Consider the following 42,385-nt stretch of genomic DNA (forward strand, 5'->3'; position numbering starts at 1 on the left):
CCCTGGCCCTCTCCCACAGGGAGAGGGTACAAACATCAAAAACGGCAACCCGTTGCCGTTTTGCTTCTACCTTGTGCGCTCTGATGCCCTCTCCCACCGGGAGAGGGAAAACATCTTAACGGCTCACCACTTTTAATAAAATCTCGCCATACACCGGCATCAGCGGGTGGCGGATCAGCGCCACCAGCGCCACGACAGCCACACCCAGCGTCAGCGGGGCCAGCCAGAGCAGGCGAGTGCGCGGGAGATAACGCGTCAGGCGATCGACGTTGGCTTTCGCGCTGCGCCAAAGCCGCCAGCAGAGCCAGACCGCCAGCCACAGCAGTACCGCCGTGCCCAGCAGCAGCCACTTAAACTCGCCGCTTTGCATTCCGTCAGGAATATCAATTGCCGCTCCGGCCAGGATGCCGGGCAGGAAGTAAAACGGCGGCCAGAAGACACAGCCGATAATGTTCGGCACCACGAATTTCGCAACGGGCAGATCCAGCATCCCCGCCACCATTGGCACCAGCGGACGCGTTGGCCCGACAAAGCGGCCGACGAGGATGGTGAACATGCTGTGCTGATGCAGCGCGTGCTCGGTTTTATCCAGCAGCGCCTTGTTCTTTTTCATAAATGACCAACGGTGCAGCGGCTTTTTAAAGCGCCAGCCCAGCCAGAAGGAGATCCAGTCGCCCAGCAAACAGCCGACGATACCGGCCATCCATGCCTGCCAGAAATTAACCTCACCGCTGCCGATAAGTGCGCCAAGCCCCGCCATCATCACGGTGCCGGGCAGGATCAGCCCAACCAGCGCCAGCGATTCCAGAAACGCCACCAGCGCCACGGCGATGAGCGAGTACATAACGGACTGGGTAATAAAGTGTTCCAGCAATGCCTGCATAACTATTCCGGTCAGAAAACGAATCAGCGATTCTGCTTAGCGCCCCGCACCGCGTCAAGGCATCAATTGTCTGAATAGTTTACAAGATGCTCCTGAAGTTCACCTGAATGTTTACCGTTTATTCACATCCCGCACGGAATTCGCTCGGGCTGGCCCCGGTGCATTTTTTAAATACGCGAGAGAAATAGAGCTGATCTTCGAAGCCCACGTTGCGCCCCCCGGTGGCAATAGGCATTCGGGTGGTGCTGAGTAGCAGCTTCGCCTGGCTGATGCGCTGATCTTCGCGCCAGCTCAGCACGCTCACGCCAAGCTGCTGGCGGAACAGATGCGACAGGCGCGAAGGCGACAGGCAAACGTGCTGGGCGACGCTGGCAATATCAAACTGGCTGTCGGCCAGATGATCACTGATGTACTGGCAGGCGTCGCGGACGCGGTTATCCAGCGGCGGGTTAAGCGATTCATTGATCGCTTCCATCCGGCGCAGCAGCACCTGTTCAAGCAGGTTAATCGCCAGCAGTTCGGCGTAGCGTCCGCCCGCCTGTCCCGCCTCAATAATCTGGGCAAACAGCTCGCGAAACTGCGACAGATGCGCCTCATCCGGGCGATAAAAGCCGGTATGCGCAAAAATGGCGGGCCACGAAAGCCCCTCCTGCCAATAGGCGCGCGGGCGGAAGTAGACCCACTGGTGATACCACTCTTTGGCATCCGGGTGGCGGCCGTAGTGGTGGATCTCCCCAGGCGGGAACAGCAGCATATCGCCGGGGCGGCAGATAAACTGCTGATCGCCGTTTTTGATGACCCCTTCACCGCGCACGGTGAGGTTCAAAATATACCCTTTCATTCCGAGCGGTCGGTCGACATAGAAATCGAGATAGCCCTCAGCCTCAATGGGCGTCAACCCTGCCACCAGGTGAGCATTAAACGAGTAGCCCGGCAGCAGGGGATCATTTTGCGGTTCAGCCATAATTTCAATACTCCCAACGGTCCTGAAGGAAACCAATTGTCCATATCGTTAAAAGCAGTATAAAAATGGCCCGCAAAAAGATCCAAAAAGCATTATGTCTCTTTTACGTCCGCCATGTTTCAGCCTTTCTCTCTGATTTCTCCGCCAGTATGAGCAGATAAGCAGTAACAAAAGTGTCTATAAGCGCGGCAGAAATGTCCACATTGAATATTTGCACGGCGTCACACTTTCAATCGTAACAGCAATTTAGTCCATAAGATTAGCGGATCCTGCCTGACGATTTTCGCCCCCAGTCTCTAATGTTCTTCCATACCTGTTTTTTGATGGAGCAACACCATGGCAATTGCGATTGGCCTCGATTTTGGCAGCGATTCGGTTCGCGCGCTGGCAGTGGACTGTACGTCCGGCCAGGAGATAGCAACCAGCGTTGAGTGGTACCCGCGCTGGCAAGAGGGGCGCTACTGCGATGCGCCAAACAACCAGTTCCGCCACCACCCGCGTGACTATATCGAGTCGATGGAAGCGGCAATCAAAACCGTCCTGGCTGAACTGACGGACGCCCAGCGGGCGGAGATTGTCGGGATTGGCGTCGACAGCACCGGCTCAACGCCTGCCCCGGTGGATGCCGAAGGCCGCGTGCTGGCGCTGCGCCCGGAGTTCGCCGACAACCCGAACGCCATGTTCGTGCTGTGGAAAGACCACACCGCCGTGGAAGAGGCTGAAGCCATCACGCGCCTGTGCCATCAGCCAGGCAAAACCGACTACTCGCGCTACATCGGCGGGATTTATTCCAGTGAATGGTTCTGGGCCAAGATCCTCCACGTTCCCCGCGCCGACGCCTCCGTTGCGCCGGCAGCCGCATCGTGGATTGAGCTGTGCGACTGGGTGCCTGCCCTGCTCTCCGGCACCACGCGTCCACAGGATATCCGCCGCGGCCGCTGCAGCGCCGGGCATAAATCGTTATGGCATGAAAGCTGGGGCGGCCTGCCTCCAGCCGCGTTCTTCGATGAGCTCGACCCGATTATCAACAAGAACCTGACATATCCGCTGTTTACCGACACCTTTACCGCCGATATTCCGGTCGGCACGCTCTGCGAAGAGTGGGCGAAACGTCTGGGCCTGCCGCAGAACGTGGCGATCTCCGGCGGTGCCTTTGACTGCCATATGGGCGCCGTGGGCGCAGGTGCACAGCCTAATACGCTGGTGAAAGTTATCGGCACCTCCACCTGCGACATTCTGACGGCGGATAAAGCCACCGTCGGCGACCGCGCGGTGAAGGGCATCTGCGGCCAGGTTGACGGCAGCGTGGTGCCGGACTTTATCGGCCTCGAAGCCGGTCAGTCCGCGTTTGGCGATATCTACGCCTGGTTTGGCCGCGTGCTGGGCTGGCCGCTGGACCAGCTGGCGGCGGCGCATCCTGAACTGAAAACCCAGATAGCCGACAGCAAAAAGCAGCTTCTGCCGCAGCTCACCGAAGCCTGGGCGAAAAATCCCTCACTCGATCACCTCCCGGTGGTGCTGGCCTGGTTTAACGGTCGTCGCACGCCGTTCGCCAACCAGCGTCTGAAAGGGGTGATCGCGGATCTCAACCTGGCAACCGACGCGCCTGCGTTGTTCGGCGGCCTGATTGCCGCAACGGCCTTCGGCGCCCGCGCCATTATGGAGTGCTTTACCGAGCAGGGCATCGACGTGGACAACGTGATGGCGCTGGGCGGCATCGCCCGTAAAAACCCGGTGATCATGCAGGCCTGCTGCGACGTGCTGAACCGTCCGCTGCAGATTGTAGCCTCCGATCAATGCTGTGCCCTGGGCGCGGCGATTTTTGCCGCCGTGGCCGCAGGCGTCCATGCCGACATCCCGACCGCGCAGCAGCATATGGCGAGTGCCGTCGAAAACACTCTTCAGCCGCGTGCCCAGCAGGCGCAACGCTTCGAGCAGCTTTATCAGCGCTACCAGCAATGGGCAAAAAGCGCCGAACTTCACTATCTCCCTGTCGCCGCCCCGGCTAAAAGCACCGCGGACACTACGGCAACCCTGACCCATTAAGGACACGATGATGACCATTTTTAATAACTATGAAGTGTGGTTTGTGATTGGCAGCCAGCATCTGTACGGACCGGAAGCGCTGCAGCAGGTGACGAAACATGCGGAGCACGTGGTTAACGCGCTGAACGCGGAAGCTAAACTGCCGTGCAAACTGGTGCTGAAACCGCTGGGCACCACGCCGGACGAAATCACTCACATCTGCCGCGACGCCAACTACGACGATAAATGCGCCGGTCTGGTGGTGTGGCTGCACACCTTCTCGCCAGCAAAAATGTGGATCAACGGTCTGTCTATCCTCAACAAACCGCTGCTGCAGTTCCATACCCAGTTCAACGCCTCCCTGCCGTGGGACAGCATCGACATGGACTTTATGAACCTGAACCAGACCGCGCACGGCGGCCGCGAGTTCGGCTTCATCGGCGCGCGTATGCGTCAGCAGCACGCGGTGGTCACCGGCCACTGGCAGGATGGCAAGGCGCAACAACGTATCGGCTCCTGGATGCGTCAGGCGGTCTCTAAGCAGGACACCCGCCACCTGAAAGTGGTGCGTTTTGGTGACACCATGCGTGAAGTTGCGGTCACCGACGGCGATAAAGTGGCCGCGCAGATCAAGTTTGGTTTCTCCGTGAATACCTGGGCCGTGGGCGACCTGGTGCAGGTGGTAAATGAAATCAGCGATGGCGACGTAAGCGCGCTGGTGGACGAGTACGAAAGCAGCTACCGCCTGACGCCTGCGGCACAAATCAACGGCGACAAGCGCCAGAACGTGCTGGACGCGGCGCGCATCGAGCTGGGCATGAAGCGCTTCCTGGAACAGGGCGGCTTCCACGCGTTTACCACCACCTTTGAAGACCTCCACGGCCTGAAACAGCTGCCGGGTCTGGCGGTACAACGTCTGATGCAACAGGGCTACGGCTTTGCGGGCGAAGGCGACTGGAAAACTGCCGCTCTGCTTCGCATCATGAAGGTGATGTCGACCGGTCTGCAGGGCGGCACCTCCTTTATGGAGGACTACACCTACCACTTCGAAAACGGCAACGACCTGGTGCTCGGCTCCCACATGCTGGAAGTGTGTCCAACAATCGCCGTCGAAGAGAAACCGATCCTCGACGTGCAGTATCTCGGCATCGGTGGTAAAGCCGATCCAGCGCGTCTGATCTTCAACACCCGCACCGGCCCGGCCATCAACGCCAGCCTGATCGACCTCGGCGATCGTTTCCGCCTGCTGGTGAACTGCGTCGATGCGGTTGAAACCCCACATTCTCTGCCGAAACTGCCGGTCGCCAACGCCCTGTGGAAAGCACAGCCTGACCTGCCAACCGCCTCAGAGGCCTGGATCCTGGCCGGCGGCGCGCACCATACGGTGTTCAGCCACGCGCTGGATCTGAACGATATGCGTCAGTTTGCGGAACTGCACGATATCGAACTGACCGTCATTGATAACGATACCCGCCTGCCCGCCTTCAAGGACGCGCTGCGCTGGAACGAAGTCTATTACGGTTCAAAACGCTAAGCCCTGAATGCCCGGTGGCACTGCGTTTACCGGGCCTACGGCTCCGTAGGCCGGATAAGCGAAGCGCCATCCGGCAGGAGACTATAATGTTAGACGATCTCAAACGTCAGGTGCTCGAAGCCAACCTGGCGCTGCCGAAACATAACCTGGTGACCCTGACCTGGGGCAACGTCAGCGCCGCTGACCGGGAAAAAGGCGTGTTCGTGATCAAGCCTTCCGGCGTGGATTACGCGGTAATGACCGCAGAAGACATGGTGGTGGTCAGTATCGAAACGGGTGAAGTGGTGGAAGGCAGCAAAAAGCCCTCCTCCGACACGCCCACCCACCGCCTGCTGTATCAGGCATTCCCGACCATCGGCGGCATTGTGCATACCCATTCGCGCCATGCCACTATTTGGGCGCAGGCGGGCCAGTCCATCCCGGCGACCGGCACCACCCACGCGGACTACTTCTACGGCACCATTCCCTGCACGCGCCTGATGACCGATGCGGAGATTAACGGTGAGTACGAGTGGGAAACGGGTAACGTGATTGTTGAAACCTTCGAAAAACAGGGTATCGACGCGGCGCAAATGCCCGGCGTGCTGGTGCACTCCCACGGCCCGTTTGCCTGGGGTAAAAACGCGGAAGACGCGGTGCATAACGCCATCGTGCTCGAAGAGGTCGCCTATATGGGGATCTTCTGTCGACAGCTGGCACCGCAGTTGCCGGACATGCAGCAGACCCTGCTCGATAAGCATTATCTGCGCAAGCACGGCGCGAAAGCGTATTACGGGCAGTAGCTTGTAGGCCGGATAAGCGCAGCGTCATCCGGCAAAACAGACACTGTATAAAACCCCAGCAAACCCACCTCAACCAGGCTATAATCAGGCCTGGTTTTGTTTTCTGGGATAACAGCGTGGCGCAGGCGCAAGAAGGCTTTTTACTGACCCGACACTGGCGGGATACCCCTCAGGGCACCGAGGTCGCGTTCTGGCTGGCGACGGACAATGGCCCGCTGCAGGTTGTGCTGCCGCCGCAGGAATCCGTGGCTTTTATCCCAGAGCCTCACGTCGAAAAAGTGAAACAGCTACTGCGCGGAGAAAACGGCTGGCGTTTGACGCCGCTTGAACTGAAAGATTTCCATCGTCAGCCGGTCTTCGGCCTTTACTGCCGCGCCCATCGTCAATTAATGCGCTACGAAAAGCTGCTCCGCGAAGCGGGCGTGACGCTTTACGAAGCGGATATCCGCCCACCAGAACGCTTTCTGATGGAGCGGTTCATTACCGCCCCTGTCTGGGTTGATGGCATCGAACAAAACGGCAGCGTCGTGAATGCTCGCCTGAAACCTAACCCACACTATCGCCCGCCGCTGAAGTGGGCCTCCCTGGATATCGAAACCACCCGCCACGGCGAGCTTTACTGCATTGGCCTGGAAGGCTGCGGCGATCGGGTTGTCTATATGCTCGGGCCTCCGAATGGCGATGCGTCCGCGCTGGATTTCCGGCTTGAGTACGTCAACAGCCGCCCGCAGCTACTGGAGAAGCTTAACGAGTGGTTTGCCGACTATGATCCCGATGTTCTGATCGGCTGGAACGTGGTGCAGTTTGACCTGCGCGTGCTGCAGAAACACGCCGAGCGCTACCGCATCCCGCTGATGCTGGGGCGCGGAAACAGCGAGCTGGAATGGCGCGAGCACGGTTTTAAGAACGGTGTTTTCTTTGCACAGGCTAACGGTCGCCTGATTATTGACGGCATCGAGGCGCTTAAGTCCGCCTTCTGGAACTTCTCTTCATTCTCCCTTGAAGCGGTCGCACAGGAGCTGCTTGGCGAAGGCAAATCCATCGACAATCCCTGGGACCGAATGGACGAGATCGACCGGCGCTTTAACGAAGACAAACCGGCGCTCGCCACCTATAACCTGAAAGACTGCGAGCTGGTGACGCAGATTTTCCACAAAACCGAGATCATGCCGTTCCTGCTGGAGCGCGCGACGGTGAACGGACTTGCGGCTGACAGACACGGCGGCTCCGTGGCGGCCTTTAGTCACCTCTATTTTCCGCGAATGCACCGGGCAGGGTACGTTGCCCCCAACCTGGGGGACGTGCCGCCGCAGGCCAGTCCCGGCGGATACGTGATGGACTCCCGGCCAGGATTGTATGACTCGGTGCTGGTGCTGGATTACAAAAGCCTCTACCCGTCGATTATCCGCACCTTCCTGATCGATCCCGTCGGGTTGGTTGAGGGCATGGCGCAGCCGGACGATGAACACAGCACCGAAGGCTTCCTCGGCGCACGCTTCTCGCGGGAAAAACACTGTCTGCCTGAAATCGTGGGCAACATCTGGCACGGCCGCGATGAGGCCAAGCGCCACGGCAATAAGCCCCTTTCTCAGGCGCTGAAAATCATCATGAACGCCTTTTACGGCGTGCTGGGCACCAGCGCCTGCCGCTTCTTCGACCCGCGACTGGCCTCCTCCATCACAATGCGCGGACACGAGATTATGCGCCAGACCAAAGCGCTGATTGAATCCCGGGGCTATGACGTTATTTATGGCGACACGGACTCCACCTTTGTGTGGTTGAAAGGCGCGCACTCAGAAGGCGACGCTGCCCGCATCGGCAAAGAGCTTGTGGCCTTTGTGAACGACTGGTGGGGCAAACATTTGCAAAAAGAGCGGTTAACCAGCGCGCTGGAGCTGGAGTTTGAAACCCATTTTGCCCGCTTTTTAATGCCCACCATTCGCGGCACCGATCAGGGCAGCAAGAAGCGCTACGCCGGGCTGATTCAGGAGGGCGACGCGCAGCGGATGGTCTTTAAAGGGCTGGAGACGGTGCGCACCGACTGGACGCCGCTGGCGCAGCAGTTCCAGCAAACCCTCTACCTGCGGGTGTTCCGCAATGAGCCGTATCAGGACTACATCCGCGAAACCATCGCCAGCCTGATGGCGGGCGAACTTGACGCCCAGCTGGTGTATCGCAAGCGCCTGCGCCGCCCGCTGGCGGAGTATCAGCGTAATGTGCCGCCCCATGTGCGCGCCGCACGACTGGCGGATGAAGAGAACGTGCGGCGGGGCCGCGCGCCGCAGTATCAAAACCGTGGCACAATCAAATATGTCTGGACCACCAGCGGCCCGGAACCGGTTGATTACCAGCAATCGCCGCTCGATTACGATCACTATCTGACGCGCCAGCTTCAGCCGGTCGCGGAGGGAATTTTGCCCTTCATCAATGATGATTTTGCTACACTAGTGACAGGGCAACTTGGCCTATTTTGACGCGTGACGAAATGGCTGCCATCCAGTACCATAGCGCCCTTTCCATTCCCGGACCCATTTTTCGATGACCGTCTTTTTGACGGTGGTTGAACTATTGCCTGCAATTAAAGATTAGAGCCGAACAACTATGCCTTTTACACTTGGTCAACGCTGGATCAGCGATACAGAAAGCGAACTTGGATTGGGAACCGTCGTTGCCGTCGATGCGCGCATGGTTACCCTCCTCTTTCCTGCCACCGGTGAAAACCGTCTGTACGCTCGCAATGACTCCCCTGTTACCCGCGTGATGTTCAATCCGGGCGACACCGTGACCAGCCATGACGGCTGGCAGCTCAAGATTGAAGACGTAAAAGAAGAGAATGGACTGCTCGCCTACATTGGTACTCGTCTTGATACAGATGAGGCCAATGTCATCCTGCGTGAAGTGCTGCTCGACAGCAAACTGGTGTTCAGTAAGCCGCAGGACCGCCTGTTTGCCGGGCAAATTGACCGTATGGATCGCTTCTCTCTGCGCTATCGCGCGCGTAAGTTCCAGAGCGAACAGTACCGCATGCCGTGGAGCGGCCTGCGCGGCCAGCGCACCAGCCTGATCCCTCACCAGCTGAACATCGCCCATGACGTGGGCCGTCGCCACGCGCCTCGCGTGCTGCTGGCCGACGAAGTGGGCCTGGGTAAAACCATCGAAGCGGGCATGATCCTGCACCAACAGCTGCTTTCTGGCGCTGCCGAGCGCGTGCTGATCGTGGTTCCGGAAACCCTGCAGCACCAGTGGCTGGTTGAGATGCTGCGCCGCTTCAACCTGCGCTTCTCCCTGTTCGACGACGAACGTTATGCCGAAGCGCAGCACGACGCCGACAACCCGTTTGAAACCGAACAGCTGGTCATCTGTTCGCTGGACTTCGTGCGCCGCAGCAAGCAGCGCCTGGAGCACCTGTGCGATGCCGAGTGGGACATTATGGTGGTCGACGAAGCGCACCACCTGGTCTGGAGCGAAGATGCGCCGAGCCGCGAATATATGGCTATCGAGCAGCTTGCCGAGCGCGTGCCTGGCGTTCTTCTGCTGACCGCAACGCCGGAGCAGCTGGGTCTTGAGAGTCACTTCGCCCGTCTGCGCCTGCTCGATCCAAACCGTTTTCACGATTTCGAGCAGTTTGTCGAAGAGCAGAAGAACTACCGCCCGGTTGCCGATGCCGTCGCCCTGCTGCTGGCGGGCAATCGTCTCTCTAACGATGAGCTGAACACCCTGAGCGATCTGATTGGCGAGCAGGATATCGAGCCGCTTCTGCAGGCTGCTAACAGCGACAGCGACAACGCGGAATCCGCGCGCAAAGAGCTGATCGACATGCTGATGGACCGCCACGGCACCAGCCGCGTGCTGTTCCGCAACACCCGTAACGGCGTCAAAGGTTTCCCGAAACGCGAACTGCATACGATTAAACTGCCGCTGCCGACGCAGTATCAGACGGCAATTAAAGTCTCCGGCATAATGGGCGCCCGCAAAACCCAGGAAGAGCGCGCCCGCGACATGCTTTATCCGGAACAAATCTACCAGGAATTTGAAGGTGATACCGGCACCTGGTGGAACTTTGACCCGCGCGTGGAGTGGCTGATGGGCTATCTGACAGCCCACCGCTCCCAGAAGGTGCTGGTGATCTGCGCCAAAGCGGCCACCGCGCTGCAGCTGGAGCAGGTCCTCCGCGAGCGTGAAGGTATTCGCGCTGCCGTGTTCCACGAAGGCATGTCCATCGTCGAGCGCGACCGTGCGGCAGCGTGGTTCGGGGAAGAGGACAGCGGTGCGCAGGTGCTGCTGTGCTCGGAGATCGGCTCTGAAGGCCGTAACTTCCAGTTCGCCAGCAACCTGGTGATGCTCGATCTGCCGTTTAACCCGGATCTCCTGGAGCAGCGTATCGGTCGTCTGGATCGTATCGGTCAGGCGCATGATATTCAGATCCACGTTCCTTACCTGGAAAAAACCGCGCAGTCCGTGCTGGTACGCTGGTTCCACGAAGGTCTGGATGCGTTTGAACATACCTGCCCGACGGGCCGCACGATTTACGATCAGGTACATGGCGATCTGATCGGCTACCTGGCCGCGCCGGAAAACGCGGAAGGGTTTGATGAGCTGATCAAGTCCTGTCGTGAGAAGCACGATGCGCTGAAAGCGCAGCTGGAGCAAGGCCGCGACCGCCTGCTGGAGATCCATTCCAACGGCGGCGAAAAAGCGCAGGCGCTGGCGGAAAGCATCGAAGAGCAGGATGACGACACCAGTTTAATCAGCTTCTCCATGAACCTGTTCGACATCGTCGGGATCAACCAGGACGATCGCGGCGAGAACATGATCGTCCTCACGCCATCGGATCATATGCTGGTTCCGGATTTCCCGGGCCTGCCGGAAGATGGCTGCACGATCACCTTCGAACGTGATGTGGCACTGTCTCGCGAAGACGCCCAGTTCATTACCTGGGAGCACCCGCTGATCCGCAACGGTTTGGATCTGATCCTCTCCGGCGATACCGGCAGCAGCACCATCTCCCTGTTGAAAAACAAGGCGCTGCCAGTGGGCACCCTGCTGGTCGAACTGATCTACGTTGTGGAAGCGCAGGCGCCAAAACAGCTGCAGCTTACCCGATTCCTGCCGCCGACACCGGTGCGTCTGCTGCTGGATAAAAACGGTACTAACCTGGCCGCGCAGGTCGAGTTCGAGAGCTTCAACCGTCAGCTGAGCGCGGTTAACCGTCACACCGGCAGCAAGCTGGTCAACGCCGTTCAGCAGGACGTGCATGCTATTCTGCAACTGGGTGAAACCCAGGTTGAAAAAGCAGCTCGTGAATTGATTGATGCGGCACGCAGCGAAGCCGACGAGAAGCTCTCAGCAGAGCTTTCGCGTCTGGAAGCGTTAAAAGCGGTTAACCCGAACATTCGTGACGATGAACTGGCGGCGATTGAAAGCAATCGTCAGCAGGTGCTTGAGAGCCTGGATCAGGCAAGCTGGCGTCTGGACGCCCTGCGTCTCATCGTTGTGACGCATCAGTAAACGGAGCACAAGATGGTGATGGAGCCCTACAATCCCCCTCAGCATCCCTGGCTGGTCATCCTTTATCAGGATGAGCACATTATGGTGGTCAACAAGCCAAGCGGCCTGTTGTCCGTGCCGGGGCGTCTGGACGAGCACAAAGACAGCGTGATGACGCGTATTCAGCGCGATTATCCGCAGGCGGAGTCCGTGCATCGCCTCGACATGGCCACCAGCGGCGTGATTGTGGTGGCTCTGCATAAAGAAGCGGAACGCGAGCTGAAACGGCAGTTCCGCGAGCGCGAACCGAAAAAGCAGTACGTCGCGCGCGTCTGGGGCCATCCGGCAAGCGAAGAGGGTCTGGTCGATTTACCGCTGATCTGCGACTGGCCGAACCGGCCAAAGCAGAAGGTGTGCTATGAAACCGGCAAGGCGGCGCAAACCGAGTATGAAGTGCTGGAGTACGCGCCGGATAACACCGCGCGCGTCCTGCTTAAGCCGATTACCGGGCGCTCTCACCAGCTGCGCGTACATATGCTCGCCCTGGGCCACCCGATTCTGGGAGACCGGTTTTACGCGCCGCCAGAAGCACTGGCGCTGGCTCCGCGCCTGCTGCTGCATGCGCAGACCCTCACCATTACCCATCCGGTTTTTGGCAATGCGATGACCTTTAAGGCACCGGTGGACTTCTAAAAAAATGGCCCGATATCATCGGGCCATTTTTTTTATTTAAAACCTTTTTGCTCTTTTATCAGCTCATAGGCTTTCTGAATTTCCTGCGCTTTCTGCTTCGCCATCTCCATCATCTCTGGCGGTAAACCTTTCGCGACCAGCTTGTCCGGATGATGCTCGCTCATAAGCTTACGATAGGCACGCTTGATCGTGGTCTGATCGTCAGAAGGCTTTACGCCAAGCACGTTGCAGGCATCTTCCAGCGTCGGGCCACGCTGCGTCTGCTGCCAGCCGCCGCCGGAGGATTGCTGCTGGTAACCCCCGCCAAACTGCGCGCCACCCTGCATCATGCGCAGGAACTGGTCGAACTGCATGCGGGAGATCCCCAGCTCTTCAGCAATGACGTATAAAACGTCCCGCTCATTGGGATGAAGGGAGCCATCGGCGAAGGCCGCCTGCATTTGAATCTCCAGAAACATCCGAATTAAATCAAAACGTCCGAAGCAGATGCTGCGGAACTGACGCATTTTTTCACGCAGCGGATAGTTATCCGCTTTACCGATACGAAACGCATTTTGCGCTGCCACGCGAGATTCACCGTGCAGATTCATGCGATCCATGAATACGCTGGCAATCTGAATATCGGCTTCGGTGACGCGCCCTTTTGATTTGGTTAAATGCCCCATCACCTCAAAGGTGGTGGAGAAAAAGAGCGACTGACGCTCGCGCTGGTTGGCGAACCAGGCCATTTTGCGGCTGCGTGCCTTATCAAACATATGGCCGATAATAAGGCCCAGTACCACGCCCCAAAAGCCAGCGCCCATGATTAATGCGAACGCAACGCCGATGATTTTACCCCAATACTGCATATACTCCCCGAATAGTCATGTTCCTGGTTCGACGCAACGCCATCATTACAGTGGTCGCGCCACGGTCAATTGAGGGACATCGCCTATAATTTGCATTATCATACTCGTCATTCGATAGCGAGCCTAACACTCTGGCACGCAAACGGGCAGGATTAACGCTGGTACTGCGCTGATGAGTAAGATAGTCTCTGAGCGTTTGTAAGCCGTAGCCACTGATGACGGAACAATAAAATACAACGTATGAAAAACCGTATCCCCACCCTCCTGGCCACAATGATTGGCGCCGCTCTGTACAGCCAACAGGGGCTGGCAGCCGATCTCGCCTCGCAATGTATGCTTGGCGTCCCAAGTTACGATCGTCCACTGGTTGAGGGCGATACGAATGACTTGCCGGTTACCATCAATGCCGACAGTGCGAAAGGTAATTATCCTGACAATGCCACCTTTACGGGCAATGTCGATATTAACCAGGGCAACAGCCGTCTGCAGGCAGATGAAGTGCAATTGCATCAGAAGCAACCAGAAGGTGCGGCTGCGCCAGTACGTACGGTGGATGCGCTGGGTAATGTGCACTATGACGACAACCAGGTCATCCTGAAAGGTCCGAAAGCCTGGTCAAATCTGAATACAAAAGATACCAACGTCTGGGAGGGTGATTACCAGATGGTGGGTCGTCAGGGGCGCGGTAAAGCTGACCTGATGAAACAGCGCGGTGAAAACCGCTATACGATTCTGGAAAACGGTTCCTTCACCTCCTGTCTGCCGGGCTCGAATACCTGGAGCGTGGTGGGCAGTGAAGTTATTCACGATCGTGAAGAACAGGTCGCGGAGATCTGGAACGCCCGCTTTAAGCTCGGCCCGGTCCCTGTTTTCTACAGCCCTTACCTGCAGCTTCCCGTAGGCGACAAACGACGTTCCGGTTTCCTGATCCCGAATGCCAAATACAGCACCCCAAACTACTTTGAGTTCTACCTGCCGTATTACTGGAATATCGCGCCAAACATGGATGCTACGATCACGCCGCACTATATCCATAAGCGCGGTAACATCATGTGGGAAAACGAGTTCCGCTATCTGACCAAAGCGGGTGCCGGTTTGATGGAGTTTGATTATCTGCCATCGGACAAAGTCTTTCAGGACGAGCACCCCACAGAAGGTGATAAACACCGTTGGCTGTTTTACTGGCAGCATGCAGGTGTGATGGATAAGGTCTGGCGTTTTAACGTCAACTATACCAAAGTCAGTGACCCTTATTACAACAATGACTTTGATTCTAAATACAGTTCAAGTACTGATGGCTATGCCACGCAAATTTTCAGCGCGGGCTATGCTATTGAGAACTTTAACGCCACGGTATCGACTAAACAGTTCCAGGTCTTTAACACCCAAACGACAAGTACCTACGGTGCTGAACCGCAACTGGACGTCAACTGGTATCAGAACGATGTCGGTCCTTTCGACACCCGCGTCTACGCCCAGGCGGTGCACTTCGTCAACACCAACTCGGATATGCCAGAGGCTACGCGTCTTCACCTCGAACCAACCATTAACTTACCTTTGTCGAACGACTGGGCAAGCCTGAACACCGAAGCCAAACTGATGGCGACGCATTACCAGCAGAAAAATGTCGACTGGTACAACAATCGCTATGGCACCGATCTTGACGAATCGGTAAACCGTACGCTTCCTCAGTTCAAGATGGACGGGAAGCTGATTTTCGAACGTGATATGGGCCTGCTGTCTGATGGGTATACCCAGACGCTTGAGCCGCGTATGCAGTATCTCTATGTGCCTTATCGCGATCAGAGCAAAATTCAGAACTACGACTCCTCTTTCCTGCAGTCTGACTACAGCGGCCTGTTCCGTGACCGGACCTATGGGGGTCTCGACCGTATTGCGTCCGCTAACCAGTTAACGACCGGCGTCACAACGCGCGTTTATGATGAATCTGCCGTTGAACGTTTTAACGTTTCTGTTGGTCAAATCTACTATTTCACCGAGTCTCGTACCGGTGATGACGACATTAACTGGGAGAAAGACAACAAAACGGGTTCACTGGTGTGGGCAGGTGATACCTACTGGCGCATGACCGATCGTTGGGGTCTTCGCGGTGGTGTTCAGTACGACACTCGACTGGATAACATCGCGACGGGCAGTGCTGCCATTGAATACCGTCGTGATGAAGACCGTATGGTGCAGTTGACGTACCGTTATGCCAGCCCGGAATATATTCAGGCGACATTGCCGAACTACGCCAATGCTGACCAGTACAAAGATGGTATTTCGCAGGTGGGTGGCGCCGCGAGCTGGCCAATCGCCGATCGTTGGTCAATCGTCGGAGCCTACTACTATGACACGAATGCCCAAAAACCCGCTGACCAGATGCTAGGTCTGCAATATAACTCCTGCTGTTACGCGCTGCGTGTCGGCTACGAACGCAAACTTAACGGCTGGGATACTCAAAACAGTCAGGGCAAATACGATAACGTGATTGGCTTTAATGTCGAGCTGCGCGGCCTGAGTTCCAACTACGGTCTGGGCACACAGCAGATGCTGCGCTCGAACATTCTGCCTTACCGCAGTTCCTTGTAATGTGCTTGATTTGCAACATAATCCGCTTTGCGGTTAATTGAAATGGAAAAAGTATGAAGAACTGGAAAACGCTGCTGCTCGGTGTCGCCATGGTTGCGAATACTAGCTTCGCGGCACCCCAGGTTGTTGATAAAGTCGCCGCTGTGGTTAACAACGGCGTCGTGCTTGAAAGTGACATTGACGGTTTAATGCAGTCTGTAAAGCTCAATTCGGGCCAGGCAGGTCAGCAGCTTCCGGATGACGCAACGCTGCGCCACCAGATCCTGGAACGTCTGATCATGGATCAGATCGTCCTGCAGATGGGTCAAAAAATGGGTGTGAAGGTTTCTGACGAGCAGCTCGATCAGGCGATCACGAACATTGCGAAACAGAACAACATGCCCCTGGACCAGATGCGCAGCCGTCTGGCCTATGATGGCATCAGCTACGCCACTTACCGTAATCAGATCCGTAAAGAGATGCTGATTTCAGAAGTGCGTAACAACGAAGTGCGTCGCCGCGTCACCATCCTGCCTCAGGAAGTGGACGCGCTGGCTAAGCAGGTGGGTAACCAGAACGATGCCAGCACCGAACTGAACCTGAGCCACATTTTGATCCCGCTTCCGGAAAACCCAACCTCCGATCAGGCGGCTGAAGCGGAAAGCCAGGCGCGTTCTATCGTTGAGCAGGCGCGTAACGGCGGTGACTTTGGCAAGCTGGCCATCACCTATTCCGCTGACCAGCAGGCGCTGCAAGGCGGCCAGATGGGCTGGGGCCGTATTCAGGAACTGCCATCCCTCTTTGCCCAGGCGCTGAGCACGGCGAAGAAAGGGGACATCGTCGGTCCAATCCGTTCAGGTGTTGGCTTCCACATTCTGAAAGTGAACGATCTGCGCGGTCAAAGCCAGAGCATTTCCGTCACGGAAGTTCACGCTCGCCACATTCTGCTGAAACCGTCTCCGATCATGACTGACGATCAGGCGCGTGCGAAGCTGGAACAGATTGCAGCTGACATCAAGAGCGGCAAAACCTCCTTTGCGAATGCGGCAAAAGAGTTCTCTCAGGATCCAGGCTCTGCTAACCAGGGTGGCGATCTGGGCTGGGCTGCGGCCGATATCTACGATCCGGCTTTCCGCGACGCGTTGACGAGAATGAGCAAAGGTCAGCTGAGCGCACCTGTGCACTCTTCCTTCGGCTGGCATCTAATTGAACTGATGGATACCCGCAACGTCGATAAAACCGATGCGGCCCAGAAAGACAGAGCCTACCGTATGCTGTTCAACCGCAAATTCTCTGAAGAAGCGGCAACCTGGATGCAGGAACAACGCGCCAGCGCTTACGTGAAAGTGCTGAGCAACTGATGAAACAGCATCGTGTTGTGATCACGCCCGGCGAGCCCGCCGGGATTGGGCCTGACCTCGTCGTCCAGCTCGCCCAGCGCAGCTGGCCGGTGGAACTGGTTGTCTGCGCAGATGCAACACTGTTACAAGACCGGGCAACATTGCTCGGTCTGCCTTTAACGCTCCTCCCTTATGTTGAAGGCCAGCAGCCCGCTCCGCAGCAAGCGGGCACCCTCACGCTTCTGTCGGTTCCTCTTCGCACCCCTGCCGTCCCCGGTCAACTCAGCACTGAAAACGGGCGCTACGTTGTCGAGACGCTGGCGCGCGCCTGCGACGGCTGCCTGAACGGCGAGTTCGCGGCGCTGATCACCGGTCCGGTGCATAAAGGCGTTATCAACGACGCGGGAATCCCCTTTACCGGACACACCGAGTTCTTTGAAGAACGTTCGCACAGTCCGAAAGTGGTGATGATGCTGGCGACGGAAGAGATGCGTGTCGCGCTGGTGACAACCCATCTGCCCATCAAAGCCATTCCTGATGCCATCACCCCTGAACTCCTGCGCGAGATCATCGGGATTTTGCATCACGATCTGCAGACGAAATTTGGCATCCCGCAGCCGCACGTGCTGGTTTGTGGCCTGAATCCGCATGCTGGCGAAGGCGGACACATGGGCACCGAAGAGATCGACACCATCATTCCGGTACTCAACGAAATGCGGGAAAAAGGGATGAACCTCAGCGGGCCACTGCCTGCAGACACCCTTTTCCAGCCCAAATACCTGGATAATGCCGACGCCGTGCTCGCGATGTACCACGATCAGGGCCTCCCCGTGCTAAAATACCAGGGCTTTGGCCGCGGCGTGAATATCACCCTCGGTTTACCCTTTATTCGAACGTCCGTTGACCACGGTACTGCGCTGGATCTGGCAGGCCAGGGGAAAGCGGATGTCGGCAGTTTTATTACGGCGCTTAATCTCGCCATCAAAATGATTGTTAATACTCAATGACTAATCGAGTCCATCAGGGCCACTTAGCCCGTAAACGTTTCGGGCAAAACTTCCTTAACGATCAGTTCGTGATCGAAAGCATTGTCTCGGCTATTAATCCGCAAAAAGGTCAGGCGATGGTCGAAATCGGCCCGGGCCTTGCCGCACTGACCGAGCCAGTAGGCGAACGCCTTGACGAACTCACGGTTATCGAGCTGGACCGCGATCTGGCCGCACGCCTGCAAACGCATCCGTTCCTCGGGCCGAAGTTGACCATTTATCAGCAGGATGCCATGACCATGAACTTTGGCGAACTGTCAGAGAAAATGGGCCAGCCGCTGCGCGTGTTCGGTAACCTGCCGTACAACATTTCCACCCCGCTGATGTTCCACCTGTTTAGCTATACTGATGCCATTGCCGACATGCACTTCATGTTGCAAAAAGAGGTTGTTAACCGTCTGGTTGCAGGCCCGAACAGTAAAGCGTATGGTCGTTTAAGCGTGATGGCACAATATTACTGCAACGTGATCCCGGTACTCGAAGTACCGCCGTCAGCGTTCACACCGCCACCGAAAGTAGACTCTGCGGTTGTGCGCCTTGTGCCGCACAAAACGAAACCGTACCCGGTGAAAGATCTGCGTGTACTGAGCCGCGTCACCACCGAGGCCTTTAACCAGCGTCGTAAAACGATCCGTAACAGCCTGAGCAACTCATTTACCGTTGAGGTGTTAGCCGAGCTGGGGATCGACCCGGCAATGCGAGCGGAGAACATTTCCGTAGAGCAGTACTGCAAGCTGGCTAATTACATCAGCGAAAATGCGCCGCCGAAGGAGAGTTAAGCCATGATTGATTCGCCCCGCGTATGTGTCTATGTACAAAGCGTCTATGTTGAATCGCAGTCCTCACCGGATGAAGAACGTTTTGTCTTTGCTTACACCGTGACCATCCGCAATCTGGGGCGGATGCCCGTGCAGCTGCGCGGGCGCTATTGGCTTATCACGAACGGCAATGGTCGTGAAATTGAAGTCCAGGGCGAAGGCGTGGTGGGTGAACAACCGCATATCGCTCCTGGCGAAGAATATCAGTACACCAGCGGCGCGGTGATCGAAACGCCAATGGGTACCATGCAAGGCCATTATGAAATGGTCGACGTCGATGGCAATGGCTTCCGCGTTGCCATTCCCGTATTCCGTCTCGCCGTTACAACATTCATTCATTAATCCAATGTCTACATATCTGATTGGCGACGTTCACGGTTGCTACGATGAACTGATCGCATTATTAAAGCAGGTCGACTTTACGCCAGGACAGGACATGCTGTGGCTGACGGGCGATTTAGTGGCGCGTGGCCCGGGCTCCCTTGAGGTTTTACGTTTTGTTAAATCACTGGGTGACAGCGTGCGCATGGTTTTGGGCAATCACGATCTGCATCTGCTGGCGGTATTCGCCGGGATCAGCCGCAATAAACCGAAAGATCGTATTACCCCCCTGCTTGAAGCACCGGACGCAGACGATCTGATCAACTGGCTGCGTCGTCAGCCGCTGCTGCAGATCGATGAAGAGAAAAAGCTGGTCATGGCCCATGCAGGGATCACGCCACAATGGGATCTCGAGACGGCAAAAGCCTGCGCGCGCGATGTTGAGGCGGTGCTGGCAAGCGACTCGTATCCTTTCTTCCTCGATGCCATGTACGGTGATATGCCGAACCACTGGAGCGAGGATCTCAGCGGTCTGGCCCGTCTGCGTTTTATCACCAACGCCTTCACCCGCATGCGTTTCTGCTTCCCGAACGGACAGCTGGACATGTATTCCAAAGAGACACCGGAAAGCGCGCCTGCACCGCTGAAACCGTGGTTTGCCATTCCGGGACCGGTGACAAGCGAGTACAGCGTCGTGTTTGGTCACTGGGCGGCGCTGGAAGGTAAAGGGACGCCGGAGGGGATCTACGGTCTTGATACCGGATGCTGCTGGGGTGGGGAGTTAACCTGCTTACGGTGGGAAGATAAAACGTACTTCGTACAGCCGTCCAACCGACAGCTGGACTTAGGAGAAGGTGAGGCTGTCGCCTCCTGATAATTGCCCCTCACCCCAAGGGGGCGAGGGGGAAAAGACCGCACCGAACAGTCCCCTCTCCCCTTTGGGGAGAGGGTTAGGGTGAGGGGGACATCACTTAACGACGTTCCAGAATCTCGAAGCAGTAGCTATGTGAGTTCTGTGCATCCGCGTCGTGGAATTCGCTGAATACCGATTCCCACTCGTCCGGATCGTAATCCGGGAAATGGGTATCCCCTTCCACTTCCGCATCAATGTGGGTCAGATACAATTTCTGCGCTTTCGGCAGGAACTGCTCATACACACGTCCGCCGCCGATCACCATGATCTCTTCAGCATCACCACAGGCGGCAATCGCTTCATCAACGGATTTCACCCACTGCACGCGATCGTCAGTGCCTGGCTGGCTACTGATCACAATATTCTTACGGCCCGGTAATGGACGACCAATCGACTCCCAGGTCAGGCGGCCCATCACTACCGGCTTGTTTAACGTCGTACGTTTAAACCATGCGAGATCGGCAGGCAGGTTCCACGGCATGGCATTTTCCATGCCGATAACGCGGTCTACCGCCAGCGCTGCAATCAGACTGATCATTGAAAATTTCCCGGATGCAAAAAATTGCCGCCACTATACGGAAAGCTTAATCTTTCGTCGACTGGCGGCAGGGTAAAGAAACAGAAATTTTTTAATATTCCTGGCAACTCCACTTCACGCGGACGGTTTACTTTCCGGTTCATCCTGAGGATCCCCGGTGTGCTTGCCCTCTTCCGTTCCCTGCCAACCGTGACGCTGGGTAAGCGACAGGTGATTGCGGTCCTCGTTAATAATTTCAGTCAGCATCGCGCTGGTACGTTTAAACACGGCTGCCCGGTCTGAAGCCGTGCTGCTCGCCATCTCCACCATCTCCTCGACCATTCCGGTGTTAAAGCGGCGGAACAGATCGGCACGCTCACGCGCCTCATACGCCCCCAGCCCCAGGCTTTCCAGCGCCATTCGACCAGATTTAAGCGCACCTTCGAAGGTTTCACGCTCCGGCGCTACGACGCCAGCCTGTCGCAGCTGGATGTAGTGATCCACATCGCGCGCGCGGGAGATAATCGTCAGGTCAGGGAAATGCTCTTTGACCAGCTCAACCAGCTGCAGACTGGTTTGCGGATCGTCAATGGCGTTGATCAGCACCTCGGCTTTCGCAGCCCCGGCCGACTCCAGCAAATCGACGCGGGTAGCATCACCATAGAATACTTTCATATCGAATTTACGCAGGGTTTCTACGTGGTCAGGATCGTGATCGAGAATGACCATTTTAACGCCGCTGGAGAGCAGCAAACGGCCGGTGATCTGCCCGAAGCGCCCAAACCCGGCGACGATCACCCGCGGCTGTTCTTCGTCGATCTCATCGGCTTCACGCCCCTGTTCGCTGTCCGATTTTTCCAGACGCGTCAGCAGCACCAGAAGGATAGGCGTGGCGGCCATCGATAATGCCACGGCCAGCGTTAACGCTTTGGCCCACTCGGGATCGAGCACCTTCGCCATCTGCGCTGCACCAAACACCACAAATGCGAATTCACTCCCCTGTCCCAGCAGCGCGGCAAACCAGAGACGTTGTTTACCTGGCACCTTCAGCGGACGGGCAACCAGCCACAGTACCGCCATTTTAATGACCAGGAAACCCACCAGCAGGATAACAATCCGCAGCGGATGCGTGGCCAGCGTGCCGAAGTCGACGGACATCCCGACGCCGATGAAAAACAGCCCCAGCAGCAAGCCTTTAAACGGCTCGATATCGCTTTCCAGCGCGTGGCGGTATTCGGAGCTTGCCAGCAGAACGCCTGCCAGGAAGGCGCCCATTGCCATCGACAGCCCGGCTTCTTCCAGCAGCAGACCGAAGCCAAACACCAGGAATAACGCAACGGCACTGAACACTTCGCGCAGGCCCGAGCGCGCAACAAAGCGCAGCAGTGGACGGGTGACGTATCGGCCAAGCAGGACCACCAGCATCAGAGCACCGACGACTTTCAGCGCCGAAAGTGCAAATGCGCCAAGCGTCGTTGATGCTCCGCTGGCGGCCAGCAGCGGGATCATCGCCACCAGCGGGATGGCGGCAATGTCCTGGAACAGCAGCACCGAGAACGCGCTGCGGCCCATCTGGGAGACCGTAAGGTTACGCTCATTCATCGCCTGCATGGCAATGGCCGTTGAGGAGAGCGCCAGCGTCATGCCGATGAGCTCTGCCACTTTCCAGTCCATTCCCAGCAGGATACAGAACCCGCCCAACAGCAGGCCGCAGGCCACCATTTGCAACGCGCCACCGCCAAATACCGAGGCGCGAAGCTTCCACAAGCGCTGCGGATCCAGTTCCAGACCAATCACAAACAGCATCAGCACCACGCCAATTTCAGCGAAATGCAGTATCGCTTCAGCATCGGTGACCAGACGAAGGCCCCACGGTCCAATCACGCACCCGGCAATCAGATAGCCGAGCACTGACCCCAGCCCCAGTCGAACCGCCACAGGGACAATCAGTGCCGCCGCGCCGAGATAAATCAGTGCCTGTATCAGCGTATGGCTATCCATTGTGCGTCTCCTGCCACTCAAGTAAGCGTTGTTTGTAGTGGCGAGCCTGTGCCTGCAAGGTTTCATCGTCGCAAATAAAGGTACAGTGCATCGCAAAAGGAGGCAGCCAGTTCAAGCCACAATAGAGCGCGGTCGCCTGTAGCGGCTGCGCCAGCACCTCAAAGCCGGGGAAGGAGCCGATATCAAAGTGGCTTTCACCGCCGCCGGTCGTCACGGCCCACATCAGGCTTTTCCCCTTCAGCGCATGACCGTTATGACCATATGCCCAACCGTGAGAGAAGACTTTATCGATCCACAGCTTCAACAGCGGAGGCGTGCTGTACCACTGCATTGGATGCTGCCAGATAATCAGATCGGCACGAGAAAGCGCCTCCTGTTCGGCGGCGATATCGATATTAAAATCGGGATAGAGTTGATAGAGGGAACGTATCTCTACGTTATCAAGCGTCCTTACCTGCTCAAGCATCCGCTTATTCGCATGCGAGTGCTGCGGATAGGGGTGCGCGTAAATTATGAGTATCATTGATTAGCCTGTTGTTACTGCTTTCTTTTAACAAAAGAGTGTAGTCAGTAATTCAACAGGCTAATAGTGAATATTATTGACGGGCTTACGTCAGAATTCTGAATTAGTTATCCAGTTCGCCCATGGATTTCACCTGGTCGCGGTTAATCTGCTCGGTTTGACCGGTTTCGGCGTTTTTATACGACACCAGACCGGTATCATCATCCACCTGCGGTTTACCGTCGGTGACGATGGTGCGGCCGTCGGTGGTTTTAACTGCCTGATTAGACGAACAGCCCGCAACGGTAAACATTGCAGTGGCAGCCAGAACGGAAGCGATCAGTAGTTTATTTTGCATGGTGTTTTCCCCTGCTCTCAGTTGAATTTCGTTATCGACCTAACCATTTTAGGCTAACTGACTGAAAGCGGATGAAAAACCAGAAGGTTCTGAAGATGGGGAGAATGCCCGGCAACCGAACGGCACCGGGCATGTGAACTTACTTGCTAATCTGCGCGTGCATTTCCTGCACTGAAATCACCTTCTCGGTGGCATCCGCGTTCAGCGCCATGGCCGTCGCGAAACCGCCGTTCAGGGTGGTGTCGTAGTGCACTTTGTACTGCAGCGCGCTGCGGCGAATCAGCTTGGAATCTTCAATCGCCTGGCGGCCTGCGGTGGTGTTGATGATGTAGGTGTATTCGCCATTCTTGATACGGTCCTGAATGTGCGGACGACCTTCATGCACCTTGTTCACCAAGACGCGGGTTGATACCGGCTTCACCCAGCACAATCGCCGTACCGTGGGTGGCATCCAGTTCGAAGCCCTGTTTCAGCAGCTTGGCGGCCAGGTCAACCACGCGCTCTTTGTCGCCTTCACGAACGGAGAGCAGCGCACGGCCTGATTTTCTCATGGTGGAGCTACTGCCCAGCTGCGCCTTCGCGAACGCTTCTGCGAAGGTGCGGCCCACGCCCATCACTTCCCCGGTAGAGCGCATTTCTGGCCCTAACAGCGGGTCAACGCCAGGGAATTTGTTGAACGGCAGCACCACTTCTTTCACCGAGTAGTACGGTGGGATAATCTCTTTGGTCACACCCTGCTGCGCCAGCGTCTGGCCCGCCATCACGCGCGCCGCCACTTTCGCCAGCGGTACGCCGGTGGCTTTGGAGACGAACGGTACAGTACGTGCCGCACGCGGGTTCACTTCAATCAGGTAGACTTCGTTGTCTTTCACCGCGAACTGGACGTTCATCAGGCCGCGAACCTGCAGCTCGAAGGCCAACTTCTGCACCTGCTGGCGCATCACGTCCTGAATCTCCTGGCTCAGGGTGTACGCTGGCAGAGAACAAGCGGAGTCACCGGAGTGCACGCCCGCCTGCTCGATGTGCTCCATGATGCCGCCAATCAGCACCATTTCGCCGTCGCAGATGGCGTCAACGTCCACTTCCACCGCGTCGTCGAGGAAGCGGTCGAGCAGCACTGGCGCATCGTTGGAAACGCTCACTGCAGTCTGGAAGTAACGGCGCAGGTCGGCTTCGCCGTAGACGATTTCCATCGCGCGGCCGCCCAGCACGTAGGAAGGACGCACCACCAGCGGGTAGCCTATCTCTTTCGCCTTCTCAACGGCCATTTCAATGGCGGTCACAGTGGCGTTCGCAGGCTGCTTCAGCTTCAGACGGTCAACCGCCTGCTGGAAACGCTCGCGGTCTTCCGCACGGTCAATCGCGTCCGGGCTGGTGCCGATAACCGGCACGCCTGCTGCTTCCAGCGCGCGCGCCAGCTTCAGCGGGGTCTGGCCGCCGTATTGCACGATAACGCCTTTTGGCTTCTCGATGCGCACGATTTCCAGCACGTCTTCCAGCGTCACCGGCTCGAAGTAGAGGCGGTCAGAGGTGTCGTAGTCGGTCGATACGGTTTCCGGGTTACAGTTGACCATGATGGTCTCGTAACCGTCTTCACGCAGCGCCAGGGAGGCGTGCACGCAGCAGTAATCGAACTCGATGCCCTGGCCGATACGGTTTGGACCGCCGCCCAGCACCATAATCTTGTCGCGGTCGACGGACGGATTCGCTTCGCACTCGTCTTCATAGGTGGAGTACATGTAGGCGGTGTCAGTTGAGAACTCTGCCGCACAGGTGTCCACGCGCTTGTAGACCGGGTGCAGGTCGTACTGGTCGCGCAGCTTGCGGATTTCCGCTTCACGTACGCCCGCCAGCTTAGCCAGACGCGCATCGGCGAAGCCTTTACGCTTCAGCACGCGCAGGAAGTCAGCGTCCAGACCGGTGATGCCCAGCTCAGCGACCTGTTCTTCCAGACGCACCAGCTCTTCAATCTGCACCAGGAACCAGCGGTCGATGTTGGTCAGGTTGAACACGCCGTCGACGGACAGGCCCGCACGGAAGGCATCGGCGATGTACCAGATGCGCTCTGCGCCTGCGTCTTTCAGCTCTCGGCGGATTTTGGTCAGCGCTTCCGGGTCGTCCAGGCTAACTTTCGGGTCGAAGCCGGTCGCGCCCACTTCGAGGCCGCGCAGCGCTTTCTGCAGGGATTCCTGCTGCGTGCGGCCAATCGCCATCACTTCACCGACAGATTTCATCTGGGTGGTCAGACGGTCGTTCGCGCCCGCAAATTTCTCGAAGTTAAAGCGAGGAATTTTGGTCACAACGTAGTCGATGGACGGTTCAAAGGAGGCAGGCGTGCGGCCACCGGTGATGTCATTCATCAGCTCGTCGAGGGTATAACCCACCGCCAGTTTCGCCGCCACTTTCGCAATCGGGAAGCCGGTCGCTTTAGAGGCCAGCGCGGAGGAACGGGACACGCGCGGGTTCATTTCGATAACAATCAGACGGCCGGTTTTCGGGTTCACGGAGAACTGTACGTTAGAACCGCCGGTTTCCACGCCGATTTCACGCAGTACCGCCATCGAGGCGTTACGCATGACTTGATACTCTTTGTCGGTCAGGGTCTGGGCTGGCGCAACGGTGATGGAGTCACCGGTGTGGATACCCATCGCATCGAAGTTTTCGATGGAGCAGACGATGATGCAGTTGTCGTTTTTATCACGCACCACTTCCATCTCGTACTCTTTCCAGCCAATCAGCGATTCATCAATCAGCAGCTCTTTGGTTGGGGAGAGATCCAGACCGCGTTCGCAAATCTCTTCGAACTCTTCGCGGTTGTAGGCGATACCGCCGCCGGTGCCGCCCATGGTGAAGGATGGACGAATGATGCACGGATAGCCCACGTCAGCCGCGACGGCCAGCGCTTCTTCCATGTTGTGTGCGATACCGGAACGCGCGGTGTCGAGGCCGATTTTCTTCATCGCCACGTCGAAGCGGCGACGGTCTTCTGCTTTATCAATCGCGTCGGCGGTCGCGCCAATCATGGTCACGCCGAACTCGGCCAGCACGCCCTGACGCTCCAGCTCCAGCGCGCAGTTCAGCGCCGTCTGGCCGCCCATGGTTGGCAGCACCGCGTCCGGACGCTCTTTCTCGATGATTTTACGCACCACTTCCCAGTGAATCGGCTCGATGTAGGTTGCATCAGCCATTTCCGGGTCGGTCATGATGGTCGCCGGGTTAGAGTTCACCAGGATAACGCGGTAACCCTCTTCACGCAGGGCTTTACACGCCTGCGCGCCGGAGTAGTCGAATTCGCAGGCCTGGCCGATGACGATCGGGCCAGCGCCAAGGATCAGGATGCTTTTTATGTCTGTACGTTTTGGCATTGTCTTCTCGGCTCCTGATTATTTAGCGGTCTTACGGTATTGCTCGATAAGTTCGATGAAGTGATCAAACAGCGGCGCGGCGTCGTGTGGGCCCGGGCTGGCTTCAGGGTGGCCCTGGAAGCTGAACGCTGGCTTATCGGTACGATGAATGCCCTGAAGGGTGCCATCGAACAGCGACTTATGGGTCACGCGCAGGTTAGCCGGCATAGAGGCTTCATCGACGGCAAAGCCGTGGTTCTGCGCGGTGATCATCACCGTGTTGTTATCGATGTCCTTCACCGGGTGGTTACCACCGTGGTGGCCGAACTTCATCTTAACGGTGTTCGCACCGCTCGCCAGCGCCAGCAGCTGATGGCCAAGGCAGATGCCGAATACCGGGATGTCGGTTTCCAGGAAGGACTTGATGGCGGCGATGGCGTAATCGCACGGCGCCGGGTCACCAGGACCGTTGGACAGGAAAATACCGTCCGGATTCATCTTCAGCACGTCTTCGGCAGACGTTTGTGCCGGCACCACCGTCAGGCGGCAGCCGCGGTCAACCAGCATGCGCAGGATGTTGCGCTTGGCGCCGAAATCGTAGGCCACCACGTGGAACGGCAGCTCGCTCTCTTTTTTCGCTTCCGGCAGGTCGCCTTCCAGCGTCCAGCTACCCTGCGTCCAGCTGTAGGCCTCAGCGGTAGTCACTTCTTTCGCAAGGTCCATGCCGTTCAGGCCCGGGAAGGCTTTCGCTTTTTCCAGCGCCAGCGTTGCATCGAGGTTGTCACCCGCGATGATACAGCCGTTCTGTGCACCCTTCTCGCGCAGCAGACGCGTTAACTTACGGGTATCGATATCGGCAATCGCCACAATGTTATGGCGCTTCAGGTAAGAAGAGAGGTCTTCGGTATTGCGGAAGTTGCTGGCAATCAGCGGCAGGTCGCGGATGACCAGGCCTTGCGCATGTACCTGAGAAGATTCTTCGTCAGCAGCATTGGTGCCGACATTGCCGATATGAGGATAAGTAAGAGTAACGATTTGGCGAGAATAGGAAGGATCAGTGAGGATTTCTTGATAACCGGTCATTGAAGTATTGAAAACGACTTCCCCAACCGCCGAACCTGTTGCCCCTATGGCCCGACCGATAAACTGGGTTCCGTCTTCCAGAACCAATAGCGCTGACTTAATCAAAACACCCTCCAGAGAATATTCACTCACTTTATTTGCATATTAATTCACAACCACGTCATAAATCAATGCAAATGTGTTGCCAGCGGATTTTTGGCAAACGGCGGCATTCTGGGGATTTGGTGGGTAAAAGTCAACTCAAAACGGATATTTTGTTTATTCTTTTGCGAGCCTGGCGGCTGGAATGCGATTTAACGGGCAAAAAGATCAGGCAAATCATTCTGGAAAACGCTTGCGCGTTAAGTTTAATGGGAATTTCGTGCGCGGGGCAATAAAAAGTGGACCATATGGTCAAAATTTACAATTGTGTAACGCAAAACAGAGAGAAAAGATATTTTTTTAAAGCTTTAACAGAATAACACTCACAAAGAAGATAAAATAAAAGGGCAATAAATTATTGCCCTATGCAATCAATACATTACGACTGCAATAACCACATCACGATGGGTAATAATGCTTACAAATTGTTGAGATCGAGTACATCTCGCATATCAAAAAGACCATTATGCTTGCCTTTCAACCACAACGCGGAGCGCACTGCGCCATTTGCAAATGTCATTCGGCTAGATGCCTTATGCGTGATCTCTACGCGTTCGCCGATATCGGCGAACATCGCGGTATGTTCGCCGACGATATCGCCTGCTCGAACAGTTGCGAAACCAATGGTTCCCGGAACGCGTTCGCCCGTATGACCTTCGCGAGAATAGACCGCGATGTTTTTTAAGTCTTTATCCATTGCATAAGCAATCGCTTCGCCCATTGCCAGCGCCGTGCCTGATGGCGCGTCGACTTTATAGCGGTGATGCGCTTCAACAATTTCAATGTCGGTATAGTCGCCCATCACTTTCGCCGCCTTTTCCAGCAGCTTCAGCATCACGTTAACGCCTACGCTAAAGTTGGCAGCGAAGACGATCGCAATCTCGTTTGATGCCTCCTGAATGGCTTGTTTACCCGCCTCGTCAAAACCGGTGGTGCCAATCACCATCCCTTTACCGTTCTGACGGCAAAACGCCAGGTGATTCAATGTGCCTTCAGGGCGCGTAAAATCGATGAACACGTCAAAGTCATCTTTTACCGCCTCCAGGCTGCTCTGCACGGTTACGCCCGTGTGGCCTGCACCCGCCAGCTCACCCGCATCGGTGCCAAGTAGTGATGAACCTGCACGTTCCAGCGCCGCGCCAAGTGCCACACCATCCATCTGTAGCGCCGCCTGAATCAGCTGACGGCCCATACGTCCACCCGCGCCCGCAATAGCGACACGGATCTGTGCATCATGCATAGTTATTCTCTTACGTTAAAATGATGTAAACCGTTTTCAGATTAACCAGCCTTCGCTGAGGCTGCCAACTGAAAACACCGATAATTAGAATTTAACGTGAAACCGACTTAAATATCAGTAAAAGACATGATTTTGTGGTCACGATAAAGTAACGGGTAAAAAAAAGGCCAGCACAGGAGGTGCTGGCCTTTCATCAGAAGAGGGATTATTCCACTTCGCGGGCATCAATTCGCAGTTCTTTCGGAACTTCAAATACGATGTTCTCTTCACGCCCTTCCAGCGGAACCGCGTCGCCACCGCCCAGTTCCTGCAGACGGGTAATCACGTTCTGCACCAGGATATCCGGCGCGGAAGCACCTGCGGTAACGCCAACGCAGGCCGCATTTTTGACCCACGCTTCCTGAATGTCCGTCGCATCGTCAATCAGAAACGCCGCTTTCCCCATCCGCTGCGCCAGTTCGGCCAGACGGTTGGAGTTAGAGGAGTTTTTGGAGCCGACAACCAGCACCACATCCGCCTGTTCAGCCAGCGCACGCACCGCTTCCTGACGGTTAGTGGTGGCGTAGCAGATGTCATCCTTACGCGGCCCGACGATTTTCGGGAAGCGCTGGCGCAGGGCGTCAATCACGTCAGAGGTATCGTCTACGGAGAGCGTGGTCTGGGTCATAAACGACAGTCGCGCTTCGTTTTTCACGTTCAGCGTAAAGACATCTTCAGGCGACTCGACCAGATACATCCCCCCTTCAGGGTTGCTGTACTGTCCCATGGTGCCTTCAACTTCCGGATGACCGGCATGACCAATCAGAATCGACTCTTCACCACGACGACTGGCGCGCGCCACTTCCATATGCACTTTTGTCACCAGCGGACAGGTGGCATCGAATACGGTCAGATCGCGGCTTTTCGCCTCGTTGCGTACCGCCTGAGAGACGCCGTGCGCGGAGAAGATCAGGATCGCACCGTCCGGCACTTCGCTGATCTGCTCAATAAAGATTGCGCCGCGCTCGCGCAGGCTGTCGACCACGTAGCGGTTATGCACCACTTCGTGACGCACATAAATCGGCGCGCCGTAAATCTCCAGCGCGTTTTCAACAATGCTGATAGCGCGGTCTACCCCGGCGCAGAAGCCGCGCGGGTTAGCCAACAGGATCTGCATTTTACTCCTCCAGTGCCGGATCGATCTCCAGCACTTCGACATCAAAATGAACGGCACGCCCGGCAAGCGGATGGTTGAAATCGACGGTGATAGAATCGCCGTTGATTTCGCGGATCACGCCAGGCATTTCGCTGCCGTCCATAGCAGTAAAGAGCATAATCGCCCCGATTTCTGGTTCACCCGCGTCCATGAACTCACGACGCGAGAAATACTGGATCAGGTCCGGGCTTGGCACGCCAAATGCCGCATCCGGCTCCAGCGAAAACGCTTTTTTCTCGCCCTCTTTCAGACCCAGAAGCTGTTGCTCAAGACCTTCAGAAAGTGAGGTATCGCCAAGACGAAACAGGGCCGGTTTGCCGTTATTGCGGGTGGATTCAGCCGTGGAGCCGTCATCCAGCTTCAGCGTGAAGTGAACGAGAACCGCGCTGTTGCTCTGTACGGATTTAGACATACACATTGCTCTTTAATGGTGTCTCGCCTGTGTGCCGGGTGACGCGTAGCGATCCCGGCCTACAAGTGTCGGCATATTCGGTAAGCCGGGATCGCTACGCGTCACCCGGCTGGTTTTGTTACACCTGCTCTTTCGCCGCCGGTTTCGGCAGGAAGCCTTCCAGCACGATTAACGCCGCACCGATACAAATTGCCGTATCGGCCAGGTTAAAGGTCGCGAAGTGCCAGTCGCCGACGTAGAAGTCGATCATATCGACCACAAAGCCGTGCCACAGGCGGTCAAACAGGTTACCCAGCGCGCCGCCAATTATCAGCGCATAGGCGATGTTATTCAGCTTTTGCGTGGCCTTCGAGCGGTACATCAGCACCGCCAGGATCACGCAGATACCGAGAGCGATACCCGCGAAGAACCAGCGCTGCCAGCCACCGCTGTCGGCAAGGAAACTGAACGCCGCGCCGTAGTTACGGGCGTAGTGCAGGTTAAGCGACGGGAACAGCGGAACCGTATCCCCCAGAGCAAAATTCTGGAGGATCAGGAACTTGCTGCCCAGATCGATAATCAGCACCACCACAACCAGCCACAGCCAGCGCAGTCCTGTTGAACAGAGAGTTTTACTCATCAGGCAAACTTACGTTTTTCGCCGTCACCGGCGACGTTGCTTACACAGCGTCCGCAGATGTCTGCGTGTTCCGCCACCTGGCCAACATCGGTGGTGTAATGCCCGCAACGCGGGCATTTCTCACCGTCGGCTTTGCTCAGTGCGACTTTCAGGCCTTTGAGCAGTTCACTCTGCTGAGCATCAGCAGTAGCGTCGGCATAATCCGCAACTTTCGCACCGGAGGTCAACAGGACAAATCGTAATTCATCGCCCAGCGCGGTCAGTTTTGCCGCCAGCTCCGGTTCCGCGTACAGGGTCACTGCCGCTTCCAGAGAGCCACCGACTTTCTTGTCAGCACGCGCTTGCTCGATAACCTTGTTCACTTCGCCGCGCACTTTCAGCAGCTCGTCCCAGAAGGCGTCGTTCATTGCTTCAGTACTGGAGAGATCGAACAGACCTTCGTACCACTCGCCCGTGAAGACATACTTCTCTCGGTCACCTGGCAGATAGCCCCAGATTTCATCCGCGGTGAAGGACATGATCGGTGCCATCCAGCGCACCAGCGCTTCTGCAATGTGGAACAGAGCGGTCTGGCAGCTACGACGCGCCACGCTGTCCGCTTTCGCGGTGTACTGGCGGTCTTTGATGATGTCGAGGTAGAACGAGCCCATCTCAATGGAGCAGAAGCGCATCAGGCGCTGCACCACTTCGTGGAAGTCGTAAGACTCATAGGCTTTCAGGATATCGTCCTGCGCCGCTTTCGCGCAGCCTACCGCCCAGCGGTCCAGCACGACCATCTCTTCCGGTTTCACCATATCTTTCACCGGATCGAACCCGTTCAGGTTCGCCAGCAGGAAGCGCGCGGTGTTACGGATACGACGATAGCTGTCGGCAGCACGTTTCAGGATCTCGTCAGACACCGCCATTTCGCCGGTGTAATCGGTGGATGCCACCCACAGACGCAGAATGTCTGCGCCCAGTTTGTTCATCACATCCTGCGGAGAAACGGTGTTACCGATGGACTTGGACATCTTACGGCCCTGACCATCCACGGTGAAGCCGTGAGTCAGTACCTGGCGGTAAGGTGCTTTACCCTTCATGGCGGTGGAGATCATCAGGGATGACATGAACCAGCCGCGGTGTTGGTCAGAGCCTTCCAGATACATGTCGGCAGCGTGACCGGCAAACTCAGGACGCACATCAACCACGGAGGAGTGGGTAGACCCGGAGTCGAACCACACGTCCAGGGTATCCGGCACTTTCTCGTAGCTGTCTGCGTCAGCGCCCAGGATGTCGCGCGAGTCGAGATCCCACCACGCCTGAATGCCGTCAACTTCGACGCGCTTCGCCACTTCTTCCATCAGTTCCAGCGTGTTCGGGTGCAGCTCCTGCGTCTCTTTATGCACGAACAGAGACATCGGCACGCCCCAGGTACGCTGACGGGAGATACACCAGTCAGGACGGTTAGCCACCATGGATTCGATACGCGCCTGGCCCCAGTCAGGGATCCACTGCACGCCTTTGATCTCTTTCAGAGACTGCTCGCGCAGGCCTTTCTGATCCATGCTGACGAACCACTGCGGGGTCGCACGGAAGATGATCGGCGACTTGTGGCGCCAGCAGCACGGATAGCTGTGCTGCATTTTTTCAACGTGCAGCAGCGCGCCGCTGGTGCGCAGCATGTCAACGATGATGTCGTTCGCTTTGAAGACGTTGATACCGTCCAGCGCCGGGTAGGTGCCTGGCAGATAAGAGCCGTCCGGGCCAACCGGGTTAGCGATTTCCAGACCGTATTTCAGACTGATGTTGTAATCGTCAGGACCATGGCCACCGGCGGTATGTACCGCACCGGTACCCGCTTCCAGCGTTACGTGGTCGCCCAGGATCGCCGGAACGTCGAAGTCCAGGAACGGGTGTTTGAAGCGCATCAACTCCAGCGCGTCGCCTTTCACGGTGCCCAGCACGGTGTAGTCGGCGATGTGCGCGCGTTTCAACACGCTTTCAACCAGATCTTTCGCCAGGATAACCGCCTGACCGTCAATCTGCACCAGCGCGTATTCGAACTCACCGGACAGGGAGATCGCGCGGTTCGCAGGGAGTGTCCACGGGGTGGTGGTCCAGATCACCAGAGAGATCGGGCCGTTAACGGCGGAGACGCCAAATTTAGCCTTCACCGCATCCTGATCGACGGCATGGAACGCCACGTCGATAGATGGAGAGGTTTTGTCGTAATACTCCACTTCCGCTTCTGCCAGCGCAGAGCGGCAGTCCACGCACCAGTGCACCGGCTTCGCGCCTTTGTGCAGGTGTCCGTTACCGATGATTTTACCCAGCGCACGGATGATGTTGGCTTCGGTTTTGAAGTCCATGGTCAGGTACGGGTGCGACCAGTCGCCCAGCACGCCCAGACGGATGAAGTCAGCGCGCTGACCGTCAACCTGCGTAGCGGCGTATTCGCGGCACTTCGCACGGAACTCGGCGGCGGTGAACTTCTCACCCGGCTTGCCAAACTCTTGCTCCACTTTCAGCTCGATTGGCAGACCGTGGCAGTCCCAGCCCGGAACGTAAGGCGAGTCATATCCCGTGAGGCCTTTGGACTTCACGATAATGTCTTTCAGAATCTTGTTAACCGAGTGACCAATATGAATGCTGCCATTCGCATATGGAGGGCCATCATGCAGAATGAAGGTTTTTTTGCCTTTTTTGGCTGCACGAATGATGCCGTACAGGTCATCATCGGTCCAACGCGCCAGCATTCCCGGTTCACGCTTGGCGAGATCGCCGCGCATCGGGAACCCTGTTTCCGGCAAATTCAGGGTTGATTTATAGTCACTCATCAGATTCTCGGTTCCGTATTTATCACGTAGGCAGTTAAGCCGGTTCTAAAGCCCAAAAAACTCGCGGGCCGTCAATTCATCTCGCGCAATTTGCGCTTTGAGTTCATCCAGCGAACCAAATCGCTGCTCGTTGCGTATCTTTTTACGCAGTATTACATCTATATGGCGACCATAAAGGTCCATTACAACGTCCAGCAGGTGCACTTCTAACTGTTGACGCACACCGGCAACGGTAGGACGCGTGCCGATATTGGCGACACCGTAAAACGGTTTATCGCCCAGTCCAGCCACTTCTACCGCATACACCCCTTTAACCGGGGAGACCTGACGACGCAGCGGTATATTCGCCGTCGGGAAACCTATCGTGCGGCCCAGCGCATCGCCATGCACCACGCGGCCAGAGATGGTAAACGGATGACCCAGCAAGTTTTCTGCGGTGTCCAGTTCATCATTGGCCAGCGCCTGGCGTACCGCCGTGCTGCTGACGCGCACGCCGCCTTCACAGAAAGTCATTGCGCTGGTGACGTCAAATCCGTACTCCAGACCAGCCTTCTGTAATAGCAAGAAATCGCCCTGACGACCAGCGCCAAAGCGGAAATCATCACCCACGGCAAGAAACTGCACGCCAAGACGCTTCACCAGCAGGTCGCTGACAAACGTTTGTGCTGTCAGTGCGGCAAAGCGGCGATCGAAACGCACGCACAATACGTAGTCCACGCCGGACTCTGCCAGATAGCGCAATTTCTCGCGCAGGCGAGTCAGACGAGCGGGAGACTTTTCGCCCGCAAACAGCTCAAGCGGCTGCGGCTCAAAAATCATCACCACAACGGGCAGGCCACGAGCCTCCCCTTCTTTACGCAATCCCTGCAACAGCGCCTGATGACCACGATGCACGCCGTCGAAATTACCAATGGTCAGCACGCACCCATGCGGGGCTTTGCTGAGATTATGTATGCCGCGTATCAGCTTCATGTCTGGCTCAAAACAGTGAAAATCGCCAAAGTATACCTTGTACAGCGGTTAAGGTTAACCGGCGATTGTTCACGCAAAACAGAAAGCCGTAATGATTTCATCAGGCTGACCTTTCACAGCGAAAAAATCTGTCCGGGAACTGCGATTTTTATGCCGAAAGGCTGTATTCACGGAAGACAAGCTGGTAGAATCCTGCGCCATCACTACGTAACGTAGCGTCGCTAATTAACGGCGCTTATTTGCACAAATCCATTGACAAAAGAAGGCAAAGAGGGCATATTCCTCGGCCTTTGAATTGTCCACATAGAACATATTTGGGAGTTGGACTTGGCTAATATCAAATCAGCTAAGAAACGTGCCGTTCAGTCTGAAAAGGCTCGTAAGCACAACGCAAGCCGTCGCTCTATGATGCGTACTTTCATCAAGAAAGTATACGCAGCAATCGAAGCTGGCGACAAAGCTGCAGCGCAGAACGCATTTAACGAAATGCAACCAATCGTGGATCGTCAGGCTGCTAAAGGTCTGATCCACAAAAACAAAGCAGCGCGTCATAAAGCAAACCTGACCGCGCAGATCAACAAACTGGCTTAATCGCTACTTGTTGTTGCTTGTTTAAAGAACCCGCTTAACGCGGGTTTTTTTATGCCTTCAGATTGCCGGTGGCGTAAACAGTGCCGAGTAATCACGGTTGCAGATACGCTGCACCGCCGGGTGCTGAATCATTCTTTCGGCGAATATCGCGTGGTACTCCTCCATCACGTTATCTACCCTGCCAATCTCCGTAATCTTGTCGTCTGAATAGAGATCGTGCGCGTACAGCGTTGGCGCAACGAAGATCGCGTTATGCGCTTCGCCAAAGGCTTTCATTAACGCGGCGTCGTCGAACTCACCGAGTATTTCCACGTTCAGCCCCTGCGAGTTAAACCAGTTCAACAGCTTGCGTCCGAGCATGGAGCGCCTTCCCGGCACCAGCAGGCGACGCTCTTCCAGGCACGCGGGGAACGGTTTTTCCGGTGGCGGGTTAATGCACCAGAAGCTGACGCCGCATTCGCCAATTTTTACTGAGAACAGCCCTTCCTGCTGGGTGGAGTCGATCGGGCAGTCCGAGATAATCATGTCCAGCTTATGCTGGCTCAGCTGTTCCAACAGCATCTCGTGAGTGGATTCAAAGCAGCGCAGGTGGATTTGCTCATCTTCTACCACCGCCGCATCCAGCACGCCGCTCACCAGCCGTTTCGACAGCGCATCCGCCACACCCACGTCAAAGAGCAGGTTCGACTCTTTGCGGTAGTTGACGATGTCCAGCATCTCCTGGCTCAGGGTGAACATCTTGTCAGCATAGCGAAACACCAGCTCGCCCAGTTCGCTGGGTTCAATGCCGCGACCTTTACGCTTGAACAACTTGCCCTGCAGACGCTCTTCTAGCGCCTTGATTTGCCCGGTGATGGTTTGCGGCGTCAGGTAGAGCGCCTCTGCCGCCCCCACCACCGAGCCCTGTTTATAGACGTGCCAGAAGTAGTACAGATGGTTGTAATTTAAATGAGACATCGCGTGTTCTCTCCCTGAGTGTGTATCGGGAGAAGGAGCCCCTCCTCCCGGTTTCCTGTTATGCCTGAACAGCCTGTCCGGGCAATTTCGCCTTCAACAAGGTATAACCGATGACCGCAGCCAGTAATGACCCGATGAGAATGCCGAGTTTTGCCCAGACGATAAGCTCAGGCGCATGCGCCCCAAACGCCAGCGTCGAGATAAAGATCGACATCGTAAACCCGATTCCGCAGAGCACGCCCACGGCCATAATCTGCTTAAACGTAGTGCCATTCGGTAACGACGCCAGCTTCAGTTTAATCGCCAGCCAGCAAAAGAGGCTGATCCCCAATGGCTTACCGATAAACAAGCCAGCAATGATGCCCAGCGGCAGCACGGATGTCAGACCGTCCAGCGTCACGCCGCCGAGGGAAACGCCCGCGTTGGCAAACGCAAACAGCGGCAGGATCATAAAGGCGACCCACGGATGCAGCACATGCTCCAGCTGTTTTGCCGGAGATTTGCCATCCTGCGGCTTAAGCGGCACAAGGAAGCCCACAATTACCCCCGCCAGCGTGGCATGCACGCCCGATTTCAGCACCGCCGTCCAGAGCACCATCCCCACCAGGATGTAGATACCAATGCGGCGGACGTTAAAGATGTTCAGCAGTGCCAGCACTGCAATCGCCCCAGCGGCCACGCTCAGCGACAGGATTGACAGATCGCTGGTATAGAACAGCGCGATTATAACGATAGCACCCAGGTCATCGATGATCGCCAGCGCCATCAGGAAGATTTTTAGCGCCACCGGCACGCGGCTACCCAGCAGGGCTAATACACCAAGGGCAAAGGCGATATCCGTCGCAGCCGGAATAGCCCAGCCGTGGCGCGCCATCGGATCCTGCCAGGTGAAGGCCAGGAAGAGCAGCGCCGGAACGACCATCCCACCGAGCGCGGCAATCACCGGGAATGCGGCACGCTGGCGGCTGGCAAGCGAGCCCAACACCAGTTCACGCTTGACCTCAAGCCCCACCAGCAGGAAAAACACCGCCATCAGCGCATCGTTGATCCACAGCAGCATGTTCTTGTTGATTTCCAGCGCCCCGACCTTCAGCTCAACGGGCGTTTCCAGAAATGCATGGTAGAGATCGCGCGTTAATCCTAAATTCGCCAACACCATCGCGGCAGCTGCAGCAATAATCAGGATCACGCCACCGGACGCTTCACTGCTAAAGAAACGGTGTAGTAATTTCATTTAAGTTCTCTCTTTTACAACAATACCTCGATAAAACCATAATACCAAGCCAAACAACTCGGCAAAAACAGATTAATATTGAGTATAGATTCAGTTTTACCGAGCTATACCTTCAAATAGAAAAAGCCCGGAATCGCTTCCGGGCTTTTTAAGGACACTTAACAGCTAACGGATTAGCGCGTTAAATCATCGAAGAATTTTTTGACGCCATCGAAGAAGCTTTTGGAGCGCGGGCTGTTTTTCTCACCCGTCGGGCCGCCAAAGCTTTCCTGCAGCTCTTTCAGCAACTGTTTCTGTTTGTCGTTCAGGCCAACCGGCGTTTCCACGACGACGCGGCACAGCAGGTCACCCTGCGCACCACCGCGAACGGATTTAACGCCTTTCCCGCGCATGCGGAACAGTTTGCCGGTCTGAGTTTCGCCTGGTACCTTCAGATTTACGCGACCATCCAGCGTCGGCACTTCGATTTCACCGCCCAGCGCCGCCATCGCGAAGTTGATCGGCACTTCGCAGTACAGGTTGTTGCCTTCACGCTCAAAAATTGCGTGCTGCTTCACCTGAACCTGAACGTACAGATCGCCTGCTGGCGCGCCATGCTCGCCCGCTTCGCCTTCACCTGCCAGACGGATGCGGTCGCCCGTATCAACGCCAGCCGGGATTTTAACGGACAGGGTTTTCGTTTTCTCAACGCGACCGTGGCCGTGGCATTTGGTGCACGGATCTTTAATCAGCGTACCGCGACCGTGACAGTGCGGACAGGCCTGCTGTACCGCGAAGAAGCCCTGGCGCATCTGCACCTGACCGGAACCGTGACAGGTTGGACAGGTCTGTGGCTGCGTACCCGCTTTCGCGCCGCTGCCATGGCAAACGTCACACTCTTCCAGCGTCGGGATGCGGATCTCTTTGGTGACGCCGCGAACGGCCTCTTCCAGCGTCAGATCCATGTTATAACGCAGGTCCGCGCCGCGCGCTGCGCGCTGACGACCACGCCCACCGCCGAAGATGTCGCCGAACACATCGCCAAAGATATCGCTGAAATCAGCGCCACCGCCAAAGCCGCCGCCACCGAATCCGCCGCCACCCATGCCGCCCTGTTCAAAGGCTGCGTGACCATACTGGTCATAGGCCGCACGTTTTTGTGCATCGGTCAGGACTTCGTAGGCTTCTTTGATCTCTTTAAATTTGGCTTCAGCCTCTTTGTCACCCTGGTTACGGTCCGGGTGGAATTTCATGGCCAGGCGCTTATACGCCTTTTTGATTTCACGCTCTTCCGCTGTTTTGGAAACGCCTAAAATCTCGTAATAGTCTTGCTTAGCCATCTTTTTTATCTGCCCCTAACATGCGTGCACGGGCGGAGAGGAAACCTCTTCGCCCGTGCCAGTAATTACCCGTTCAAAGGGCGATTATTTTTTGTCTTTCACTTCTTCGAACTCAGCGTCGACAACGTCGTCGTCTTTCGCGTTGTTCGCAGATGCATCAGCGCCCGCCTGCTGTTGAGCGTGCTGCTGCTGAGCGATTTCCATCAGCTTCTGGGAAGCCTGCGCCAGCTCCTGCATCTTCGCTTCGATATCCGCTTTATCTTCACCTTTCAGTGAGGTTTCCAGCGCAGTCAGTGCAGCTTCGATAGCAGTCTTGTCTTCCGCTGGCAGTTTATCGCCTGCTTCTTCAACCTGCTTACGGGTGCTGTGCAGCAGATGGTCACCCTGGTTGCGGGTCTGAACCAGCTCTTCGAATTTACGGTCTGATTCCGCGTTAGCTTCGGCATCACGAACCATTTTTTCGATTTCCGCTTCGTTCAGGCCAGAAGATGCCTTGATGGTGATCTTCTGCTCTTTACCGCTGTTTTTGTCTTTCGCAGACACGTGCAGGATACCGTCAGCATCGATGTCGAAGGTGACTTCGATCTGCGGCATGCCGCGCGGTGCCGGGTTGATACCGTCCAGGTTGAACTGACCCAGAGATTTGTTATCCGCCGCACGCTTACGCTCACCCTGAATCACATGGATGGTTACCGCAGACTGGTTGTCTTCAGCGGTAGAGAACACCTGACTGTGTTTCGTCGGGATGGTGGTGTTTTTGTTGATGAGCGCAGTCATCACACCGCCCATGGTTTCGATACCCAGAGACAGCGGGGTAACGTCCAGCAGCAGTACGTCTTTCACTTCACCGGTCAGTACGCCACCCTGAACCGCAGCACCGATTGCGACCGCTTCGTCCGGGTTAACGTCTTTACGTGGCTCTTTACCAAAGAACTCAGCCACTTTCTTCTGAACCATTGGCATACGGGTCTGACCACCCACCAGGATAACGTCCTGGATGTCAGACACGGACAGGCCAGCGTCCTGCAGTGCAACTTTCAGCGGCTCGATGGAACGGTTCACCAGATCTTCTACCAGGCTTTCCAGTTTCGCACGGGTCACTTTGATGTTCATGTGTTTAGGACCGGTCGCGTCTGCAGTGATGTACGGCAGGTTCACGTCGGTCTGCTGAGCGGAAGAAAGCTCGATCTTCGCTTTCTCAGCGGCTTCTTTCAGGCGCTGCATCGCCAGCGGATCGTTACGCAGGTCAATGCCCTGATCTTTCTTGAACTCGTCAACGAGGTAGTTGATCAGACGGGTATCGAAGTCTTCACCACCCAGGTGGGTATCACCGTTGGTTGCCAGAACTTCGAAGGTTTTTTCACCGTCAACTTCGTCGATTTCGATAATAGAGATATCGAAGGTACCACCACCCAGGTCGTAAACCGCGATAGTGCGGTTGCCAACTTCTTTATCCAGACCGTAAGCCAGCGCAGCCGCGGTTGGTTCGTTGATGATACGTTTTACTTCCAGACCTGCGATACGGCCAGCATCTTTGGTTGCCTGACGCTGAGCATCGTTGAAGTAGGCAGGTACGGTGATAACAGCTTCAGTTACCGGCTCACCCAGGTAATCTTCAGCGGTTTTCTTCATTTTCTTCAGCACTTCAGCAGAAATCTGCGGTGGTGCAGTTTTGGTGCCTTTCACATCAAGCCATGCATCGCCGTTATCTGCCGCGATGATTTTGTAAGGCATGATGGAAACGTCACGCTGAACTTCTTCGTCCTGGAAGCGGCGGCCAATCAGGCGTTTGATCGCAAACAGGGTGTTTTGCGGGTTTGTCACTGCCTGACGTTTAGCCGGCTGACCAACCAGAGTTTCACCATCCTGGGTATAAGCAATGATAGAAGGCGTGGTGCGATCGCCCTCGGCGTTCTCCAGCACACGTGCAGTAGTGCCATCCATAATCGCTACACAAGAGTTGGTAGTACCCAGGTCGATACCAATAATTTTACCCATCTAAACGTCTCCACTAAAAATTCAGTCAACATGTGGTTGTGTACCTGTAATAAGGGCAGAACGTGCTTTTTCAACTGCCCAGATTTGATTTTTTTCAGGTCCACACACTGCGGTTGCTTACAAGATGGGGTCGCAACGGCATCCATCAAGGGGGACGTATAAAAAAAATTTTAATTTCCCCCTGATGAGATCATAGACGGCATCGATTGCGCCCCTTATTATGCCGCGCCCCGTCAGGGAGTATTGACGCGGGTTTAACCATTTCACCATATAAATGATGATTTTTTTGAGGACTTATGGGCAACACTAAGTTGGCTAATCCGGCTCCGCTGGGCCTGATGGGTTTTGGCATGACCACTATCCTGCTGAACCTGCACAACATCGGGATGTTCCCGATGGATGGCATTATTCTGGCGATGGGCATTTTTTACGGCGGTATCGCGCAAATCTTCGCGGGCCTGCTGGAATATAAGAAAGGCAACACCTTCGGCTTAACCGCCTTTACCTCTTACGGCTCTTTCTGGCTGACGCTGGTTGCCATTCTGCTGCTGCCTAAAATGGGCCTGGCAGACGCGGCAAACGCGCATTTCCTGGGCGTTTACCTGGGTCTGTGGGGCGTATTCACCCTGTTCATGTTCTTCGGCACCCTGAAAGGTAACCGCGCGCTGCAGTTCGTCTTCCTGAGCCTGACCGTGCTGTTCGCCCTGCTGGCCATCGGCCACCTGGTGGATAACGAAGGCATCGTACACGTTGCGGGCTGGATTGGCCTGGTGTGCGGCGCAAGCGCTATCTACCTGGCAATGGGCGAAGTGCTGAACGAACAGTTCGGCCGCACCATTCTACCGATTGGTGAAAAACACT

Annotated in this window: 32 protein-coding genes and 2 pseudogenes; 14 read left to right on the forward strand and 20 right to left on the reverse strand. The window is 56.2% G+C overall.

Annotated features, from left to right (window positions below; genetic code table 11):
* Nucleotides 1-115: 115 nt before the first annotated feature.
* Nucleotides 116-883, reverse strand: coding sequence for a DedA family protein (locus tag ENTMO_RS0102650; protein ID WP_010427019.1), 768 nt, complete (start codon nt 881-883; stop codon nt 116-118).
* 118 nt (nt 884-1,001) lie between these two features.
* Nucleotides 1,002-1,847, reverse strand: a complete 846-nt coding sequence (gene araC / locus ENTMO_RS0102655; protein WP_010427020.1) for an arabinose operon transcriptional regulator AraC — start codon at nt 1,845-1,847, stop codon at nt 1,002-1,004.
* A gap of 336 nt (nt 1,848-2,183) precedes the next feature.
* Between araC and araB the strand changes: the two genes are divergently transcribed.
* The 6 genes from araB (at nt 2,184) to rluA (ending at nt 12,368) form a co-directional block, all read left to right on the forward strand.
* Nucleotides 2,184-3,893, forward strand: coding sequence for a ribulokinase (gene araB / locus ENTMO_RS0102660; protein WP_010427022.1), 1,710 nt, complete (start codon nt 2,184-2,186; stop codon nt 3,891-3,893).
* 10 nt (nt 3,894-3,903) lie between these two features.
* Complete coding sequence (araA, locus tag ENTMO_RS0102665) at nt 3,904-5,406, forward strand: L-arabinose isomerase (protein ID WP_010427023.1); 1,503 nt, start codon at nt 3,904-3,906, stop codon at nt 5,404-5,406.
* Nucleotides 5,407-5,492: 86 nt separating this feature from the next.
* Entirely contained in the window at nt 5,493-6,188 is a 696-nt protein-coding gene (gene araD, locus ENTMO_RS0102670) for an L-ribulose-5-phosphate 4-epimerase (RefSeq protein ID WP_010427025.1), read from the forward strand.
* 116 nt (nt 6,189-6,304) lie between these two features.
* Entirely contained in the window at nt 6,305-8,662 is a 2,358-nt protein-coding gene (gene polB, locus ENTMO_RS0102675) for a DNA polymerase II (RefSeq protein ID WP_010427028.1), read from the forward strand.
* 127 nt (nt 8,663-8,789) lie between these two features.
* Nucleotides 8,790-11,696 carry an RNA polymerase-associated protein RapA gene (gene rapA / locus ENTMO_RS0102680; RefSeq protein WP_010427030.1) on the forward strand — a complete coding sequence of 969 codons (2,907 nt, stop codon included), beginning with the start codon at nt 8,790-8,792 and terminating at the stop codon, nt 11,694-11,696.
* A 12-nt stretch (nt 11,697-11,708) separates the two neighbouring features.
* Nucleotides 11,709-12,368 (forward strand): bifunctional tRNA pseudouridine(32) synthase/23S rRNA pseudouridine(746) synthase RluA, encoded by a 660-nt coding sequence (gene rluA / locus ENTMO_RS0102685; protein ID WP_010427032.1) that lies wholly within the window; start codon nt 11,709-11,711, stop codon nt 12,366-12,368.
* A gap of 32 nt (nt 12,369-12,400) precedes the next feature.
* On the opposite strand, the gene djlA is transcribed toward rluA, so the two are convergent.
* Nucleotides 12,401-13,216, reverse strand: a complete 816-nt coding sequence (djlA, locus tag ENTMO_RS0102690; protein ID WP_010427034.1) for a co-chaperone DjlA — start codon at nt 13,214-13,216, stop codon at nt 12,401-12,403.
* Between the two features lie 240 nt (nt 13,217-13,456).
* Between djlA and lptD the strand changes: the two genes are divergently transcribed.
* The 6 genes from lptD to apaH are packed head-to-tail and all read left to right on the forward strand — an operon-like array spanning nt 13,457 to nt 20,186.
* A complete protein-coding gene (gene lptD / locus ENTMO_RS0102695) occupies nt 13,457-15,808 on the forward strand; it encodes an LPS assembly protein LptD (protein WP_010427036.1) in 2,352 nt (783 codons plus the stop codon).
* Between the two features lie 53 nt (nt 15,809-15,861).
* The gene (gene surA, locus ENTMO_RS0102700) at nt 15,862-17,148 is read left to right on the forward strand and encodes a peptidylprolyl isomerase SurA (protein ID WP_010427038.1); all 1,287 of its coding nucleotides are present in this window, start codon (nt 15,862-15,864) and stop codon (nt 17,146-17,148) included.
* A complete protein-coding gene (pdxA, locus tag ENTMO_RS0102705) occupies nt 17,148-18,134 on the forward strand; it encodes a 4-hydroxythreonine-4-phosphate dehydrogenase PdxA (RefSeq protein WP_010427041.1) in 987 nt (328 codons plus the stop codon). The genes surA and pdxA overlap by 1 nt, the downstream gene beginning before the upstream one ends.
* The gene (gene rsmA / locus ENTMO_RS0102710; RefSeq protein ID WP_010427042.1) at nt 18,131-18,952 is read left to right on the forward strand and encodes a 16S rRNA (adenine(1518)-N(6)/adenine(1519)-N(6))-dimethyltransferase RsmA; all 822 of its coding nucleotides are present in this window, start codon (nt 18,131-18,133) and stop codon (nt 18,950-18,952) included. Before pdxA ends, rsmA begins: the two co-directional genes overlap by 4 nt.
* A gap of 3 nt (nt 18,953-18,955) precedes the next feature.
* Complete coding sequence (gene apaG, locus ENTMO_RS0102715; RefSeq protein ID WP_010427043.1) at nt 18,956-19,333, forward strand: Co2+/Mg2+ efflux protein ApaG; 378 nt, start codon at nt 18,956-18,958, stop codon at nt 19,331-19,333.
* Between the two features lie 4 nt (nt 19,334-19,337).
* Complete coding sequence (gene apaH, locus ENTMO_RS0102720) at nt 19,338-20,186, forward strand: bis(5'-nucleosyl)-tetraphosphatase (symmetrical) ApaH (protein WP_029484936.1); 849 nt, start codon at nt 19,338-19,340, stop codon at nt 20,184-20,186.
* 97 nt (nt 20,187-20,283) lie between these two features.
* Here the strand turns inward: apaH and folA are convergent, their stop codons facing one another.
* From folA to ENTMO_RS26370, 13 genes and pseudogenes are all read right to left on the reverse strand, one after another.
* The gene (folA, locus tag ENTMO_RS0102725; RefSeq protein ID WP_003856431.1) at nt 20,284-20,763 is read right to left on the reverse strand and encodes a type 3 dihydrofolate reductase; all 480 of its coding nucleotides are present in this window, start codon (nt 20,761-20,763) and stop codon (nt 20,284-20,286) included.
* A 114-nt stretch (nt 20,764-20,877) separates the two neighbouring features.
* Nucleotides 20,878-22,743, reverse strand: a complete 1,866-nt coding sequence (gene kefC / locus ENTMO_RS0102730) for a glutathione-regulated potassium-efflux system protein KefC (protein ID WP_010427045.1) — start codon at nt 22,741-22,743, stop codon at nt 20,878-20,880.
* On the reverse strand, nt 22,736-23,266 hold the full coding sequence (gene kefF, locus ENTMO_RS0102735; RefSeq protein WP_010427046.1) for a glutathione-regulated potassium-efflux system oxidoreductase KefF: 531 nt from the start codon (nt 23,264-23,266) through the stop codon (nt 22,736-22,738). Before kefF ends, kefC begins: the two co-directional genes overlap by 8 nt.
* Before the next feature lie 103 nt (nt 23,267-23,369).
* Complete coding sequence (locus ENTMO_RS0102740) at nt 23,370-23,603, reverse strand: YgdI/YgdR family lipoprotein (RefSeq protein ID WP_010427047.1); 234 nt, start codon at nt 23,601-23,603, stop codon at nt 23,370-23,372.
* A gap of 139 nt (nt 23,604-23,742) precedes the next feature.
* Nucleotides 23,743-26,968, reverse strand: a pseudogene (carB, locus tag ENTMO_RS23685) (carbamoyl-phosphate synthase large subunit).
* An 18-nt stretch (nt 26,969-26,986) separates the two neighbouring features.
* The gene (gene carA, locus ENTMO_RS0102750; protein ID WP_010427050.1) at nt 26,987-28,135 is read right to left on the reverse strand and encodes a glutamine-hydrolyzing carbamoyl-phosphate synthase small subunit; all 1,149 of its coding nucleotides are present in this window, start codon (nt 28,133-28,135) and stop codon (nt 26,987-26,989) included.
* Nucleotides 28,136-28,589: 454 nt separating this feature from the next.
* Nucleotides 28,590-29,411, reverse strand: a complete 822-nt coding sequence (dapB, locus tag ENTMO_RS0102755; protein WP_010427052.1) for a 4-hydroxy-tetrahydrodipicolinate reductase — start codon at nt 29,409-29,411, stop codon at nt 28,590-28,592.
* A 205-nt stretch (nt 29,412-29,616) separates the two neighbouring features.
* A complete protein-coding gene (gene ispH / locus ENTMO_RS0102760) occupies nt 29,617-30,567 on the reverse strand; it encodes a 4-hydroxy-3-methylbut-2-enyl diphosphate reductase (protein WP_010427054.1) in 951 nt (316 codons plus the stop codon).
* Between the two features lies 1 nt (nt 30,568).
* The gene (fkpB, locus tag ENTMO_RS0102765; RefSeq protein ID WP_010427056.1) at nt 30,569-31,018 is read right to left on the reverse strand and encodes an FKBP-type peptidyl-prolyl cis-trans isomerase; all 450 of its coding nucleotides are present in this window, start codon (nt 31,016-31,018) and stop codon (nt 30,569-30,571) included.
* Nucleotides 31,019-31,136: 118 nt separating this feature from the next.
* Nucleotides 31,137-31,637 (reverse strand): signal peptidase II, encoded by a 501-nt coding sequence (gene lspA / locus ENTMO_RS0102770; RefSeq protein WP_010427058.1) that lies wholly within the window; start codon nt 31,635-31,637, stop codon nt 31,137-31,139.
* Complete coding sequence (gene ileS, locus ENTMO_RS0102775) at nt 31,637-34,453, reverse strand: isoleucine--tRNA ligase (protein WP_010427061.1); 2,817 nt, start codon at nt 34,451-34,453, stop codon at nt 31,637-31,639. The genes lspA and ileS overlap by 1 nt, the downstream gene beginning before the upstream one ends.
* Before the next feature lie 45 nt (nt 34,454-34,498).
* A complete protein-coding gene (ribF, locus tag ENTMO_RS0102780) occupies nt 34,499-35,425 on the reverse strand; it encodes a bifunctional riboflavin kinase/FAD synthetase (RefSeq protein ID WP_010427064.1) in 927 nt (308 codons plus the stop codon).
* Between the two features lie 7 nt (nt 35,426-35,432).
* A pseudogene (locus ENTMO_RS26370) lies at nt 35,433-35,651 on the reverse strand (DUF2575 domain-containing protein).
* 101 nt (nt 35,652-35,752) lie between these two features.
* On the opposite strand from ENTMO_RS26370, the gene rpsT reads away from it, so the two are divergent.
* On the forward strand, nt 35,753-36,016 hold the full coding sequence (rpsT, locus tag ENTMO_RS0102785) for a 30S ribosomal protein S20 (protein WP_003856458.1): 264 nt from the start codon (nt 35,753-35,755) through the stop codon (nt 36,014-36,016).
* 57 nt (nt 36,017-36,073) lie between these two features.
* On the opposite strand, the gene nhaR is transcribed toward rpsT, so the two are convergent.
* The 4 genes from nhaR to dnaK all read right to left on the reverse strand — a co-directional run bounded on the left by nhaR (nt 36,074) and on the right by dnaK (nt 41,524).
* The gene (nhaR, locus tag ENTMO_RS0102790) at nt 36,074-36,973 is read right to left on the reverse strand and encodes a transcriptional activator NhaR (protein WP_003856462.1); all 900 of its coding nucleotides are present in this window, start codon (nt 36,971-36,973) and stop codon (nt 36,074-36,076) included.
* 58 nt (nt 36,974-37,031) lie between these two features.
* Complete coding sequence (gene nhaA / locus ENTMO_RS0102795) at nt 37,032-38,207, reverse strand: Na+/H+ antiporter NhaA (protein ID WP_010427067.1); 1,176 nt, start codon at nt 38,205-38,207, stop codon at nt 37,032-37,034.
* A gap of 173 nt (nt 38,208-38,380) precedes the next feature.
* Entirely contained in the window at nt 38,381-39,526 is a 1,146-nt protein-coding gene (gene dnaJ / locus ENTMO_RS0102800; protein WP_010427068.1) for a molecular chaperone DnaJ, read from the reverse strand.
* 84 nt (nt 39,527-39,610) lie between these two features.
* Nucleotides 39,611-41,524, reverse strand: a complete 1,914-nt coding sequence (gene dnaK, locus ENTMO_RS0102805; RefSeq protein ID WP_010427070.1) for a molecular chaperone DnaK — start codon at nt 41,522-41,524, stop codon at nt 39,611-39,613.
* Between the two features lie 296 nt (nt 41,525-41,820).
* Between dnaK and satP the strand changes: the two genes are divergently transcribed.
* A partial coding sequence (gene satP / locus ENTMO_RS23690; protein WP_010427072.1) for an acetate uptake transporter occupies nt 41,821-42,385 on the forward strand: 565 nt, incomplete at its 3' end.

It is taken from the genome of Enterobacter mori LMG 25706 (assembly GCF_000211415.1).
GTDB lineage: Bacteria > Pseudomonadota > Gammaproteobacteria > Enterobacterales > Enterobacteriaceae > Enterobacter > Enterobacter mori.

Bases quoted from the DNA above. Each gene is read 5' to 3' on its own strand.
- ENTMO_RS0102650 (WP_010427019.1), bottom strand. From the start codon at position 883: ATGCAGGCATTGCTGGAACACTTTATTACCCAGTCCGTTATGTACTCG.
- araC (WP_010427020.1), bottom strand. From the start codon at position 1,847: ATGGCTGAACCGCAAAATGATCCCCTGCTGCCGGGCTACTCGTTTAAT.
- araB (WP_010427022.1), top strand. From the start codon at position 2,184: ATGGCAATTGCGATTGGCCTCGATTTTGGCAGCGATTCGGTTCGCGCG.
- araA (WP_010427023.1), top strand. From the start codon at position 3,904: ATGACCATTTTTAATAACTATGAAGTGTGGTTTGTGATTGGCAGCCAG.
- araD (WP_010427025.1), top strand. From the start codon at position 5,493: ATGTTAGACGATCTCAAACGTCAGGTGCTCGAAGCCAACCTGGCGCTG.
- rapA (WP_010427030.1), top strand. From the start codon at position 8,790: ATGCCTTTTACACTTGGTCAACGCTGGATCAGCGATACAGAAAGCGAA.
- rluA (WP_010427032.1), top strand. From the start codon at position 11,709: ATGGTGATGGAGCCCTACAATCCCCCTCAGCATCCCTGGCTGGTCATC.
- djlA (WP_010427034.1), bottom strand. From the start codon at position 13,216: ATGCAGTATTGGGGTAAAATCATCGGCGTTGCGTTCGCATTAATCATG.
- lptD (WP_010427036.1), top strand. From the start codon at position 13,457: ATGAAAAACCGTATCCCCACCCTCCTGGCCACAATGATTGGCGCCGCT.
- surA (WP_010427038.1), top strand. From the start codon at position 15,862: ATGAAGAACTGGAAAACGCTGCTGCTCGGTGTCGCCATGGTTGCGAAT.
- pdxA (WP_010427041.1), top strand. From the start codon at position 17,148: ATGAAACAGCATCGTGTTGTGATCACGCCCGGCGAGCCCGCCGGGATT.
- rsmA (WP_010427042.1), top strand. From the start codon at position 18,131: ATGACTAATCGAGTCCATCAGGGCCACTTAGCCCGTAAACGTTTCGGG.
- apaG (WP_010427043.1), top strand. From the start codon at position 18,956: ATGATTGATTCGCCCCGCGTATGTGTCTATGTACAAAGCGTCTATGTT.
- apaH (WP_029484936.1), top strand. From the start codon at position 19,338: ATGTCTACATATCTGATTGGCGACGTTCACGGTTGCTACGATGAACTG.
- folA (WP_003856431.1), bottom strand. From the start codon at position 20,763: ATGATCAGTCTGATTGCAGCGCTGGCGGTAGACCGCGTTATCGGCATG.
- kefC (WP_010427045.1), bottom strand. From the start codon at position 22,743: ATGGATAGCCATACGCTGATACAGGCACTGATTTATCTCGGCGCGGCG.
- kefF (WP_010427046.1), bottom strand. From the start codon at position 23,266: ATGATACTCATAATTTACGCGCACCCCTATCCGCAGCACTCGCATGCG.
- ENTMO_RS0102740 (WP_010427047.1), bottom strand. From the start codon at position 23,603: ATGCAAAATAAACTACTGATCGCTTCCGTTCTGGCTGCCACTGCAATG.
- dapB (WP_010427052.1), bottom strand. From the start codon at position 29,411: ATGCATGATGCACAGATCCGTGTCGCTATTGCGGGCGCGGGTGGACGT.
- ispH (WP_010427054.1), bottom strand. From the start codon at position 30,567: ATGCAGATCCTGTTGGCTAACCCGCGCGGCTTCTGCGCCGGGGTAGAC.
- fkpB (WP_010427056.1), bottom strand. From the start codon at position 31,018: ATGTCTAAATCCGTACAGAGCAACAGCGCGGTTCTCGTTCACTTCACG.
- lspA (WP_010427058.1), bottom strand. From the start codon at position 31,637: ATGAGTAAAACTCTCTGTTCAACAGGACTGCGCTGGCTGTGGCTGGTT.
- ileS (WP_010427061.1), bottom strand. From the start codon at position 34,453: ATGAGTGACTATAAATCAACCCTGAATTTGCCGGAAACAGGGTTCCCG.
- ribF (WP_010427064.1), bottom strand. From the start codon at position 35,425: ATGAAGCTGATACGCGGCATACATAATCTCAGCAAAGCCCCGCATGGG.
- nhaR (WP_003856462.1), bottom strand. From the start codon at position 36,973: ATGTCTCATTTAAATTACAACCATCTGTACTACTTCTGGCACGTCTAT.
- nhaA (WP_010427067.1), bottom strand. From the start codon at position 38,207: ATGAAATTACTACACCGTTTCTTTAGCAGTGAAGCGTCCGGTGGCGTG.
- dnaJ (WP_010427068.1), bottom strand. From the start codon at position 39,526: ATGGCTAAGCAAGACTATTACGAGATTTTAGGCGTTTCCAAAACAGCG.
- dnaK (WP_010427070.1), bottom strand. From the start codon at position 41,524: ATGGGTAAAATTATTGGTATCGACCTGGGTACTACCAACTCTTGTGTA.